The organism is Serinicoccus chungangensis (genome assembly GCF_001483745.1).
In the GTDB taxonomy this organism is placed as follows: domain Bacteria; phylum Actinomycetota; class Actinomycetes; order Actinomycetales; family Dermatophilaceae; genus Ornithinicoccus; species Ornithinicoccus chungangensis_A.
This window is the reverse complement of sequence record NZ_LQBL01000029.1, coordinates 1-57,671: the sequence shown is the minus strand read 5'-3', so window position 1 is coordinate 57,671 and position 57,671 is coordinate 1. Positions and strand designations below refer to the sequence as shown.

46 protein-coding genes and 1 pseudogene are annotated in these 57,671 nt (G+C 72.5%); 25 read left to right on the top strand and 22 right to left on the bottom strand.

What is annotated here, in order from left to right; translation table 11 throughout:
- Positions 1-313: 313 nt before the first annotated feature.
- The 7 genes from AVL62_RS11870 to AVL62_RS11840 all read right to left on the bottom strand — a co-directional run bounded on the left by AVL62_RS11870 (position 314) and on the right by AVL62_RS11840 (position 9,428).
- The gene (locus AVL62_RS11870) at positions 314-2,152 is read right to left on the bottom strand and encodes a glycoside hydrolase family 3 protein (protein WP_058891876.1); all 1,839 of its coding nucleotides are present in this window, start codon (positions 2,150-2,152) and stop codon (positions 314-316) included.
- The gene (locus tag AVL62_RS11865; protein ID WP_058891875.1) at positions 2,149-3,732 is read right to left on the bottom strand and encodes a glucoamylase family protein; all 1,584 of its coding nucleotides are present in this window, start codon (positions 3,730-3,732) and stop codon (positions 2,149-2,151) included. The genes AVL62_RS11870 and AVL62_RS11865 overlap by 4 nt, the downstream gene beginning before the upstream one ends.
- A gap of 47 nt (positions 3,733-3,779) precedes the next feature.
- Positions 3,780-4,601, bottom strand: a complete 822-nt coding sequence (locus AVL62_RS11860) for a carbohydrate ABC transporter permease (RefSeq protein WP_058891874.1) — start codon at positions 4,599-4,601, stop codon at positions 3,780-3,782.
- 3 nt (positions 4,602-4,604) lie between these two features.
- Positions 4,605-5,564, bottom strand: a complete 960-nt coding sequence (locus AVL62_RS11855) for a carbohydrate ABC transporter permease (protein ID WP_083518922.1) — start codon at positions 5,562-5,564, stop codon at positions 4,605-4,607.
- A 4-nt stretch (positions 5,565-5,568) separates the two neighbouring features.
- Entirely contained in the window at positions 5,569-6,861 is a 1,293-nt protein-coding gene (locus AVL62_RS11850; RefSeq protein WP_058891873.1) for a sugar ABC transporter substrate-binding protein, read from the bottom strand.
- 77 nt (positions 6,862-6,938) lie between these two features.
- Positions 6,939-7,946: a LacI family DNA-binding transcriptional regulator gene (locus AVL62_RS11845; protein WP_058891872.1), complete on the bottom strand. Its 1,008-nt coding sequence runs from the start codon at positions 7,944-7,946 to the stop codon at positions 6,939-6,941.
- Positions 7,947-8,000: 54 nt separating this feature from the next.
- Positions 8,001-9,428, bottom strand: coding sequence for a sulfatase (locus tag AVL62_RS11840; RefSeq protein WP_235585682.1), 1,428 nt, complete (start codon positions 9,426-9,428; stop codon positions 8,001-8,003).
- Positions 9,429-9,531: 103 nt separating this feature from the next.
- On the opposite strand from AVL62_RS11840, the gene AVL62_RS11835 reads away from it, so the two are divergent.
- From AVL62_RS11835 to AVL62_RS11815, 5 genes are read left to right on the top strand one after another with little or no spacing between them, the layout of a single operon-like run.
- Entirely contained in the window at positions 9,532-10,536 is a 1,005-nt protein-coding gene (locus AVL62_RS11835) for a hypothetical protein (RefSeq protein WP_153011773.1), read from the top strand.
- Positions 10,533-10,877 carry a hypothetical protein gene (locus AVL62_RS11830; RefSeq protein ID WP_058891869.1) on the top strand — a complete coding sequence of 115 codons (345 nt, stop codon included), beginning with the start codon at positions 10,533-10,535 and terminating at the stop codon, positions 10,875-10,877. The genes AVL62_RS11835 and AVL62_RS11830 overlap by 4 nt, the downstream gene beginning before the upstream one ends.
- On the top strand, positions 10,864-11,334 hold the full coding sequence (locus AVL62_RS11825; RefSeq protein ID WP_058891868.1) for a hypothetical protein: 471 nt from the start codon (positions 10,864-10,866) through the stop codon (positions 11,332-11,334). The genes AVL62_RS11830 and AVL62_RS11825 overlap by 14 nt, the downstream gene beginning before the upstream one ends.
- The gene (locus AVL62_RS11820) at positions 11,327-12,121 is read left to right on the top strand and encodes a hypothetical protein (protein WP_058891867.1); all 795 of its coding nucleotides are present in this window, start codon (positions 11,327-11,329) and stop codon (positions 12,119-12,121) included. The genes AVL62_RS11825 and AVL62_RS11820 overlap by 8 nt, the downstream gene beginning before the upstream one ends.
- A complete protein-coding gene (locus AVL62_RS11815; RefSeq protein ID WP_058891866.1) occupies positions 12,118-12,426 on the top strand; it encodes a hypothetical protein in 309 nt (102 codons plus the stop codon). Before AVL62_RS11820 ends, AVL62_RS11815 begins: the two co-directional genes overlap by 4 nt.
- A gap of 15 nt (positions 12,427-12,441) precedes the next feature.
- Here the strand turns inward: AVL62_RS11815 and AVL62_RS11810 are convergent, their stop codons facing one another.
- Positions 12,442-13,968: a long-chain-fatty-acid--CoA ligase gene (locus tag AVL62_RS11810; RefSeq protein WP_058891865.1), complete on the bottom strand. Its 1,527-nt coding sequence runs from the start codon at positions 13,966-13,968 to the stop codon at positions 12,442-12,444.
- A 135-nt stretch (positions 13,969-14,103) separates the two neighbouring features.
- Here AVL62_RS11810 and AVL62_RS11805 point away from each other — a divergent pair, with 135 nt between their 5' ends.
- From AVL62_RS11805 to AVL62_RS11795, 3 genes are read left to right on the top strand one after another with little or no spacing between them, the layout of a single operon-like run.
- Positions 14,104-14,367, top strand: a complete 264-nt coding sequence (locus AVL62_RS11805; RefSeq protein WP_058891864.1) for a hypothetical protein — start codon at positions 14,104-14,106, stop codon at positions 14,365-14,367.
- A complete protein-coding gene (locus AVL62_RS11800) occupies positions 14,364-16,616 on the top strand; it encodes an alpha/beta hydrolase (RefSeq protein WP_058891863.1) in 2,253 nt (750 codons plus the stop codon). Before AVL62_RS11805 ends, AVL62_RS11800 begins: the two co-directional genes overlap by 4 nt.
- A gap of 14 nt (positions 16,617-16,630) precedes the next feature.
- Entirely contained in the window at positions 16,631-17,155 is a 525-nt protein-coding gene (locus AVL62_RS11795; protein ID WP_153011772.1) for a hypothetical protein, read from the top strand.
- Positions 17,156-17,353: 198 nt separating this feature from the next.
- Here the strand turns inward: AVL62_RS11795 and AVL62_RS11790 are convergent, their stop codons facing one another.
- From AVL62_RS11790 to AVL62_RS11775, 4 genes are all read right to left on the bottom strand, one after another.
- Positions 17,354-18,874, bottom strand: a complete 1,521-nt coding sequence (locus AVL62_RS11790) for an ATP-dependent DNA ligase (RefSeq protein WP_058891861.1) — start codon at positions 18,872-18,874, stop codon at positions 17,354-17,356.
- 485 nt (positions 18,875-19,359) lie between these two features.
- Positions 19,360-20,250 carry a biotin-dependent carboxyltransferase family protein gene (locus AVL62_RS11785; RefSeq protein ID WP_058891860.1) on the bottom strand — a complete coding sequence of 297 codons (891 nt, stop codon included), beginning with the start codon at positions 20,248-20,250 and terminating at the stop codon, positions 19,360-19,362.
- A 1-nt stretch (position 20,251) separates the two neighbouring features.
- Entirely contained in the window at positions 20,252-20,905 is a 654-nt protein-coding gene (locus AVL62_RS17130; protein ID WP_058891859.1) for a 5-oxoprolinase subunit B family protein, read from the bottom strand.
- A 7-nt stretch (positions 20,906-20,912) separates the two neighbouring features.
- On the bottom strand, positions 20,913-21,671 hold the full coding sequence (locus AVL62_RS11775) for a LamB/YcsF family protein (protein ID WP_058891858.1): 759 nt from the start codon (positions 21,669-21,671) through the stop codon (positions 20,913-20,915).
- Positions 21,672-21,797: 126 nt separating this feature from the next.
- On the opposite strand from AVL62_RS11775, the gene AVL62_RS11770 reads away from it, so the two are divergent.
- The 9 genes and pseudogenes from AVL62_RS11770 to AVL62_RS11735 all read left to right on the top strand — a co-directional run bounded on the left by AVL62_RS11770 (position 21,798) and on the right by AVL62_RS11735 (position 32,368).
- Positions 21,798-23,228, top strand: a complete 1,431-nt coding sequence (locus AVL62_RS11770) for a sensor histidine kinase (protein WP_083518920.1) — start codon at positions 21,798-21,800, stop codon at positions 23,226-23,228.
- Positions 23,225-23,926 (top strand): response regulator, encoded by a 702-nt coding sequence (locus AVL62_RS11765; RefSeq protein ID WP_083518919.1) that lies wholly within the window; start codon positions 23,225-23,227, stop codon positions 23,924-23,926. The genes AVL62_RS11770 and AVL62_RS11765 overlap by 4 nt, the downstream gene beginning before the upstream one ends.
- On the top strand, positions 23,923-24,699 hold the full coding sequence (locus AVL62_RS11760) for a DUF4097 family beta strand repeat-containing protein (RefSeq protein ID WP_058891856.1): 777 nt from the start codon (positions 23,923-23,925) through the stop codon (positions 24,697-24,699). Before AVL62_RS11765 ends, AVL62_RS11760 begins: the two co-directional genes overlap by 4 nt.
- A 131-nt stretch (positions 24,700-24,830) precedes the next feature.
- Positions 24,831-26,570 carry a carbon starvation protein A gene (locus AVL62_RS11755; RefSeq protein WP_058891855.1) on the top strand — a complete coding sequence of 580 codons (1,740 nt, stop codon included), beginning with the start codon at positions 24,831-24,833 and terminating at the stop codon, positions 26,568-26,570.
- Positions 26,571-26,620: 50 nt separating this feature from the next.
- A complete protein-coding gene (locus tag AVL62_RS11750; protein ID WP_327282176.1) occupies positions 26,621-26,848 on the top strand; it encodes a cory-CC-star protein in 228 nt (75 codons plus the stop codon).
- A gap of 13 nt (positions 26,849-26,861) precedes the next feature.
- Positions 26,862-27,896 (top strand): ArsA family ATPase, encoded by a 1,035-nt coding sequence (locus AVL62_RS11745; protein WP_058891853.1) that lies wholly within the window; start codon positions 26,862-26,864, stop codon positions 27,894-27,896.
- Between the two features lie 189 nt (positions 27,897-28,085).
- Positions 28,086-29,702 (top strand): annotated as a pseudogene (locus AVL62_RS18235) (glycoside hydrolase family 68 protein); the annotation flags it as partial.
- A 9-nt stretch (positions 29,703-29,711) separates the two neighbouring features.
- A complete protein-coding gene (locus AVL62_RS18230) occupies positions 29,712-30,605 on the top strand; it encodes a cell wall-binding repeat-containing protein (protein ID WP_235585689.1) in 894 nt (297 codons plus the stop codon).
- Positions 30,606-30,685: 80 nt separating this feature from the next.
- Positions 30,686-32,368 carry a glycoside hydrolase family 32 protein gene (locus AVL62_RS11735; protein WP_058891852.1) on the top strand — a complete coding sequence of 561 codons (1,683 nt, stop codon included), beginning with the start codon at positions 30,686-30,688 and terminating at the stop codon, positions 32,366-32,368.
- Between the two features lie 18 nt (positions 32,369-32,386).
- Here AVL62_RS11735 and AVL62_RS11730 read toward each other — a convergent pair whose 3' ends face one another.
- From AVL62_RS11730 to AVL62_RS11715, 4 genes are all read right to left on the bottom strand, one after another.
- Positions 32,387-35,080, bottom strand: coding sequence for a glycoside hydrolase family 32 protein (locus tag AVL62_RS11730; RefSeq protein ID WP_058891851.1), 2,694 nt, complete (start codon positions 35,078-35,080; stop codon positions 32,387-32,389).
- A 67-nt stretch (positions 35,081-35,147) separates the two neighbouring features.
- A complete protein-coding gene (locus AVL62_RS11725) occupies positions 35,148-35,936 on the bottom strand; it encodes an ATP-binding cassette domain-containing protein (protein ID WP_058891850.1) in 789 nt (262 codons plus the stop codon).
- The gene (locus AVL62_RS11720; protein WP_058891849.1) at positions 35,936-37,000 is read right to left on the bottom strand and encodes an ABC transporter permease; all 1,065 of its coding nucleotides are present in this window, start codon (positions 36,998-37,000) and stop codon (positions 35,936-35,938) included. Before AVL62_RS11720 ends, AVL62_RS11725 begins: the two co-directional genes overlap by 1 nt.
- A 5-nt stretch (positions 37,001-37,005) precedes the next feature.
- Entirely contained in the window at positions 37,006-38,103 is a 1,098-nt protein-coding gene (locus AVL62_RS11715) for a substrate-binding domain-containing protein (RefSeq protein WP_058891848.1), read from the bottom strand.
- 78 nt (positions 38,104-38,181) lie between these two features.
- Here AVL62_RS11715 and AVL62_RS11710 point away from each other — a divergent pair, with 78 nt between their 5' ends.
- Positions 38,182-39,243 carry a LacI family DNA-binding transcriptional regulator gene (locus tag AVL62_RS11710; protein WP_235585681.1) on the top strand — a complete coding sequence of 354 codons (1,062 nt, stop codon included), beginning with the start codon at positions 38,182-38,184 and terminating at the stop codon, positions 39,241-39,243.
- Positions 39,244-39,320: 77 nt separating this feature from the next.
- Here the strand turns inward: AVL62_RS11710 and AVL62_RS18125 are convergent, their stop codons facing one another.
- Positions 39,321-42,992 carry a cell wall-binding repeat-containing protein gene (locus AVL62_RS18125; protein ID WP_058891846.1) on the bottom strand — a complete coding sequence of 1,224 codons (3,672 nt, stop codon included), beginning with the start codon at positions 42,990-42,992 and terminating at the stop codon, positions 39,321-39,323.
- A gap of 236 nt (positions 42,993-43,228) precedes the next feature.
- Between AVL62_RS18125 and AVL62_RS11700 the strand changes: the two genes are divergently transcribed.
- On the top strand, positions 43,229-44,965 hold the full coding sequence (locus AVL62_RS11700) for an ABC transporter ATP-binding protein (protein ID WP_058891938.1): 1,737 nt from the start codon (positions 43,229-43,231) through the stop codon (positions 44,963-44,965).
- Positions 44,962-46,935, top strand: coding sequence for an ABC transporter ATP-binding protein (locus AVL62_RS11695; protein ID WP_058891845.1), 1,974 nt, complete (start codon positions 44,962-44,964; stop codon positions 46,933-46,935). Before AVL62_RS11700 ends, AVL62_RS11695 begins: the two co-directional genes overlap by 4 nt.
- 257 nt (positions 46,936-47,192) lie before the next feature.
- On the opposite strand, the gene AVL62_RS11690 is transcribed toward AVL62_RS11695, so the two are convergent.
- The 3 genes from AVL62_RS11690 to AVL62_RS11680 are packed head-to-tail and all read right to left on the bottom strand — an operon-like array spanning position 47,193 to position 50,475.
- Positions 47,193-48,359, bottom strand: coding sequence for an ABC transporter permease (locus tag AVL62_RS11690; protein ID WP_235585680.1), 1,167 nt, complete (start codon positions 48,357-48,359; stop codon positions 47,193-47,195).
- Entirely contained in the window at positions 48,356-49,525 is a 1,170-nt protein-coding gene (locus AVL62_RS11685; protein WP_058891844.1) for an ABC transporter permease, read from the bottom strand. Before AVL62_RS11685 ends, AVL62_RS11690 begins: the two co-directional genes overlap by 4 nt.
- 2 nt (positions 49,526-49,527) lie before the next feature.
- A complete protein-coding gene (locus AVL62_RS11680; protein ID WP_058891843.1) occupies positions 49,528-50,475 on the bottom strand; it encodes an ABC transporter ATP-binding protein in 948 nt (315 codons plus the stop codon).
- 105 nt (positions 50,476-50,580) lie between these two features.
- Between AVL62_RS11680 and AVL62_RS11675 the strand changes: the two genes are divergently transcribed.
- From AVL62_RS11675 to AVL62_RS11665, 3 genes are read left to right on the top strand one after another with little or no spacing between them, the layout of a single operon-like run.
- On the top strand, positions 50,581-51,345 hold the full coding sequence (locus AVL62_RS11675) for a methyltransferase domain-containing protein (RefSeq protein WP_201023266.1): 765 nt from the start codon (positions 50,581-50,583) through the stop codon (positions 51,343-51,345).
- Positions 51,342-52,919 (top strand): FAD-dependent oxidoreductase, encoded by a 1,578-nt coding sequence (locus AVL62_RS11670; protein WP_058891842.1) that lies wholly within the window; start codon positions 51,342-51,344, stop codon positions 52,917-52,919. The genes AVL62_RS11675 and AVL62_RS11670 overlap by 4 nt, the downstream gene beginning before the upstream one ends.
- Positions 52,916-54,184 carry a cytochrome P450 gene (locus AVL62_RS11665; RefSeq protein WP_083518917.1) on the top strand — a complete coding sequence of 423 codons (1,269 nt, stop codon included), beginning with the start codon at positions 52,916-52,918 and terminating at the stop codon, positions 54,182-54,184. The genes AVL62_RS11670 and AVL62_RS11665 overlap by 4 nt, the downstream gene beginning before the upstream one ends.
- Here the strand turns inward: AVL62_RS11665 and AVL62_RS11660 are convergent.
- Both AVL62_RS11660 and AVL62_RS11655 read right to left on the bottom strand, forming a co-directional pair.
- A complete protein-coding gene (locus tag AVL62_RS11660) occupies positions 54,136-54,549 on the bottom strand; it encodes a hypothetical protein (RefSeq protein ID WP_058891841.1) in 414 nt (137 codons plus the stop codon). The genes AVL62_RS11665 and AVL62_RS11660 overlap by 49 nt on opposite strands.
- 5 nt (positions 54,550-54,554) lie before the next feature.
- Positions 54,555-55,478 carry a phytoene/squalene synthase family protein gene (locus AVL62_RS11655; RefSeq protein ID WP_058891840.1) on the bottom strand — a complete coding sequence of 308 codons (924 nt, stop codon included), beginning with the start codon at positions 55,476-55,478 and terminating at the stop codon, positions 54,555-54,557.
- Between the two features lie 47 nt (positions 55,479-55,525).
- Here AVL62_RS11655 and AVL62_RS11650 point away from each other — a divergent pair, with 47 nt between their 5' ends.
- Together AVL62_RS11650 and AVL62_RS11645 are read left to right on the top strand one after the other, a co-directional pair.
- On the top strand, positions 55,526-56,641 hold the full coding sequence (locus AVL62_RS11650; protein ID WP_058891839.1) for a lycopene cyclase family protein: 1,116 nt from the start codon (positions 55,526-55,528) through the stop codon (positions 56,639-56,641).
- A gap of 385 nt (positions 56,642-57,026) precedes the next feature.
- Positions 57,027-57,659 carry a HEAT repeat domain-containing protein gene (locus AVL62_RS11645; protein ID WP_083518916.1) on the top strand — a complete coding sequence of 211 codons (633 nt, stop codon included), beginning with the start codon at positions 57,027-57,029 and terminating at the stop codon, positions 57,657-57,659.
- The last annotated feature ends 12 nt before the right edge of the window (positions 57,660-57,671 follow it).

Sequence of the window (57,671 nt, the reverse complement as noted above, 5' to 3'; positions counted from 1 at the left end):
TGCGTCACCGTGGTCACACCGTGCGGAGACGTGTACAGAACCACGGGATATATCCCCGGCATCCGTCACCGTCCCCGCACCGTGGTGCTCGTGCGTCTGATGTGGCTGGTGTGACTGCCGACGACCCCCACGGGACTGCAGAGGGAGGGCGAGCTTCTCGGGCCGCTGGGCGCCAGCCTCAGCGGGCGGCCGCCACCCACCCTCAGCGGGCGGCCGGCACCCACCCTCAGCGGGCGGCCGGCACCCGTGGTGGCTGCGGGTCGTCAGGGCGACCCGCAGCCACCACGCCCCTCCGTCCGGGTGGTGCCCCGGGTCAGACCCGGGCGCCCAGAGGTATGCCGTGCCCGCAGGGCAGGAGCGGGTCGCCCAGCCCCGGCTGGTCGGGGTGGTGGGTACGCACCTGCTCCATGGAGCGCGGCAGGTCGAAGGGCAGCCGGCCCCGGGCCTCGCCCCGCAGGGCGCGGACCAGCGCGGGCCCGCCGCTGCCGTAGCTGCCGACGACGGCGTCGACCGCCTCCATGACCGGGCCGAGGACCGCGGGGCGGTCGAGGGTGACGTCGACGACGACCGGGCAGTGCTCCCGGATCCGCCGCAGCCGCACCGGCAGCCCGGGCGGGAACTCCAACGACCCCTGGTGGAACCACGCCTCCAGGAAGAGGTCGGAGCGGGGCTCGTGCGGGGCGGCCAGGCGGATGACCGCCAGGTCGGCCTCCTCGGGCCGCTCCACCACCCGGCCCAGCGCGGCGGCGTCCTGCGCCGAGAGGCCCTCGACGTAGACCGCCCGCCCGGACCCGGACAACGGCAGCAGCCCGCCCTCGTCGGCCAGCACGGTGACCGAGGCGGCCTGGGCGGCCAGGCCGGCCTCGACCGTCGCGGGCGTGCCGACCCGCTCGTCGGCGAGGGCCTCGTCCACGAACGGGTCGTCGAACAGGCCGAGCTGCATCTTGACCATGAGCAGCCGCCGGACCGAGATGTCGAGGCGCTGCTCGCTGACCCGGCCGTCGGCCACGAGGCCGGCCAGCACCTCGACGCACTCCTCACCGCCGAACTGGTCGCAGCCGGCCTCCAGGAGCAGCTCCATCCGCCCGGCCGCGTCGAGGTGCTCGACACCCCAGGCGCGGGCGGGCAGCACCTGGTCGCCGACGTGGTTGTCGTTGACCAGCTCCCAGTCGGTGAGCACGACGCCGTCGTAGCCGAGCTCGTCGCGCAGCAGGCCGGTGACGATGCGCTTGTTGAAGCCGAAGCCGACCTCCGGCACCGCCTCGCCGTCCAGCTGCAGCCCGACCGGCATGCCGTAGTAGGGCATCATCGCGGCCACGCCGGCCTCGACGGCCGGCCGGAACGGCGCCAGGTGGTCGGCGAAGTGCCCGCCGCCGTAGACCTGCTCCCGGCCGTAGGGGAAGTGCGCGTCCTCCCCGTCGGCCTGCGGCCCGCCGCCGGGGAAGTGCTTGGCCGTGCAGGCCACGCTCCCCGGTCCGAGCCGGCCGCGCTGCAGGCCCTCCAGGAAGGCCAGACCCAGCTCGGTGACCACCTGCGGGTCCTGCCCGAAGGTGTGCAGCTGCCGCGCCCACCGGGGTTCGGTGGCGAGGTCCAGCGTGGGGTGCAGCGCCGCCCGGATGCCGACCGCGACGTACTCGGAGCGGACGGCCTCGGCATACTCCCGGCACACCTGCTCGTCGCGCAGCGCGGCGATGCCCAGCGGCTCGGGCCACTGGGAGAAGGAGCCGGCCGAGAAGCTGGCGCCGGCGTTCTCGCTGAACCCGTGCCGGGGGTCGGTCGAGATGGTGACCGGTATGCCGTGCGGCGTCTCCTGCGCCAGGCGCTGGACCGTGTTGTGCCAGCGGGCCGCCTCGTGGGCCGGGCCGAGCTGGTGGACGTTGAAGTGGTTGACGCGCTTGTCGACGACGACGTGCCGGGTGCCGGTCTTGCTGATGGCCCCCGGCCCGTCGAGCACGCTGCCGCCCGGTCCGGTCTCGATGACCGTGTGGAAGAGCAGCCCGATCTTCTCGTCCAGGCCCAGCCGGCCGAGGAGGTCGTCGACGCGCACGGCGTCCGGCAGGCGCGGGTCCTCGAAGGGGTCCATGACGCCGTTGTGGTTGAGGTCGCGCCAGCGCACGCCGTCGGGTCCGGTACGGAATCCTGGATCACTCATGCGCTCGCCCCGAACTCCTCCATGGCCAGCACCGGGCGCAGCACGCGCTCGGCCGCGCCGGTGGTGAAGTAGCGCTGCAGCAGACCGCCGCCCAGGACGTTGCCGAGCGCCCCGAGGATCATCGCCTGGTCCAGCGAGAGGTAGCGGGTGGCGACCTGCCCCGAGCTGGTGTTGACCGCGTCGTAGAAGCCGCCCGGCCCGTAGGAGTCGAAGTCGGCCTCGATCGCGACGAGGTTGTCGTAGGACTGCGCCGGGGCGTGCATCATCGCCAGGAAGGCCGCGTGCGGGGTGACGACACCCTGGCCGTAGTCCGGCTCGGGCTGCCCGTGCACCCGGTCGGTGCGCTCCACGTCGGAGAAGTAGCCCTCCGGGTTCAGCCCGAGGGCGTCCACGCCCCACTCGGCGTAGCCACCGGCGGGGTGGCTCGCGGGCGAGAACCCCCAGTAGCCGTACTCGGCCAGCCCGTGCGCGGCCTGCACCGCGACGTGGTTGGGGTGGTTGCGGCCCCAGGAGTCGGGCGCCCAGCTCTCCTCGGGCACGAAGACGTTGGGCATGAGCTCCTCGAACATCGAGCCGCCCCAGCCGGGGACCGTGCGGTGGCCGAGGTAGTCGTGGGCGCCCTCGAAGACGTCGACGCCCAGGTAGGTCCGCCACTGCCCGACCGGCGGCATCTCCGGCCAGGTCCACTCCGGCGGGAAGGTCCGCCACGCCTGGAAGTAGGCCTCCGGCGGCACCTGGCCTTTCATGATGCCGAGGTAGGTGGTGATGCGGGTCTCGGACACGATGGTGTCGTAGTGGTGGTCGGCGGTGTACCAGACCGGCGTGCCCGCGTCGATGAGGTCGCGGGCCTCGGTGCGCGGCGGCGAGAGCAACCGGGTGGGCTCCTCGAGGTAGAACCCGCCGTAGTTGAGGTAGGGCTTGTCGAAGGTGGGGTCGGCGAAGACGTCGAAGCGCATCCGGTCGAAGAGCCGGCCGGCGAGCCGGGCGTTGGGCCGGTCCGCGTTGCGCACGACGAGCAGCGCGGCGCCGAGCCAGGAGGCGTCGATGCTGGAGACGAACGGCACGACCGGGTCGCCGCTCTCGGGCCAGTCGTAGATGACCGAGCCGTCCCGCGGGTCGTACCAGTTGAAGTACATCCCGCTGGGCTCGTGGTGCTCCATCCCCTGCAGCGTGCGCAGGGTGCGCCGGATCCGGCGGGTCGCCTCACCGGGGGTGATGAGGCCCAGGTCGCGGGCGACGATCGCCGACCACAGGTAGCCGCCGATGTTGGTCGGCGAGGTGTAGACGCCCGGCGTGGACAGGTCGCCGGTGATGTTGTCGGACACCAGCCCGGTGTCCTGCGGCGTCATCGCGACCATCGAGGCCCACGTGTCCCGCGTCCACCGCCGGAGGGTGGCGGCGTCGGTGCCCTCCGGCGCCGGCCCGGGCCGACCCGGGCGGCCGGGGCGGCCGGGGCGCGCGTGGCCGGGCGGGGTGGCGAGGGCGGCCGAGGGCATACCGAGGGCGACGCCCCCGGCCAGCCCTCCGGCCAGCATGGTGCGGCGGGACAGCGAGGTATGACGTGCGTCGAGCGGGTGCATCGGTGCTCCTTCGTGGGGGATGGAGGGGAGGGAGGGAGGCCCGGGACTCACTTGATCCCGGTCGTGGCGATCCCTTGGATGAACCGCCGCTGGAAGATGAGGAACACGACCAGCACGGGTAGGACGACGATCGTCGCGCCGGCCATGAGCAGGCCGTACTGCTGCTCGTTCTGCCCGGTGGAGTAGAGCGCGAGCGCCACCGGCAGGGTGTAGGTGTCGTTGCTCTGGGCGACCACGAGGGGCCAGAGGAAGTTGTTCCAGCTGCCCAGGAAGGTGAGGATCCCCAGCGTGGCCAGGGCCGGCGTCAGCAGCGGCAGGATGACCTGGAAGAAGATCCGGAACTCCCCGGCACCGTCGATCCGGGCCGCCTCCACGAGGTCGCGGGGCAGCCCGAGGACGAACTGACGCATGAGGAAGACGCCGAACGGCGCGACGAGGAAGGGCAGGAACAGCCCGGGCAGCGTGTCGACGAGGCCGAGGTTGGCGACGAGGACGAACAGCGGCACGAAGGTGACGACCCCGGGGATCATCAGGGTGCCCAGGATGAGGGCGAAGATGAGCCTGCGGCCGCGGAAGCGCAGCATGGCCAGGGCGTAGCCGACCATCGAGCAGAAGAGCAGGTTGCCCGCCGTGACGACCACCGCGACGATCGTGGAGTTGCTGAAGTAGGTCCCGAAGGACAGCCGGCTGAAGAGCTGGGTGAAGTTGTCCAGCGTCGGGTTCTGCGGCCACCACGTCGGGGGGATCTGCCGCAGCTCGGCGTTGGTCTTGAACGAGCCGAGCACCATCCACGCGAAGGGGGTGATGACCAGGACGAGCGCCACCGTGAGCAGCACGTAGAGCCACCAGCGCGACCGGGTGCCGATCATCGTTCAGTCCTCCTTCTCGGAGAGGAAGCGGAACTGCAGCGCGGTGACGATCGCGATGACGAGGAAGATGAGGTAGCTCAGCGCGGCGGCATACCCGTAGTTGCCGAAGCTGAACTGCTGGTAGGTGTACATCGACGCCGAGATCGTGCTGTTGAGGGGACCGCCCTGGGTCATGACGAAGGGCTCCTCGAAGAACTGCAGGTAGCCGATCGCGGTGGTCACCGAGACGAAGAGGATCGTCGGCCGCAGGACCGGGACGGTGACGTTGCGGAACCGCTGCCACGCGTTGGCCCCGTCGATCGCCGCCGCCTCGTGCAGCTGCTGGGGCACCGCCTGCAGGCCGGCCAGGAAGATGATCATGGCGGTGCCGAAGTTGCGCCAGGTCGCCATGGCGATGAGCGAGGGCATCGCCCAGGTCGTCGACCCGAGCCAGTTGGGCCCGTCGATGCCGACCCACGCCAGGACGGTGTTGACCAGGCCGCTGTCGGGGTGCAGCAGGAACCGCCACACCACGGCGACCGCCACGATCGAGGTGATGACCGGGGTGTAGAAGCCGAGCCGGTAGACCGCCCGGAAGCGGGTGATCCCGGTGTTGAGCGCGATGGCCGCGGCCAGCGCGATGGTCATCGTCAGCGGCACCCCGACGAGCACGAAGTATGCGGTGTTGAGCGCCGCCTGCCGGAACACCGGGTCGCCGAAGGCCTTGGCGTACTGCTCGAAGGCGACGAAGTTCACCTGGAACGGCGTGCGCAGGTCCCGGTTGGTGATGTCGGTGACGGAGAAGAAGACGGACTGGACCACCGGCCAGGCGGTGAAGACGCCGAAGAGGAGCAGGAAGGGCAGGGTCAGCAGCCAGCCGGCCCGTTCCTCACGTCCCGCGCCGGGCGGGCGCGAGGAGCCGGCCTTCCTGGCCTCACGGCTGGTCTGCGGGGCGCCTCGGCGCGTCCCGGTGACGGCGCTCACCGGCTTACTGCCCGGTGCCGATGGACTCCGCCTGCTGCTGGGCGGTCTGGACGGCCTCCTCGCCGGAGAGGTCCTGCTTGGCGACCTTCTCCATCTCGGCGTCGAAGGCGGCGGCGACCTGCTCCCACGTGGGGAACGACGGCGGGGCCTGGGCGGTGGTGAGCTGCTCGCCGAACTTCGCGAGCTTCTCGTCCTCGGTCAGCGCCTCGTCGTCCCAGGCGGACTGCACCGAGGGCAGCGCGCTGGTCATGTCGTACCACTCCACCTGCGTCTCCGGCTGGGTCAGCCAGTCGACGAGCGCCCACGCGGCGTCGCGGTTCTCGGTGTCGGCGAAGACGCCGAGGTTGGAGCCGCCGATGAAGGAGCTGGACTCCCCGCCGTCGGCGGTGGGGATGGGGGCGACGTCGTACATCGACCCGAAGTCCTCCTCCCCGCCCTCGGCGGCGAAGTCCTCGACGAGGCTCATCATCCACGGCCCGGAGACGAACATCGGGACGCTGCCGTCGGTGAAGGTGGCCTCGGTCTGGCCCTCCGGCGGGTTGGCGTCGGCGATCCCCTCGTCGAAGAAGCTGCCGAAGTAGTCGACGGCGGCGACGGTCTCCGGGGTGTCCAGCGTGTAGGCGTCCTCGGTCGCGATCTCCGCGCCGCGGGACCAGGCGAAGGGCACCACGGTCTGCCAGGAGCCGGTCTGGCCGGGCTGCAGGCTGATGCCCCAGTCGACCCCCTCCTGCTCCTGCATGGCGGCCGCCATCTCCTGGAAGCCCTCCTGGTCGGTGGGCACCTCGTCGTAGCCGGCCTCGGAGGCGATGTCGGTGCGGTAGTAGACCATCCGGGTCTCGACGTACCACGGCACGCCGTAGGACGTACCCTCCACCTCGGTCGTGCCCTGCGCCCCCTCGAAGAACGCCGAGGTGTCGATGGAGCCCGGGGTGGGGTCCAGGGCATCCATGCCGGCGAACTCGCCCATCCACGTGGTACCGATCATCGCGACGTCGGGCGTGGTGCCGGCGGTGATGGAGTTGACGAACTTGTCGTGCGCCGAGTCCCACGGGACCGGGGTCACGTTGACGCTCACCTCGGGGTACTGCTCCTCGAAACCGGCGACCAGCTCGGGGAGCGCCTCCCCCTCGGCACCCATCGCCCAGACCTCCAGCTCGCCGGACAGGTCGTCGGTCGAGACCGCCTCCCCGGTCTGGGGGGCACCCGCGTCACCCGCACCGCCGTCGTCCCGGCCGCACCCGGAGAGGGCCAGGGCGGTCGTGGTCGTGAGGGCGACCAGCAGGGTGGAACGTCGCATGAGGACTCCTTCGTCGTCGTAAGCGCTTACATCGCGTCCCGCCGAAGATACACCCGCCCCCGGGTCAGCACAAGGGGTCAGGCGCACCCGCAGGACTGCCGCAGCACCAGCCGGGTCGGCAGCACGTGCTGCTCGGGGGCCGAGTGCCGGTCCTCCAGCAGCGCGCGCATCCGCACCGCCACCTCACGGCCGAGCTCGCGCACCGGCTGGCTCACCGTGGTCAGCCCCGGGGTGACGTACCGGGCGGCCATGACGTCGTCCCACCCGGTGACGCTGATCCGCCCCGGCACGTCCACGCCCGCCGCCAGCAGCCGCTGCATCACCGACAGCGCCAGCTCGTCGTTGGCGCAGACCACGCCGTCCGCCCCGAGCCCGTCCTCGACCAGCAACGAGGCCACCCGGGGACCGTCGTCCTCGCGGAAGGTGGCCGGCACCGGCTCGGCCGGCACCAGGCCCGCCGCCTCGTGGGCGGCGACGAAGCCGGCATACCTCTCCCGGACGTCGTCGGCGAACTCCGGCGACCCGACGAAGCGCAGCGTGCGCCGCCCGTGCACGTCGATGAGGTGCCGGGTCAGCTGCTCGGCGCTGCGGACGTTCTCGGTGCTGAAGCTCTCGACCGAGACCTGGTGCCGGTCGGCCAGCACGAGCACCGGCAGCTTGGCGCGCACCGCGGCGACCGTGCCGGTGGACACGGGCACCGCGCCCATGAGCACCATCCCGTCGACCCGGCCGGCCAGCCGGCGCACGAGCAGGTCCACGTCGTCCTTGCCGTGGGTGAGCAGCACGACGACGCTGGCGCCACCCTCGGCCGCACCCTGCTCGTAGCCGGTGAGCAGGTCGGCGTAGTAGGGCCCGCGCAGCTCGGGCAGCACCAGGCCGTGGGCCTCGTGCGACTTCACCGCGAGCGAGCGCGCGGCACCGTCGGGGACGTAGCCCAGCTCCTCGACGACCGCGAGCACGCGGTCACGGGTCGACGCGCGCACCTCGCCGGGTCGGCGCAGCACCCGGGAGACGGTGGCGATCGAGACCCCTGCGCGGTCGGCGACCGAGTAGATCGTGGGGCGTCGCCCCGTGCTCTCCACCATCGGCCCTTCCTCCTGCCGGCCTGCCCGGACTCCCCGGAAGGCTACCGCCCGGTCTCAGCCCAGCAGGCGGGGCACCGGCTGGCTCGGGTGCGGCTCGTCCCCCAGCTCGGCCTGCGCCCGCCACATCCGGGCCTCCAGCTCCTCGCGGACCTCCGCGTAGCCGGGGTCGTCGGCGACGTTGCGCAGCTCGAGGGGGTCGGCCCGCAGGTCGTAGAGCTCCCACTCCGGCTCGCCGGGGCCACCGGTCGTGCCGGGCAGCCCCATCGGGTCGTTGTAGTAGTAGACGAGCTTGTGCCGCTCGGTGCGGTAGCCGTAGTGCGCCGGCGCGTGGTGGTTGCCGTCCGCGTGCTCCCAGTAGCGGTAGTAGAGGCCGTCGGCCGGGGGCGGGGCGTCGCCTCCGACGAGGTCGCGCCAGAAGCTGCGGCCCTGCATCCGGGGGTGCGCCGGGACCCCGCAGGCCTCGAGGATCGTCGGCGCGAGGTCGACGTTGGACACGATGCCGTCGTGCACGCCACCGCCGGGAAGGCCGCGCGGCCAGGACAGCACGAGCGGCATCCGGATCGACTCCTCGAACATCAGCCGCTTGTCGAACCACCCGTGGTCGCCCAGGAAGAAGCCCTGGTCCGAGCTGTAGGCGAGCACGGTGTCGTCCAGCTCGCCGCGCGCGCGGAGCGCCTCGACCACCCGTCCCACGCTCTCGTCGACCGCCTGCACGCAGCGCAGGTAGTCCTCCATCCACCGCTGGTACTTCCACCGGGTGAGGGCGGGCCCCGCCAGGCCCTCCGGCGGGTCGACCTTGAGGTCCTCCGCGTTCAGGTGCTCGGCCACGCTCATCCACACGTCCTGCACCGCCTGCGACCGACCGGTGTGGTCGTCCTCGAAGGTCACCGGCAGCGGGATCGGGTCGGTGAAGAGCTCGGTGTGCCGTGGCGCCGGCACCCAGGGCCGGTGCGGGGCCTTGTGCCACAGCAGCAGGCACCACGGCTCGTCCCCCTCGAGGGAGTCCAGCCAGCCCAGGGCCAGGTCGGTGAGGACGTCCGTGGCGTAGCCCGGTTCGGTGCGGGTGCCCTCCGGGCTGACGATGGTGGGGTCGACGTACTCCCCCTGGTCGACGAGGATCTCCCAGTGGTCGAAGCCCTGGGGCTGGTGGGCCGGGCCCTCGCCCAGGTGCCACTTGCCGACGAGGCCGGTGCGGTAGCCCGCCTCCTCGAGCAGCGACACCAAGGTCGGCTGGCTCGGGTCGATGGGCGTCGACAGGGTCCGCACCCTGTTGACGTGGCTGTAGGTGCCGGTGAGGATGCTGGCCCGGCTCGGGGTGCACAGCGAGTTGGTGACGAAGCAGCGGTCGAACCGCACGCCACGCTCGGCGATCCCGTCGATGTGCGGGGTGGTGTTGATCCGCGAGCCGTAGGCGCTCACGGCGTGGGCCGCGTGATCGTCGGTGAGGATCAGCAGGATGTGGGGGCGCTGAGGGGCGGGCACCCGTCCATGCTGCCCCATCTCGGCCTGGGTAGAGTGCTCCGGCGGTCGATCATGAGGGAGGCACGGGGTGACGGTCCGCATCGATCCGGACGGTGTGATCGCGATGAGTGGTGCCACGCTGGGCGTGGCCACCAGCCTGTCGACGATCGGCGGGGACATCACGACGCAGGTCGAGAAGGTGGACCTGTGGGTGTCGGCCGGGGCGCCGGACGCCCGGCGTCGGACGAGCACCCTCGCCGAGACGTTGTCGATGCTGGCCGGTGCCGCCAAGGACCACGCCATCCACTACGTCGACCACGAGAAGCCGATCCAGGAGCTGCGCGAGGCCGGCTACTGGCTCCCTGACTTCGGCAACCTCCTGCCGGACGAGGACCGGACGGTCACCGAGAACATCGAGCAGATCGCCCGGAGCGACGAGTTCGGTGCCCTCCCCCTCGGTGTCGGGCAGGGGCTGCTGGAGCGCTACCGCAATTTCCGTCTCTACGTGCCCAAGGTCGACACCGTCACCGCCGCCGGGGCCCTGGACGAGCTCACGTCCCTCCTGGGGAGCGCCGACGACGTGCACGAGGGCACCAACCTGGTGCGCCGCCCGAGCGGGATCCTCGTCCCCCAGGGCAGCTCGGCAGACCCGAGGCTGCCCCGCATCAGCACCCTGACCGACGAGGCCACCTACCGGCCGGGCCCCAACGTCACCACCAGCCCGGACCTCGGGCGTCCCCCCACGTGGGCGCGCACCGGTGGCCGCCTCCTCGGTGGCGCGGGCGTCGCCCTCACCGTGTGGGACTCGGCGGCGAGCCAGTGGGAGCACGACCAGCAGTACCACCCCGAGTACAGCACCGGTCAGCGCGTCGCCTCGGCGGGCTACAACGTCGCGACCGAAGGCGGCGGAGCGATCGCCGGCGGGCTCGTCGGGGCCCACTACGGCGCCATCGCGGGCAGCTTCATCCCCATCCCCGTCGTCGGCACCGTCGGCGGCGCCCTCATCGGCGGCGCGATCGGCGCCTTCATCGGCTCCAAGGCCGGCAAGGCCGCGGGCACCGCCCTCAAGGAGGCCGGCAGCGCCATCGCCGACGGGGCCAAAGAGGTGTGGGGGTCGCTCTTCGGATGACCTCCCCCGACAGCGCGCTCGTCTTCTCCCCGATCCTGCTCGCCCTGGGCCTGGCGATGATCGTCGTGGGCCTCATCGCCTGGTCCGGTCGGATCCGCGCGATCATGCTCCGCTCGTGGCCGAGCAGGACCCTGCACCTGGCGCCGCTGTTCCTCGGGATCGCGCTCGTCCTCACGACCCTGTCGCCGTTGGTCGGCCCGGTCGTCGGGACGTTCATACTCGTCGTGGCGTTGGTGGCCTTCGCCCTCGGCGTGCTGGCGGTCTGGTGGCTGCCGCGCCCGCTCACCCCCCGCTGGCTGCGGGACGCCCCGCCGTGGAAGGACCCGCATGAGCACTCCTGACCTCACCGTCGAGCTCGACCCGCCCCCCGGCTGGGGCCCGATCGAGCAGGAGCCGGACGACGAGGGGACCGTCCTGCTCGCGCTGGCACCGACCGACTGGGCGGCCGACCTGGGCGTGCGCCCCAACCTCGTCATCGGCCTCGGCCCGGAGTCGGAGGAGAGCATCGGCGCCGTCGCGACGCAGACGGCGGCGACGCTCATCGCCCTCGAGCAGGGTCACCGCCTCGTCTCGTGGGACCTGTGGCGCGACGAGGGCGGTCGTCGGCTGCTCTCGACCTGGCCCTCGGGCGACGCCCTGATCTGCACCACCACGTGGATGCGCCTCGAGGACGGCCGGCCGCTGTCGGTCACCGCCACCGTGGACGCCGACCGCTACCTGCGGGTCATGCCGTTCATCGGCGCCGCCGTCGACGGTCTGCGCGTCCGCCCGACCCGGGAGGAGGACGGCCGTGGCTGAGCCCCGCACCGACCCGTTCTGGAGCGGCCAGGGGGAGGAGCTCGAGGATCTCTCCCGGCTGCACGACGCCCAGCCCTGGACCTCGGAGGGTATGCCGCTGTCGCGCTCGGCGTTCACGACGTTCGCCGCCGCGGAGGCTGGCCTCCTGCGCGGCCCCCGGGTGAGCGACGAGGCGGCGGTGGAGGAGCTGCACCACGCCGGCCTGGTCGAGCGCTCCGGCCGACTCACCGAGGACGGGCGCTCGACGCATACCCTCCTGCGCTCGGCAGACCGCCGGATCCGGGTCGAGAGCGCGGCGGCAGGGGTGCCGGGCACCTACGAGGCGGCCCGGGTGCGCGGCAGCGTCGTCGTCTGGGCGACGGACTCCCCGCAGACGTGGGCCGGCACCGAGCCGGTCGGCAGAGACCGGTTGGCCTCGGCGACGACGGGCACACTCATGTGGCTGCCCACGATGCACCTGGCGGCCGATCTGGCGGCGTGGTTGCAGGTCGGGCCGGCGTGGCCGATGGCCATCTCCCCGAACCGCTTTCCCCGCGAGCTGGTGGCGCAGCGGACCGACGACGCCACGGCCCCACCACCCTTCGGGGCCGACGAGCACCTGCGGGAGATCTGGGGCCAGCCGTGGTTCACCTGGACCCTCACCTCGGACACCGAGCACCGGGTCGCTGGCGTCCACGCCGGTCGGCACGGCCACCTGCGGCTCACCGACGAGAGCGACGAGGTGGTCCTCTCCCCGCTCCCGGCCGAGCCGCTCTTCGCCATCCTCGTGGGGATAAGCCTGCTGTGACGACGCCGGAGCAGAAGCGGGAGCGTGCGCGTCAGCTGCGCGAGGTCGCGCGCACGATCAGCGACAAGGCCGAGCTGCTGGACGACGACATCGACACCCTGCTGGAGCGCTACCCCGAGAACCCCGACGGCGTCTGGTGGGGCACGAGCGCCGCGGAGTTCTACGACGGGGTCCGCGACGTGCGACGCGACGTGCGCACCCTGCGCACCGACGTGCTCGACTACGCCCAGGACTGCCGGGACCGCGCCCAGGACCTCGAGGACCAGGCCGACACCCAGGAGGCCACCGAGGCGGGCGAGGGCTGAGCCCTCCCGCCGACCTCAGGAGCCGCGCAGCTCCCGCTTGAGGATCTTGCCGGTCGCGCCCTTGGGCAGCTCCTCGATGAGGGTCACGGTGCGCGGGTACTTGTAGGGCGCGACCTGGTCCTTGACGTGCTGGATCAGCTCCTCCTCCGTGGCGCAGGCGTCGGGGGCGAGCACGACGTAGGCCGCGACCTCCTCGCCGAGCTCCTCGTGCGGCACCCCGACGACCGCGGCCTCGGCGACCGCGGGGTGCTCATAGAGCAGCTCCTCGATCTCCCGCGGGTAGATGTTGAGCCCGCCGCGGATGATCATGTCCTTCTTGCGGTCGACGATGAAGTAGTAGCCGTCCTCGTCGCGCCGCGCGAGGTCCCCGGAGTGGAACCAGCCGTCGTCGTCGATCGCCTCGGCGGTCGCGTCCGGGCGCTGCCAGTAGCCTTTCATGATGTTCTCGCCGCGGATGCAGATCTCACCGATCTGCGGGTCGTCCGCAGAGCTGGAGCCGACCTCGGCGCCATCGGGCCCGGCCAGCTTCAGCTCCACCCCACGGATCGGTATGCCGATCGAGCCGGCCTTGCGCTCGACGTCCGGGTGGTTGAAGGAGGCGACGGGGGAGGTCTCGGAGAGGCCGTACCCCTCGAGGATGGTCGCCCCGAAGGTGTCCTCGAACGTCTTCATCACCTCCAGCGGCAGGCTGGCGCCGCCCGACACGGCGGTGCGCAGCGTCGACAGGTCCGGCGCCTGCTCGGCGGCGCGCGCGGCGGCCAGCATCGCGCCATACATCGTCGGCACCCCCTCGAAGACGGTGACCTTGTCGCGCTCGATGACCTGCAGCGCCTTGGCCGGGTCGAAGCGCGGGATCATCGTCAGCGCGGCGCCGGTCGCGAAGGCGGTGTTCATGCCGCACGTCATGCCGAAGACGTGGAAGAGCGGCAGGCAGCCCATGACGACGTCGGAGGAGTCGAGGTGCAGCAGGGTCTCGGTCGTCGCGAGCTGGTTGGACTGCAGGTTGTCGCAGGTCAGCTCGGCACCCTTGGGCCGACCCGTGGTGCCGGAGGTGTAGAGGATGACGGCGGTGTCGTCGGCGGCGCGCTCCACGATCTCCTCCACCGGGTCGGTCGCCTCCGCACCGTGGACGTAGGCGCTCAGCCCCTCCGGGCCCACCGTGAGCAGCTGGGTGCCGGTCGCCTCCGCGGCGGCGACTGCATCGTCGCCGGGCATCGCGGCGAGCAGCGAGGCGCCGGAGTCCTCCAGGTAGAACTGGATCTCGCGCTTCTTGAACAGCGGGTTCATCGGGACCACGACGGCCCCGAGCCGCAGCGTCGCGTAGTAGAGGACGGGGAAGGCGGGGACGTTAGGGAGCATGAGCGCCACCCGGTCGCCCTCGCCGACCCCCTGCGCACGCAGCCACCCGGCCAGCTGACGGGCGGACTGCTCGACGTCGGCATACGTCAGCACCATGTCGTCGAGGATCACCGCCCGCGCGTCGGGGTGGTCCTGCGCCGTGGTGGCGAGGTTGTGGGCAAGGTTGGCGCTGGCTCGGGTCATCGTCGACCTCCTGTGGGCGGCTGGGCTCTGATCGTCCCAAACGCGCGGCGGCGTGTCCTGTCGGCGGCCGCCCACGGCACGGACGACGAGCGCGCGTGGCCCCGATCGACCTATCATGCGGGGCAGGGAGGGCTGATGCCACGGATCGACATCACCGCGACGCGGGAAGCCGCCGAGGCGCTGGGCGTGGGCGGCGTCGCTCTTCAGGGTGCCTCGGACGACGTGGCCGTGGCGGGACTGGCCGGGCCACTGGCCGGCTCCTCGACCGCCGCCACCCTCGCCGACCTCCAGGCCGTCGGTCGTCAGCGCCTGGTGGACGCCGGGCGGGAGCTCGCGACGCTGGAGGAGGGCATGGTGACGCTGGCTGACCACACCGCCGAGGCCACCGGCGAGCGATGAGCCTGGAGATCCCCGACTGGATGGTCGCCGACGCCGAGCCGCTGCGGACGGCCGCACGGGGGCTGCGCGACGCCGCCGACGTCGTGGACGACGAGCGGGCGGGTCTGCGCCGCACGCTCGGTCAGGCGGCCTCCGCCCTGGGCTGGGAGGGTCAGATCACCGACCGCGCCGACGAGGCTGCCGACCCGGCTCAGGACGGACTACGGATCCTGCAGGAGGACCTCCGTGCGGCGGGCGGCGCTCTCGACACCCTGGCGCGAGCGCTGGCCGACCACGGCCCGACGTTGCGCGACATCCAGCGGGACTGGGACGCGCTGCACGCCGACCGGCCGCGCACAGAGGTCCGCGGCGATGTCGGCGAGCAGGTGAGCGTCATCGACTGGGAGGAGGTGCGGCGTCAGGAGGACACCCTGCGCGGGCGCACCGACCATCCGAAGGAGATGCTGCGCACCACAGATCGGGGGTGCCGCGACACCCTCGCCCAGGTCCGGTCCTCCCTGGCCGGCCTGGAGCCCGGCTCGTCCACCGCGAGCTTCACCCGCTCGCAGGCACCGGAGGGGACGTGGCGAATCTTCCGCGACCACGGCCTGGTCAACAGCCGGGCCGATGAGACCCTGCTGGCTCGCATCGCGGGGGCGCAGGACCCGAATGCCGTGCGCGCCCTGCTGGACGAGCTCGACCAGGAACGGCTGGCCGGCTTCCTGCAGCGCAACCCGCACGTCATGGCCGCGCTGGCGACGGACCACGAGCCGCGCGACGCCGACGACCCGGTGCTGTCCGGCCTGTGGGAGGCGATCGGCGAGCTCGAGGACGGCCAGGTCGCCGACCCCCACGCGATCGAGGGCATCCGGGAGTACTGGGCCGGGTTGAGCCCGCTGGAGCAGCAGCGGATGCGGCTGCTCTACCCGACGCTCATCGGGAGCCTGGACGGCATACCGGTGGAGCACCGGGCGGCGGCCAACCGGTTGCTGGTCGAGAGCGCGATCGACGTCGAGCAGCAGCGGCTGGCGGTCCTGCAGGCGATGCCGGACAACGCCGCGACCCGCCAGGAGGCGCTCGACGCGCTGCCCGGGTGGTATCCCGACTGGCTGGGCGAGACGATCCTCGAAGGTCTGATGGGCGAGGACGCCCAGACGCTGCTCCACGACTTCCGGCTGCGGGACCAGGAGGTCGAGCGCTCCCTCGCCCGGCTGGAGCTCTACGAGGGGTTGACGGAGCCCCTGGAGCGTCCCCGCTTCGCCGACGTGGAGGACGCCGCCGGCACGGTGCTGCCCGCCGATGCGCGGGCCGTCCTGCTCTTCGACCCCCGTGGGGACGGTCGGTATGCCGAGTGGCACGGGGAGCTGGACAGCGAGAACGTCGGGATCTTCGTGCCGGGGACGACGACGGACCTGTCGAACATCAGCAGCTACGTCGACCGGGTGCAGCAGCTCGCTGAGGACCCCGACACGAGCAGCGTGACCTGGATGGGCATCGACCTGCCGAACTCGGTGGCCTCCGACGCCACCCAGACGCGCTGGTCCGAGGACGGCGGGCAGGCGCTGCTGCGCTTCGTCGAGGGCCTGGGCATGGCGGACCGCACGGTCACCGCGGTCGGCCACTCCGCGGGAGGCGGGATCGTCGGCTTCGCCGACGTCTACGGCATGGACGTGGACCGCACGATGCTCGTCGCCCCCTCCGGCTCCGGTCTGGGGCTGCACCGACCGCTCCCCTGGCCGCTCGACCCGTGGGGCGAGCAGCCCTCCACCCCGGACACATACCCACGGCAGACCTGGGACGGCCATGACCGTAACGTCCAGCGCTTCACCCAGACCGCCCCGGGCGACAGCATCGCCGTGGCCCAGGCCTCGGAGGACGTGCGCTGGTGGGTCGGCCTTCCCGAGGACTGGGGGCACGGGGACAACCCGAACAGCTCCGACCAGTTCATCCGGCTGGAGACCGGGCGTTGGACAGGAGGGGAGCACGCCGGAGAACGCCTGGAGGGCTTCGACGCGCACAGCCACGTGGTGACCCCCGGGACGGACGCATGGACCAACATCGTCGGCGTCATCACCGGCGGTGAGGTCATCCCGTACCGGGAGGACGGCGACTGGATCGGCCCGGACAACGTCTACGACGAGCCGGACTACCCTGGCACCGACCCCGTCCCTGTCGACGATCTGGAGTCCCCGTGGGAGCAGTCGCAGCCCGAGATCATGGCGCCCGGCCCGCTGGACGGCAGCTTCGGGCAGGGAGGGGAGCCCGCGTGAGGTTCCTGGGATCGGTGCTCGCGCTGGCCGCGGTGACGCTGGCAGGATGTCAGAACCTGGGTGGTGCGACCACCCCGGAAGGCTCCACGACGACGGAGGAAGCCAGCGTGAGCGGAAGCGCCGACGAGGCAGCGGCGAGGGAGCAGCAGCCCCGCGTCCGGGAGATCCTGCAGGACCTGTGGGATCAGTTCGACCTCGAGGACAAGCCACCGTTGGAGGACAAACCCGGCGAGGGGACCATCCGGGCGTGCACACTGGACGCCAAGTCCGACATCTCGGCCTGGGCCGAGGGGACACAGCTGCGCGTCTCGGAAGAGGCGGACCCCGAGCTGGAGGCCGAGCAGGCGCAGCTCGTTCGTGACTGGCTCGACGCGAACGGCTGGGAACGTCTCGACAACCCGGCACCCGACTCCAGCCCGGTGACGTACCACCGCAACGACCAGGGGTTCACGGTCACCGTCGCACCGCAGCTCGACGCCCGCGTCAACCTCGACGTCGAGTCACCGTGCTTCGACGGACAGGGACAGCGCGTCAGGTGATCCCACCAGACCGGGCGCCAGGCCCTCGCCGCGGACCCCGAGGACGGCGCCTCGCTCGGTCAGGTCAAGGGCAACCACGCGCGGCGCTCGGTGAGGTCCAAGGCAACCACGCGCGGCGCTCGGTGAGGTCCAAGGCAACCACGCGCGGCGCTCGGTGGGGTCCAGGGCAACCACGCGCGGCGCTCGGTGGGTGGGGGGTCAGCGCAGCGCCTCGACCGTGTCGATCTCCTCGACCGGCTTGTCGTCTCGGTAGCGCAGGACCCGGGCGAAGCGCAGGGCGACGCCGCCGGCATACCTCCTCGATGTCTGCACCGCGTCGTAGGCGACCTCGACCACCTGCTCGGGCCGCACGTGCACCACGTGCCCCTCGCGTGCGGTCTCCAGGCCCAGGAAGCGCTCGGTCTGCCAGGCGAGCAGCTCGTCGGTCATGCCCTTGAACGTCTTGCCGACCATGACCGGCTCGCCGTCGGCGCCGCGGGCCGCGAGGTGGATGTTGGACAGCCACCCCTGACGGCGCCCGCTGCCCCACTCGACGGCGACGACGACGAGGTCGGCGGTGCGGCGCGGCTTGACCTTGACCCACCCGGCGCCGCGCCGGCCGGCGGCGTAGGGCGCCTGCGGGTCCTTGACCACGACGCCCTCGTGCCCCTGGTCGACCACCCGGTCGAAGAACTCCTGGGCCACCGCCGGGTCGTCGGTGCTCACCCGCTCCACGACGAGGCCGGGCGCGAGGTCGCCGAGCGCCGCCCACCGCTCGGTCGCGGGCTCGTCGACGAGGTCGCGGCCGTCGAGGTGCAGCAGGTCGAAGAGGTATGTCGTCACCGGGGTCGTGCGGGCGAGCTCGGCCGGGTCGGTGCGCGAGGCGGTCCGGGCACCGGTGACCTGGAACGGCTCGGGGCGGCCGTCGGGGCCGAGCACGATGACCTCGCCGTCGAGGACGGCGGACCCTGCCGGGAGCGCCCCGACCGCCTCGACCACCTCGGGGAGCCGGTCGGTGATCTCCTCCAGGCTGCGGGTGAACAGGCGCACCGGCTGCTCGGCGTCGCGGTCGAGGTGGGCCTGGACGCGGATGCCGTCCAGCTTGAGGTCGAGGGCCACCTCGCGCTCCCCGGTGACCGCTGCGGTGACGTCGGGCTCGGAGCCGGCCAGCATCGGCCGCAGCGGCCTCCCGACCTCCAGCCGGACCTCCTCCAGCGCCGCCGACCCGCCGGTCAGCGCGGCGCGGGCGACCGGGCCGGGGAAGCCGGCGAGCATGACGGCCCGGCGCACCAGCGGCTCGGGCACGTCCGCGGCCCGGGCGATGGCCGGCAGCAGCACGCCGTCGCCGGCCCCCTGGCGCAGCTCCCCGGTGAGCAGGCCCACGAGCCACTGCTGCTCCTGGGCGGTGGCGCGGCCGAGGAGGTCGCGCAGCGCCGCGCTGCGGGTGGCCGCCGAGCCCGCGCCCGCCAGCTGCTTGAGGTCGCTGAGCGCCGCGTCCACCTCCAGCACGGACAGCGACGGGTCCGCGGCCGGGTCGGGGAGGTCTCGCAGCGAGCGCCAGCCGACCCCGACGGTGCGCTGCGGCAGGGTGCCGGCGAGGTAGTCGGCGACCACCTCGACCTCGCGCGGCTCCCCGCCGGACACGTCCGTGAGGGCCTGCGCGAGCAGGGTGGTCTTGACGGTGCGCGAACGGGTCGCCGCCACCGCGGCGGACGTCGAGGTCACCTCGGCCAGATGCATACCGTGCAGTCTGGCGCACCCGGGCGGACCCGTCGCGGCCACCGGCGCCCCGCCCCAACCGTCACAGACTTGACCAAGTCCTTACCCGCGGCATACCCGCCCTTTGCCGGTGCGCCGTTAGCGTGGAGACATCGACCAGGCGCCGCGTGAGCGCCGTCCGGTCGATCAGGCACGAGAGCAATGTGACTGGTGGTGGGCACACCCCCCTGCGCGCCCGCCACAGGTCATCGGGAGGGTTGCGTGCCTGGCGAGAAGGGCGCGTCGGCTGTCACGGGACCGACGCGCCCTTCCTCTGCGTCCAGGGGCGGGTGCAGACCCTGACCCTGTGGATCTGTGCGCGATGGTGGCCCCAGGAGGGCCAGAACCGCACACGAAGACGTCAAGCCGGGAGCAGGCAGGGCCGACTGTGCGCGATGGTGGCCCCAGGAGGGCCAGAACCGCACACGAAGACGTCAAGCCGGGAGCAGGCAGGGCCGGTCAGGCAGTCAGGGACGAGCCGGGCCGGGCTGGGTCCCGGGGGCCCAGGTCAGGCGCAGCTCGGTCCCGGGGCCCAGCTGGCTGAGGCGGTCCATGTCCGCGGGCTCCACGACGGCCACCACCGGGTAGCCGCCGGTCACCGGGTGGTCGGCGCCGAAGACCACGGGCTGGCCGTCGGCGGGCACCTGCACGCACCCGCGCACCATCGGCTCGCTCGGCAGCTCGCGGTCGCGGTAGGCCGACGCCCGGGTCAGCGCCTGCCCCGTGAGCCGGGTGCCGACGCGGTCGGAGCGGTCGCTGACCGTCCAGACCTGGGTGGTCAGCGCCTCGAGGTCCTCCAGCCACTCGCCGCGCGGCCCGGGGGTGAGGTGGAGGACCAGGGCGGCGGGAGACTCCACCGGCGGCGCCACCTGGTCGACCGTCGGGGTCTGCGTCGGAGGGCGGCCGACCGGCAGCACGTCGCCGGGCTGCAGGGGCTCGGGGCCGAGCCCGGCCAGCGTGTCGCGGCTCCGCGAGCCGAGGACCTCGGGCACGTCGAGACCACCGCGCACGGCGAGATAGGTGCGCAGGCCGGTCGTGGGTGCCCCGAGCTGGAGGGTCTGGCCGTCCTCGAGGCGCACCGGCGCGCCCCAGCCGACCGCCCGCCCGTCCACGACGACCGGTCCCTCGGCGCCGGTGACCGCGACGGTCACCGCACCGTGGGCGCGTACCCGGCACCCGCCGAGCAGGACCTCCAGGCCGGCGAGGGCCTCGTCCTGCGCGAGGATCCGGGCTCCGAGCCGGTGGGCCGCGCGGTCGGCGGCACCGGACCGGCCGACGCCGAGGGCGGCCAGACCGGGCCGGCCCAGGTCCTGCACGAGGACCTGCGGGCCGACGTCGAGCACCTCGAGGGCGGCCATCTCAGGCCTCCTCGAAACGGACGGTGGCGCCCGGTGCGAGGAGCGCGGGCGGGTCGCGCTCGACGTCCCACAGGAGGGCGTCCGTGCGGCCGATGAGCTGCCAGCCGCCCGGGGACTCCCGGGGGTAGATCCCGCCGAACTCGCCGGCCAGGCCCACCGACCCGGCCGGGACCGTCGTGCGCGGGCTGTCCCGGCGCGGCACGTGCAGCCGCTCGTCACCGCCGACGAGGTAGGCGAACCCGGGCGCGAAGCCGATGAAGCCCACCCGCCACACGGACCCGGTGTGCGCCCGCACCACCTCCTCCTCCGCGAGCCCGGTCAGGCGGGCCACCTCCGCCAGGTCGGCGCCGTCGTAGGTGACCGGGACGACCACCGCGTCCTCGGGGGCGTGCGGGGTCGCGGCGACGTCCGGCGGGGCGTCCAGGCCCGCGGCGAGGGCGACCAGCCCCTCCCGCACCACCGGCAGGTCGGACGGGTCCGCCACCCGCACCAGCAGGGTGCGGGCGGCCGGCACGACCTCGGTCACCGCCGATGCCCAGTGGTCCACCCCCCACCCCCCGGCCCGCAGGGCGTCCGCGAGCGCCAGGACCTCCCCCGTGCCGGCCACCTCGACCAGCACGGCCTCCGGGCCCATCGGCAGCAGCGTGACGTCCATCAGCACCTCATCCCGCGAAGGCCGCCAGCTGCACACCGTCCGCCTCCAGAGCCGTCCGCACCGCGCGGGCCATGGCGACGGCGCCCGGGGAGTCGCCGTGGGTGCAGATCGAGGCGACCCGCACGGGCACGTCGGTGCCGTCCACGGCCTCCACCACGCCCTCGCGCACGAGCCGCAGCATCCTGGCCGCCACGTCCTCGGGGTCGTGCAGCACCGCACCCTGCTCGGAGCGCGGCACGAGGGTGCCGTCCGGGCGGTATCCGCGGTCGGCGAAGGCCTCGGCGACCACCCGCACCCCGGCCTCCTGCGCCAGCCGGGACACCAGCGACCCCTCCTGGTGCAGGAGGGGGAGGGTGGCGTCGTACCGGGACAGGGCGCTCACCAGGGCCCGCGCCTGCCCCTCGTGGCTCCCGACGGCGTGGTAGAGCGCGCCGTGCGGCTTGAGGTAGGCCACGCGGGTCCCGGCCACGCGGCACAGGGCCTCCAGCGCACCGATCTGGTAGAGCACGTCGGCCTCGAGGTCGGCCGGGTCGGCGTCGACGAACCGGCGGCCGAAGCCCGCGAGGTCGCGGTAGGACACCTGAGCACCCACGGCCACCCCGCGGTCGGCCGCCGCGGCGACCGTCCGCTCCAGCGTGCGGGCGTCCCCGGCGTGGAAGCCGCAGGCGACGTTGGCGCTGGTGACCAGGCCGAGCATCGCGTCGTCGTCGCCGAGGGTCCACGTCCCGAAGGACTCCCCGAGGTCGGCGTTGAGGTCGATGCGCATGACGCCAGCCTAGGCGTGAACCGCCGCCCGGGCCGGTCGAGCCGAGGGGCCCGGGGGGTTATCCCCCCGTCGTCCCGGGGGCGCACCGGCTGACCGGGGGTCCCGGTCCTGGCTACCGTGGTCGGCATGAGCAGTCCGTCGATGCAGGCCCCCGGGGCCCCAGGGGCCGACCCGGCCCGCATGCCCCGCCTGGTGAGCGGTCCCGACGACGGCGTCGAGGACGACGCGCCGGCCCTGCCCGCCCGGCCTGGGGCCGCACCCTCCCGGAGCGGCGCAGCGGAGCGGGCCTCCCGTCTCCTCGACCACTGGTGGACCGTCTGCTACCTGGTGACCAGCCTGGTCACCGCCGTGGCGGCGCTGGCGCTGGCCGGCCTCGCGATCGGCGGCTTCTTCGGGATGCTGGGCGCCGGGGTGGGCATCCTCGTGCTGGTCCCGGCGATCTGGGGGTCCTACGGCCTCGCCGTGCTGGAACGGCACCGCATCGCCGCCTTCCTCGGCCTGGACATCGGGCAGCGGGCACCGTCGACCGCCCCGGGCTGGCGCCGCGCCCTCGGCCTGGACGAGCGGCGGCTGCGGGCCCTGGGCTGGGTCGGTCTGCACGGGCTCTGGGGGATCGTCGCCGGCGGCCTCACCCTCACCCTGCTGGTCCAGGGGGTCCTGCTCGCGACCCTGCCGCTGTGGGGGCCGCTGGCCGGTGGTGTCACCGTGCTCTGGGGGCTGCGGGTCGAGTCCTTCCTCGGTATGACGCTCGCCTGGCTGGTCGGCGTCGTGCTCGTGCTGGGGATGCCGTGGGTCGCGCGGGGTCTGGCGAGCGTCGACGTCGTCCTGGCCCGGTGGCTGGTGGGCGAGGACCCGCAGGCCCAGCTGCGCCGGATGAGCGAGCGGGTCGACACCCTCACCACCTCGCGCGAGGACACCCTGGACTCGGTCGAGGCCGAACGCCGGCGGATCGAGCGCGACCTGCACGACGGTCCGCAGCAGCGTCTCGTCTCGGTGGCCATGACCCTCGGCCTGGCCCGGGACGCCCTGGACCGCAACCCGGACGACCGCGAGGCCGCCCGGCAGGTGCGCGAGCTGCTCGACGAGGCGCACGCCTCGAGCAAGGAGGCCATCACCGAGATGCGGCAGGTCGCGCGGGGCATCGTCCCGCCCATCCTCACCGACCGCGGGCTGGACGCCGCGGTGTCGGCGCTGGCCGCCCGCAGCCCCGTCCCCGTGACGGTCACCTCGCGGCTGCCCGCCGGCCGGCTGGACCCGACGACCGAGGCGATCGCCTACTTCTCCGTCTCCGAGGCCCTCACCAACGTCGCCAAGCACGCGCGGGCCACCCGGGCCGGTGTCGAGCTGGGCACCGCCCGTGGCCTGAGCGGCGACCTGCTGGCCATCACGGTCACCGACGACGGGTCGGGCGGGGCGGTCGTCGGCGGCGGCAGCGGCCTCACCGGGCTGCGCCACCGGGTCGGTGCCGTCGACGGCGAGCTGCACGTGCACTCCCCCGTGGGGACCGGCACCACCGTCGCCATCACCCTGCCCCTGCGGGCCCGGGAGCCGCGATGAGCGGCGTCGCGGCCTCCCGCCCGGCCGGCTCCCCGGCACCGCTGCGGGTCATCCTGGCCGAGGACTCCGTGCTGCTGCGGGACGGCATCGTGCGGCTGCTCGGGGCCACCGGCTTCGACGTCGTCGACGCCTGCCCCGACGCCGAGACCTTCGCCGTCTCGGTGCGCGAGCACCGCCCGGACCTCGTCGTCGTGGACGTGCGCATGCCCCCGACCTTCACCGCCGAGGGCCTGCAGGCCGCCCTCGCCGTGCGCGCCGAGCTGCCCGAGGTCGCCGTGGTCGTCCTGAGCCAGTACGTCGAGGAGCGGTACGCCACCGAGCTGCTCGCCGGCCGCCCGAGGGGCGTCGGCTACCTCCTCAAGGACCGGGTGGCCGACACCCAGGAGTTCGTCGAGGCCCTGCGCACGGTGGCGGCGGGCGGCACGGCCCTGGACCCCGAGGTCGTCTCCCAGCTCATGTCGCGGGCCCGCAACGTCGACCCGCTGGAGCGCCTGACCCCCCGCGAGCGCGACGTCATGCGGCTCATGGCCCAGGGCCGCACCAACAGCGCCATCAGCCGGGAGCTGTTCATCGGCGAGGGAGCGGTGGAGAAGAACGTCTCCTCCATCTTCGGCAAGCTCGACCTGCCGCCCACCGACGACGACCACCGCCGGGTGCTGGCCGTCCTGCAGTGGCTCGAGCACGGGGAGGGCGGATGAGCGCCGCCGACCGGCGCGAGGCCCGGGCGCAGGCTCGAGCGGTCCGCGCGCGGGCGCCCTACCCCACGCTGCGGGCCGTGGGGGGTGCGCTGACGGCGGTCCTCGTCGCCGGCGGCGCCCTCAGCACCGCGCCCGCCATGATGACGCAGGAGGGGTCGCGGACCTCGGCGCTGCCCGCGTCGATGACCCGGCTCGTCCTCGTGGCGCCCCGCGGCGACGTGGAGGTCCGCGAGCTGGCGGCGGGCGAGGACCCCAGCGTGACCGCCACCGCGCGGTGGACGCTGAACCGGCCGGAGGTGCGCATCGAGGAGCCGGGCGGGTCGGGCACGGTGCAGGTCGAGGCCCCCTGCACCGGCAGCAACCTCGGCGTGTGCTCCCAGGACCTGCTGGTGCGGGTGCCGGCGGGGACGGCGCTTGAGATCGACGGCACCTTCGGCGACGTCGACGTCTCCAGCACCGGTGAGGTGCAGGTCGAGGTCACCGGGGGGCACATCGAGCTCTCCGGCGCGCCGACGCGCGCGGCGGTCCGCAGCACGCTGGGCGACGTCACCGTGCAGCACACCGGCGAGGAGGCCCCTGAGCTGCTGCGGGTGCGCACCACCCTCGGTGACGTCGACGTCGAGCTGCCCGGGTCGCAGGAGTATGCCGTGACCACCGCCACCAGCCAGGGCGACCGGGACGTACGGGTCGACGAGGCGCAGGACGCCCCGTCCGTCATCGACGTCGAGACGACGCTCGGGGACATCGAGATCGCGCCCGCCCCGACCCTCTGACCAGCCTCGGGGCTCCCCCGCCGCGCCGTGCCCCACGGCATACCGTGTGACGGGCGGGACGGGAGTGACGCACGAGGAGCGGCGTCGGGTAGATTGGCACCGCCAGTGCCGCGCCGTCAACGGAGACCGCCATGAACTCGCTCGTCCTCGCCCTCATCGGGGTGACCATGATCCTGGCCGGGTACGCGCTCTACTCGCGCTTCCTGGCCACCAAGATCTACGCCCTCGACGACTCCCGGCGCACGCCGGCCCACGAGCTCGAGGACGGGGTCGACTACGTCCCCACCAACAAGTACGTCCTCTGGGGCCACCACTTCACCTCCGTCGCCGGGGCGGCACCCATCGTCGGCCCGGCCATCGCGGTCATCTGGGGCTGGCTGCCGGCCTTCCTCTGGGTGACCATCGGCACCGTCTTCTTCGCCGGCATGCACGACCTGGGTGCCCTGTGGGCCTCGGTCCGCAACAAGGGCCAGTCGATGGGGGCGCTGTCCGGCCGCTACATCGGCGCCCGCGGCCGCAACCTCTTCCTCGTCGTCATCTTCCTGCTGCTGCTCATGGTCAACGCGGCCTTCGCGGTGGTCATCGCGGGGCTGCTCGTCAGCACCCCCACCGCCGTCATCCCCACCTGGGGCGCGCTGCTCGTGGCCCTGCTCGTCGGCCAGGCGATCTACCGGCTGCGCTGGAGCCTTCCGCTGGTCTCGGTCGTCGGCGTCGTCGCGCTCTACGCGCTCATCTGGGTCGGTGACCAGGTGCCGCTGGCCCTGCCGGAGACCGTCGCCGGGCTCCCGGCCAACGCGGTCTGGATCATCCTGCTCTTCGTCTACGCCGGCATCGCCTCGATGCTGCCGGTCTGGGTGCTGCTGCAGCCGCGCGACTACATCAACGGGCTCCAGCTCTTCATCGCCCTGGGCATCCTCTACGGGTCGGTGCTGCTGGCCCGCCCGGAGATCGTCGCGCCGGCCGTCAACGGCAACGTCCCCGAGGGCACCCCCTCGATCGTCCCGCTGCTGTTCGTCACCATCGCCTGCGGCGCCATCTCCGGCTTCCACGGCATGGTCAGCTCCGGCACCAGCTCCAAGCAGCTGGACAAGGAGACCGACGCCCGGTTCGTCGGCTACTTCGGTGCCGTCGGCGAGGGTCTGCTGGCCCTGGGCGCGATCATCGCGGCCACCGCCGGCTTCCAGACGCTCGCCGCCTGGGAGGAGGTCTACTCGGCCTTCGGGCAGGGCAGCGTCGGTGCCTTCGTGTCCGGCGGCGGCGCCATCGTCGAGGGAGGCCTGGGCCTGCCGCAGTCGCTGGCCGCCACCATCCTGGCGACGACCGCCATCCTCTTCGCCGCCACCACCATGGACACCGGTGTCCGGCTGCAGCGCTTCGTCGTGCAGGAGATCGGCGAGATCGCCGGCGTGCGGCTCGGCAAGGGCCTCGCGACCATCGTGGCCGTCGGTGTCGCCCTCGCGCTGACCTTCGGGGCCGGCGTCGACGGCTCGGGCGGCATGCTCATCTGGCCGCTCTTCGGCACCACCAACCAGCTGCTCGCCGCCCTGACCCTGTCGATCGTGGCGATCATGCTGCTGCGCCGCGGCCGCACCGCGCTGCCCGCGCTCATCCCGCTCGGGTTCGTCGGCGTCATGACCCTCTACGCCCTCTTCATCCAGCTGGGCACCTTCTGGTCCGAGGGCAACTGGCTGCTGCTCGTCCTCGACATCGTCATCCTCGTCGCCTCGCTGTGGGTGATGGTCGAGGCGCTGGGGGCCATGCGCAAGGCGCGGGACTTCCAGGGCGACGATGACGCCGAGCTCGAGCAGCTGTCCGCCGCCGAGGTGGCCTCCTCGGGCGAGATGGACCGGACCCGGTCGGACGAGAGCTGACCCGGTCCGGAGCCCCGTCGCCGACCGCGCGCCTGCGGTCGGCAGCCGGGGTGCTGCGCGACGTGTTCGCCGGGCCCTACGCGCGGACCTTCGCCCGGGCGCAGCAGGACGAGGACGACCTCTTCATGGTCGTCGTCATGGCCGAGGCGCTCGGCGTGCCCAACCCGGCGAGCTACTACACCGTCGAGCTGCTGCCGGTGGTCTACGACCAGGTGCACGACTGGCACCGCCGGATGGGCCTGGACCGCAGCCCGCTGGACCACTTCTCGTGCTGCTGACCGAGGGACGCGCGTGCTGAGGGGGCTGGCGGACGGGCGCGAGGTCCTCTTCGTCGGCGGCAAGGGCGGGGTCGGCAAGACCGCGGTCGCCTCCGCGCTCGGTCTCGCCCTCGCCCGCGGCGGGCGCCGGGTACTCGTCGTCTCGACCGACCCGGCGCACAACCTGGGCCACCTGTGGGGGCGGCCCGTGGGCGACGAGACCGTCGAGCTCGCCCCGCTGCTGCGCGGCCTCGAGATCGACCCGGCCCGCACCACCGACGAGCACCTGCGGGCCGTGCGCGAGACCATGCACCGCCTCATGCCTGAGCACCTGCAGGGGGAGGTCAGCCGGCACCTGGAGCTGGCCCGCGACGCCCCGGGCACCCACGAGGCCGCCGTGCTCGAGCGGATCGCCGAGGTGCTGGAGGGCCGTCACCCGGACGAGCTCGTCGTCTTCGACACCGCACCCTCCGGGCACACCTCCCGGCTCGTCGCGCTGCCCGAGCTCATGCAGGCGTGGACCGAGGGGCTGCTGCGGCGCCAGGACCGCTCGGCGCGCTTCGGGGCGGCCCTGCGCGGGCTGCAGGGCCGGCCGCGCCAGGACGCCGGGGAGCGGGCCGCCGCCGACGTCCTGGGCAGCTCGCGGGGTCGCGGCGAGACCGCGACGCCCGACCGCCGCTCACGCCGCGACGCGGAGATCCGCCGCATCCTGGACCGGCGGCAGGCCCGCTTCGCCCAGCTGCGATCGGTGCTGCAGGACCCGGCGCGCAGCGCCTTCGTCATCGTGCTCGCCGCCGAGCGCCTGCCCGTCCTGGAGACCGTCGAGCTGCACGAGCAGCTCACCCGGGCCGGCATGGGCGTCGGCGCGCTCGTGGTCAACAAGCGCTCCCCCGCCGACGCCGGTCCGCTGCTGGCCGACCGGCACCGGGTCGAGCAGGGATATGTCGAGCAGGTAGGCGCCTCGCTCCCGGACCTGCCGCTCGTCGAGGTGCCGCTTCTCCCGGGGGAGCTCGTCGGGGAGCAGGCGCTGCTGCATCTGGCACAGTACCTGGACCGGCTCCCGTCGTAGGGCTGTGCTCGATCCACCCCAAAGGGTGGTTGACTCGCCCTCGCGCCGAGAAGAGGCCCTCTCCACCAACTTTCCCTTGCGGGAACCGCATCGTCTCGGCCATGATGGAGAAAATCGCTCCGCCACCGTGACCGTCGGAGTCTTCGCACCGGACCGAAACGCAACTCACGGAGAGCACAGGTGGAGCACATGAGAACAACCCATCCCGCGAGGCGGCGTTCCCGCCTCGCGCTGGGCGTCGCCACCGCGGCGGCGCTCGTCACGACGACCCTGCTGGGGACGTCGGCAGCAGTAGCGGAGCCGGCACCGAGCGCGGTGCCGGCGGCACCGGTCTCGGCGGTGGACGTCGCCGACGACTTCGACCTGCAGCCGGGGCCCGAGCCCTCGACGCACACCCAGGAGACCTACGCTCCGGACGCGGACTTCACCTCGAAGTGGACGCGCGCCGACGCCCGCCAGATCACCCGGATGTCTGATCCGGACGCGGGCTCGCGAGAGAACTCCATGCCGACCGAGGTCACCATGCCGACGGTGCCGCAGGACTTCCCCGACATGTCCGACGAGCAAGTCTGGGTGTGGGACACCTGGCCGCTCACCGACGAGGACGCCAACCAGTACTCCATCAACGGCTGGGAGGTCATCTTCTCCCTGGTAGCCGACCGGGACCTCGGCTTCGACGAGAGGCACCAGTACGCGCGGATCGGCTACTTCTACCGCCCCGCCGACATCCCCTGGGACGAGCGCCCCGAGGACGGCGGCTGGACCTACGGAGGACTCGTCTTCGAGGACGGCCTCACCGGACAGATCTTCGAGGACCAGTCCTTCAGCCACCAGACCGAGTGGTCCGGATCGGCGCGGATCTTCGAGGACGGCAAGATCAAGATCTTCTTCACCGACGTCGCGTTCTACCGCAACCCGGACGGCTCCAACATCAAGCCCTACGACCCGCGGCTGGCCCTGAGCGAGGGCACGATCCACGCGGACGAGAACGGCGTCTACTTCAAGGGCCTGGACAACGTCTACGACCTGCTGCAGGCCGACGGGGAGTACTACCAGGACGGGGAGCAGAACGAGTTCTTCAACTTCCGCGACCCGTGGACCTTCGAGCACCCGGACCACCCGGGCGAGACCTACATGCTCTTCGAGGGCAACACGGCCATGCCGCGGGAGGAGGCCCGGTGCACCCAGGAGGACCTCGGTTACCAGGAGGGTGACCCGTACGCCGAGACCGTCGACGAGGTCAACGCCTCCGGCGCGACCTACCAGATCGGCAACGTGGGACTCGCTCGCGCCACCAACGAGGACCTCACCGAGTGGGAGTTCCTGCCCCCGGTCCTGTCGGCCAACTGTGTCACCGACCAGACCGAGCGGCCGCAGTTCGTCTTCAAGGACGGCAAGACCTACCTGTTCACGATCAGCCACCGCAACACCTACGCGGCGGGGATCGACGGGCCAGAGGGCGTCTACGGCTTCGTGGGTGACGGCATCCGCAGCGACTTCCAGCCGCTGAACGCCGGGTCCGGTCTGGCCCTGGGGAACCCGACGAACCTCAACTTCCTCCAGGGCTTCCCCTACGACCCCGACTTCAACCAGCACCCGGGCGCCTTCCAGGCGTACTCGCACTACATCATGCCCGGCGGTCTGGTGCAGTCCTTCATCGACACGATCGGCACCACCGACGACTTCATCCGCGGTGGGACGCTCGGCCCGACGGTGCGGATCGACCTGGAGGGCGACACCTCCACCGTGGATCGGTCCTACGGCGACGGCGGGCTGGGCGGCTGGGCAGACATCCCGGCCAACCTCTCGACCACCGTGCCGATCTACGTCGGTCGCATCTTCGGCACCACGCGATACAGCACCGCGGTCGCGCTGTCCCAGGTCTACGACCCGGGTGTCGGCACCGTCTTCGTCGCGACGGGGGACAACTTCCCCGACGCCTTGGCGGCGGCGGCACGAGCCGGTAGCATCGACGCCCCGGTCCTGCTGACGCGGGATGACAGCGCCCCATACTCCACCCTGCGCGAGCTGGACAGGCTCAACCCGGGCCAGGTGGTGGTGCTCGGCGGAGACGGTGCCATCGAGGACGACGTGGTCGGTGACATCGCGGATGCGGCCGGCGCTCCCACGCGTCGGATCGCGGGCACCGGGCGGTGGGAGACCGCAGCCCTGCTGGCGGCGGAGTTCGGCGAGGTCGACGTCGCCTACGTCGCGACCGGGCAGACCTTTCCCGACGCGCTCGCCGCCTCGGCGCGGGCGGGCTCCGAGGGTGCCCCGGTCCTGCTGGTGAAGTCCGACGGGGTGCCGACGGCGACCGCCGACGCGCTGACCGAGCTGGGCGTCTCCGAGATCGTCCTCGTCGGAGGCGAGGGCGCGGTCGACGAGACCGTCGAGGAGACGCTGGAGAGCTACGCCTCGGTCAACCGCGTCTCGGGACGCAACCGCTACGGCACCGCAGCCGCGTTGTCGGCGGACATCGCCGAGTCCGACACCGCCTACGTCGCGAGTGGCCAGAATTGGCCGGACGCTCTGGCCGGATCGGCCCGGGCGGCCTCCGAGGACACCCCGTTGCTGCTCGTGGAGCCGACTGCCGTGCCGCTGGAGACCTGGGACGCGCTGGAGGCCCTCGGCCCCTGGGACGTGGAGGTTCTCGGTGGTGACGGCGCCATCGAGGACACCGTCCTGACCGAGCTGCGCACCCTGGAGTGAACAGCTAGCAGTCACCACGCAGGACGGGTCGGCCCGGTGGCTCAGGCCACCGGGCCGACCCGTGCCGAGGAGAGGAATGGATGCCCGAGAAGACCCTCCAGCCACGACGGACCAGAGCCAGGCTCATCATCGTGACCGGCCTGCTGCTCGCCGTGGCCGCCGTCGCTCTCCTGCGACCGCATATCTTGGGACCCGGAGATGACCGGGTGGCCGGCCCGGCCGAGAACGCCGTGACCACAGCTCCGGACGACGAGCAGCGGACCGAGGACCCTGCCCCCGATCCCTTCCGCCGCGCGGACGGCAGCGCGGCATACCGACCCGCGGTGCATCTCACCCCCGAACAACGATGGATGAACGACCCGCAGCGGCCGTTCTTCCTCGACGGGCAGTGGCACTACTACTACCTCTACAACGCCGACTACCCGGAGGGCAACGGCACCGAGTGGTACCACGTGACCTCCACCGACCTGGTCCACTGGGTCGACCAGGGCGTCGCGATCGGGAAATACCAGAACGGTCTGGGGGACATCTGGACCGGCACCGCGGTCGTGGACCAGCACGACACGGCCGGTTTCGGTGCGGGTGCCGTGGTGGCCCTAGTGACCCAGCAGGTCGACGGGGTGCAGCGGCAGTCGCTCTTCGTCTCCCGCGACGGCGGGTTCACCTTCGAGTCCTTTGAGGGCAACCCGGTCATGGACAACCCGGGGGTCGACGCCTGGCGAGACCCACGGGTGATCTGGGACGACGCGCGCGACCAGTGGGTGATGGCGCTCGCCGAGGGTGACCGGATCGGCTTCTACACCTCCGCGAACCTGCGCGACTGGACGTATGCCTCCGACTTCAGCGCGCCGGGCCTCGGGGTGCTCGAATGCCCCGACCTCTTCCCCATGGCGGTGGACGGGAATCAGGAGGACGTGCGCTGGGTGCTGCTCACCGGCGCCAACGGGGCAGCCGACGGCATGACCACCGGCACCGCCTACTGGACCGGCACCTGGGACGGGCAGAGCTTCGCTCCGGACGACGAGCGGCACCAGTGGCTGGACCGCGGTCCGGACTACTACGCCGCCGTCACCTGGAGCGATCCGCGGCTCACGCCGCAGGAGCAGCTGGCCGGCCGCTACAGCATCGGCTGGCTCAACAACTGGGCGTATGCCGGGTCTCTGCCCACTGAGGAGTGGCACGGCGGCTCGGCGAGCGTGGTCCGGGAACTGAGCCTGCGCGGGACCGAGGACGGGCCGATGCTCACCTCGATGCCGGTGGACAGCCTGGCCGGTCTGGAGGGACCGGCCCAACGTGCTCCCGCGGTGAGCCTGGACGCCGGCGGCTCCACCACGCTCGGCACCCCCGCGGCGGACGCCTACCGGCTGCGCGTCGTGGCCTCCGCACCCGAGCCGGACGCCGAGCTCCGGCTCCGGATCGAGCACGAGGACGGCACGTTCAGCACCGTTGGCTACGACTTCGCGGCAGGCCAGGCCTTCGTCGCGCGGGACGCCGACGCCGCCGCCGCCCAGATGCCCCCGACCTACCAGGAGATCAGCACCGCGGACGTCGCCCCGGTCGACGGCCAGGTCGAGCTGGACGTCGTCGTCGACGTCGCCTCGGTCGAGGCCTTCGTCAACCAGGGCCAGGCTGCGCTGAGCATGCTCAGCTACGGCGACTCACGCCCGAGCACCCCGGTCGCGTATGCCGAGCGAGGCACCGTGGAGCTGCGCGAGATCTCCGTCACCCCGCTGCGGGTGGCCGAGCCCACCAGGACCGGCTGACCGGGCGGACCTGGCAGCTCACCCGCGACCGCTGGCACGGCACTCCCGCCCGCGCACCGGTCGGGTCTCGACCTGCTCCAGCGGCCTCACCCGCAGCCGCGACACCGTCGTCGTTCCTCCCTCGCTGCCCAGGTGCACGCCGTCCTGCCCCAGGCGTGGGAAGACCTGGCTGGTCAGGACCCGTTCGCCGTCGCCGACGACGACCTCCACCGAAGACCGGTCGACATAGACCGTCAGGTCCACCGCGCCGCGACGCACCTGGATCGGCGCCGAGGCGGACCCGGCGAAGGTCGGGTGGAAGTCCACCTCACCGGAGGTGCTGCGGTCCACCGTGAGCCGCTCCTGCTCCCAGTCCACGACGATCTCGGTCCCGGTGCCGGCCGCGTCGGCCTGCACCACGACCGAGGAGCGACGGGCGTCCCGCTGCCTGAGCCGGACCTGCATCGTATAGGCCTCCGCCCGCGGGTCCAGAGCCACGGTGCGTCCGTCCCGGACCCGGAGCCCGCCGCAGCGGACCGAGTCACGACGAGCCTGCAGCGATTCGACCTCCGCCACGATCTCCTGACGCAGCTCCACCTGCCCGTCCTCCCGGACCAGCCGCAGCTCGCGCGGCAGGCTCATCGCCGACCGCCACGGCGAGGTCGGTATGGCCGTGCCGTAGAGCCAGTTGTTCATCCAGCCGATGAGGACCGTCCGGTCGTCCGGCATGTCGGCGAAGGAGATGGAGGCGTAGAAGTCCTGGCCCCAGTCCAACCACTGGTGTCGCTCCAGACCTCGCGGTTGCGGCTGCCCTGACAGCACGACGTCGTCCACGAGCACGTGCCCCCAACCGCCGCGGTGGTTGTCCACCACCCGCACGGAGGCCCGCTGCCCCTGGAGGTCGGCCAGGTCCCAGCTCACCCAGTCCAGCTCCTCGCTGTCCTGACCGGTGGCGCTGCGCACCACGTCGCCGTCCACCACGAGGTTCACGGTCGTCTCGTCGCTGCGTGGGCGGGCCGGCTCGTCGCCCAGGACGACGTGGTCGAGGGTCAGGTGGCCCCACCCCTCGGTCTCCTCGTCCACGACCCGGAGCTGCGCCTGCTGCCCCACGAGGTCGGCGACGTCCCAGGAGCGCCACTGCATCGCGCCGTCCTCGGGGCCGGTCAGGGACCGGGCGACCTCACCGTCGATGAGCAGCTGCACCTGCAGCAGCGGGTCGCCGTCCTGACGGCCGCCTCCCACGAGCATGCTGAGGTGGTCCGCAGACACCGTGAACGGCCCGGACGTCAGCGACCCCGTGTTGGCGTCGCCGTGCGGCCCACCCTCCCAGGTGTTGATCCGCCGCTGACCCAAGGCATACTCGCCTCCAGCCGCGCTCGGGCTGTCGGACGCCGCGAGATCGCCCTCGCCGGTCCAACCCAGGTCCGCCAGGGAGCTGCCCCCGGTGTCGTCGCCCTCGAAACCGTCCCACAGCAGCGCTCCGGACGGCGGCTCGTTGCCCAGCTGCCCACCCGGGATGCGCGCGTGGCGGCCACCGCCGAGCAGCACGTTGAGATAGGGCTGGTCGATGGTGAACTCCGGTGACTCGGCAGTCCCGACGGCGGCGTCGCCGTCCACGAAGCTGTTGAGCAGGCGCTCCCCGAGGTAGCCGCTCACGGTTTGCTGACCGGGCCAGGCGCCCGGTTGCGGGGCGGCACCGAAGGGGCCGGACTCCACCGCCGGGTCGACGGTGACGTCCCACCCCGTCTGCGCCCAGGTCTCTGCCTCGAAGTCGGCCACGACCCGACCCGGCGCCGGGGTCGTCCCCGGGTCGGGCAGCTGCTCCGGGGTGAACGTCGTCCCGTCGAAGTCACCGACGAAGTACTGCACCCCGGAGCCCCCCGCGACCGCCCCGGGATTCATCGAGACCAGCATCACCCAGCGAGTGTCGTCGGTGTCCCCGTCCACCGGCAGCTCCACCAGGTCGGGCACCTCCCACATGCCCCCGGTGGCGCCGACCGGACCGAAGGTCGACAGGTAGGTCCAGTCGATGAGGTTCTCGGAGCGGTAGATGAGGACCTCCTTGTCGATCGCCTCGACCACCACCATGACCCAGTAAGGCTCACCGCCGTCCTCCGGCGTGTAGCGGAACACCTTCGGGTCCCGGAAGTTCGGCGACTCCCGGTCCAGGACCGGGTTCCCGGCATACTTGGTCCACGTAGTCCCGCCGTCCACCGAGTAGGCCAACGATTGGGCCTGGCGGCCCGCGAGCGTGGGGTGGGCATCGGTGTAGGCGCTGGTGTAGACCGCGACCATCGGTGCCTCGCCGCCGTCGCCCAGGCCGCTGGTGTTGCCGTGATCCACCACGACCGAGCCGGAGAAGATGTCCTCGATGCTGCGTCCGGTCGCGTCCCGCGTCTGCGGGATGGCCAGCGGCTGCTCGGTCCAGGTCACGAGGTCGGTGCTGGTGGCGTGCCCCCACGACATGTTGCCCCAGACGTCGCCCTCGGGGTTGTGCTGGTAGTAGAGGTGGTAGGTGCCGTCCCGGTAGACCAGTCCGTTGGGGTCGTTCATCCAGTTCTGCTCGGGCGTGTAGTGGACCAGGGGGCGGTGCGGCTCCTCGCCGACCGGGGGCTCGACGGCTGCCACCGACGGCGCGAGCGTCACGGCGGGGGCGAGGACGAGGGTCGCGGCCGCGATCAGGCGGCGACGGGTCGACGCGATCCGGGAGGCGCGGGTGGACGGACCAGACATGAGGACTCCTTTGTCCTGGGGGATGGATACAGGTCCGCCCCGGCACGGGGCCGGGGCGGACGTGGTGCTACGCGGCTTTGTCGCCGGCGCTCGCGCCGGTCATGATGGCCACCGCGTCGGTCATGGAGTGCGACTGCGGGGTGATTACCGCGGCTCGGCGCCCCAACCGCTGGACGTGGATCCGGTCCGCGATCTCGAAGACCTGGGGCATGTTGTGGCTGATGAGGATCACCGGTATGCCTCGCGAGCGCAGCGTGTCGATCAGCCCGAGCACCTGCTTGGACTCACGCACGCCCAGCGCCGCCGTGGGCTCGTCCAGGATCACCACCTTGGAGCCGAAGGCGGCGGCGCGGGCTACCGCCACCGCCTGCCGTTGGCCGCCGGAGAGGTTCTCCACCGGCACCGTGACGTCCTGGAGGGTCGAGATCCCCAGTGCGGTCAGCTCCCGCCGCGCCTTGTCCCGCATCCCGGCCCGGTCCATCATCCGCAGGACCGACCCGAGGGGCCCGGCCCGGCGCTCCTCCCGGCCCAGGAAGAGGTTCGCCGCGATGTCTAGCGACGGGGCCACCGCCAGGGTCTGATACACCGTCTCGATGCCGACGTCACGCGCGGACTGCGGGGACGTGAAGCGCACCTCCTTGCCGTGCACCTGGAGCCGACCGGCGTCCGGGATCTCAGCCCCGGTCAGACATTTGATGAGGGTGGACTTGCCGGCGCCGTTGTCGCCGATGACGGCGAGCACCTCGCCGGGGTAGAGCTCCAGGTCGCAACCATCGAGCCCGACGACCCGGCCGAAGGCCTTGACCAGCCCGTTCGCCTGCAGGACGGGGGTGGAGTCATGCTGCTGCTCACTCATCACGGTGCCTTTCTGATCCACTGGTCCAGCGCGACGGCGACGAGCACGAGCAGGCCGACGGCGAGCGTCTGGTAGAGCACGTCCAACCCGGCCAGCGAGAGGCCGTTGCGGAACACGCCGACGATGAGCGCGCCGAGCAGGCTGCCCCAAACCGTGCCCCGACCCCCGAACAGGCTGGTGCCCCCGATGACCACGGCCGTGATGGAGTCCAGGTTGAGATCGCCCACGATGTTGGGACTGGCGGCGTTGGCCCGACCGATCTGGATCCACGCGGCCGCCGCGATGATGGCCCCGGCCACGACGTATACGGACAGGAGCACGCGCCGCGGGGAGATCCCGACCAGGCGCGCGGCCTCCTTGTCGTCGCCGACGGCGTACACGTGCCGTCCCCAGGCGGTGCGCGTCAGGGCCACCGCGATAAGGGTGTAGAGCAGCATCATCACCAGGACTCCGGTGCTGACCCGGATCCCGGCGAGCTCGAAGGAGAGTCCGGTCCAGGGCAGCAGGCTCGGCATCTCCCCGCCGCGCACCGTCGAGCCTCCGGAGTAGAGCAGCGCGAGCGCCGTGAAAACGTTGAGGGTGCCCAGGGTCGTGATGAAGGGCGGCAGCTTGAGCCGAGTGACGAGCACCCCGTTGAGCGCTCCCGTCCCGACGCCGACCAGCAGCCCGATCCCGAGGGCGAGCACAGCGGGAGCCCCCTGGTTGGCAGCCACCTGGGCCATCACCATCGAGGACAGCACCATGGCTGCGCCCACCGACAGGTCGATGCCTGCGGTGAGGATGATCAGGGTCTGTGCGAGGGCCAACGTGCCGACGACGGCCACCTGCTGGGTGATCAGGGACAGGTTCGTCGGGTTCAGGAACCGGTCGTTCAGCGAGCCGAAGACGATCACCGAGATCAGTAGCACCAGCGCCGGCGAGAGCGCCGGGTACTTGTGCAACAGGCCACGAGCGCGCTGGAGAGGCGTCCGCCGATCGAGGAACTGCGCCGCCGTGTCGTGAGCTGACGGGCCGCCGGGACCAGCCCCGGCGGCGTCGCCGGCGGCAACCGTGTCTCCAGTCATGCGCCTCAGCCCCAGCAGATGTCGGCCGCGGCTTCGGCGTCGATGGACTCGACCCCTTCCACGGGAGCATCGGTGACCAGCTCCACGCCGGTGTTGAAGAAGTCCAGGCCCTCGGAGGTCTCCGGCGCGGTGCCGTCCCGGACGAGGGTGACGATCGCTTCGACTCCGAGCTCGGCCATCTTCACCGGGTACTGCTGGCTGGTGGCGTCGATCAGCCCGTCCTTGACGTTCTCGACCCCGGCGCACCCGCCGTCGATCGACACGATCAGCACGTCGTCCATCGACATCCCTGCGGCTTCGAGGGCCTGGGCGGCGCCGTAAGCAGCCGGCTCGTTGATGGTGTAGACGACATTGATCTCGGAGTTCTTGGCCAGCAGGTTCTCCATCGCGGTGCGGCCGCCGTCCTCGGCGCCGTCACTGGCCTCGTTGCCGACGATCTCGTACTCACCGCCGCTGTACTCGCCGGTCGCCTCCTCGTCGCCGTTGGTGTTGGGGTCGGCGACGTCGATGCCCATTCCTTCGAGGAATCCCTGGTCGCGGTTGTAGTCGACCGAGACGATCTTGTCGTCGAAGAGGTCCAGGAGGGCGATCGTGGCCTTCTCCCCGTCGAGCTGGCCAGCGGTCCACTCACCGATGAGCTGACCGGCAAGACGGTTGTCGGTAGCAAAGGTGATGTCCACGGCATCGGCCGGGTCCGGCGGGGTGTCGAGAGCGATCACGTAGACGCCGTCCTGCCGGGCACGGTCGATGGCGTCGACCACAGCAGGGCCGTTCGGCGTGATGAGGATGCCCTGGTCGCCACGGGCCACGGCGTTCTCGATCGCCTCGATCTGGGTCTGCTCGTCGCCGTCCTCGGTGCCGGCCGCCAGGGTGAGCTTGACGCCGTGCTCCTCAGCCGCCGCCTCGGCCCCCTCCTGCATCGCGACGAAGAAGGGGTTGGTCGTGGTCTTGACGATCAGCGAGACCGCCACCTCCTCCCCGGAGGAGGTGTCGGCGGTGTCTCCGCCGCTGGCGCTGGTGCTGCTCGCGTCGTCGCCGCAGGCGGCCAGGGTGAGGGATAGGCCGAGGGCCAGGGCCAGGCTCGTGGTCGTTGTCGTGCGCATGATGGTGTCCTCCCGATACGGGTTGCCGGCAACGACCGACAACGTTGTCAAGAGACAGTCAAGCCACATGTCTTCGCTATGGTCAACCCACCCGAGCCACAAGGAGATCAAATCGTGACATCGTTGTCAGGCGAGTCCGCCGCCACCTCCCGTCCCACGATGAAGGACGTGGCCGCCCTCGCCGGAGTGGGACTCAAGACAGTTTCTCGCGTTGTCAACGGTGAACGCAATGTTTCGGAGGCGATGCGCGAGCGCGTCCTGCACGCGGCGAGCTCTCTCCACTACCAGCTCGACGAGCGGGCGGCGATGCTCAAGCGGGCCAATAGTCGGACTAATACCCTCGGTCTGCTGCTCTCGAGCGTGGGCAACGCCTTCGACAGCAAGGTGCACGCGGCCGTGGAGCGGGTGGCCAACGAGCACGGCATGGTGACCTTCGCCGCCAGCAGCGACGACGAGCCCGCCACCGAGCTCAGCCGGATCAACGCCTTCCTCCAGCGCCGGGTGGACGGCCTCATCCTCACGACGAGCCGCGACGACCACAGCCACCTGGCACCCGAGCGCGCCCGCGGCCTCCCCGTGGTCTTCGTCGACCGGCTGCCCAGAGGGATCACCGCCGACGTGGTCCGCAGCGACAACGTCGGCGGTGCGGTCACCGCCACTCGGCAGCTCTGGGACCACGGGCACCGCCGCATCGCCTTCCTCGGCGATCTGGAGCCGCTGCCGACCATGCAGGAACGGCGCGACGGCTTCCGGCAGGTGGCGGGGGGCGTCACCGGCTGCACCGAGCTCACCGACCTCCGCACCGAGGAGCAGGCGCTCCGGGCCACGCTAGAACTGCTCGACGGATCCGAGCCACCCACCGCGTTGCTCGCCGCGCGCAACACTATCTGCGTGGGTACCATCCGCGCATTGCAGCAGCGCGGACGGCAGCACGACGTGGCGCTTATCGGCTTCGACGACCTGGAGATGGCCGACCTCATCGTGCCGGGGGTCAGTTGTGTCGTCCAGGACACGGACCGCATCGGCGCCCTGGCCGCCCAGCGCTTCGTCGCCCGGTTGGCCGGGTGGGACGATCCGGCGACGGTGACCGATCTCCCGACGCGACTCGTGCGGCGAGGATCGGGAGAGATACCGGCCTGAGAATCGACCGCACCGAGAGGCCCCCGGCACGCGATGCGCGCCGGGGGCCTCGTCGATGGTCCGTCAGGCCAGGGGCCTCACGGGTAGACGACCTCCTCAAGGGTCTCCTGGATCCCGAGGCTGACCGCGCCGTAGCCGCCGACGATGTGCACGAGCTGGGCCCGCATCTGCGTCATCGCGTCGACCGTGTCACCGGGCAGGGCATCGGTCCGGGTGAGTAGCACCGCCATGTTGTTCATCGCCGCCACCGGGGCCGCCGCGAGGGCGTCCGGGAACTCCGCACCGGTCGCCAGGAAGGCGCCCGGAGCCGGGGTCGGGAAGAACTCGGCGGCCACCGCGGCGGCCGTGCCGTAACGGTTGGTACCGCTCAGCCGCACGACCTCACCGGCGTCGGCGCCGGCGGCGGTCGCCACGTCGTCCGAGACCGCCGCGTCGCCACCGACGACGTAGACCGTCTCCGGCGAGAGCCGCTCCAACTCGTCGGCCGTCGCGCCCGGCAGCAGGTCCGGACGGGTCAGCAGGACCGCGGAGTCCTCCATCCCGGCCGCCGCGGCCGCCGCGAGGGCGTCCGGGTAGTCCCTGCCGCTGGCGAGGAAGACGATGTCGGCGTCGTCGGACTGGGCCTGGCTGATGTCGACGGCCGTCTCGTACCGGTTGGCACCCGCGAGCCGATCGACGTCGGCATACTCGCCGAGCGCCGTCACGACGTCGTCGCTCACCGCACCGTCACCACCGAGGACGACGATGTTGTCCGGGCCGAGCTGCTGCAGCGCCATCCGCGTCGCCGCGGGGAGCTCGTCCGGCTTGGTCAGCAGGACGGGAGCCCCGTCGGAGCCCGCGAGGGCGCCGCCGGCCAGGGCGTCCGGGAAGGCCCGGCCGCTGGCGACGAAGACCGTCTCCACGCCCTGCGGGAAGGCCTCGACGGCCAGCTCGGAGGCGGTGGAGTAGCGGTCCTGGCCGAGCGTGCGCTCGACCGCCGGGCGGTCCTCGTTGCCGTAGTCCGAGCCCTCGAAGGCGATCCCGAAGACGGGGCTGTCCCACGTCTCGGTCTGCGCCTCACGGTCGTCGTTCCACGCCTTCGCCTTGGTGACGACGATCTCCATGACGTAGTCGCCGTCCGGGACCCGGACCTTGGCGCCGTTGTCGTCGATCATCATGCCGTCCCACGGGTAGGCCGAGAAGCCGTCGCGGGTGGCGGAGCGGGCGAGGTAGTCGACCTCGGCGACGGTACCCAGGGACTCACCCTTGGCGCCGTCCTCCTCGGCCGCGAAGAGCTCCCACTCCATGCGCCGGGCCTGATGCTCGAAGTGGATGAGGAACTGCGGGGCGTCGTCCTGCTCCATGGAGAAGGTCGTGCCCTCGTCGACGCCGAGGACGTACGTCCCGGCCGGGTCGACGCACTCGTAGCCGAGCCACATGCCGCAGTCGGCGACCGCGCCCAGCGCGGGCAGCTCGGTGCCGTCGGTGCGGTCCGCGAGCACCTCGGTCTCCTGCAGGTCGGCCGCGTGACCGCCGTAGGCGACCGCGTAGGAGTCGGCCTCCTCGCCCTCACCGGTGGTGAAGGTGACGTAGCCGCCGAAGATCGGCCCCATCTCCCCGTCGATCGCCGGCGAGGTGATGGTCATGGGGACCTCCACGCTGGCACCCGCGGGCACGACCACGCTCGGCGCGACGGTGACGTCGGCCGGGGCGAGGTAGTAACCGAAGTCGTTTGCCGTGCCGGAGGTGGCCACGGCGGGCGTGTGCTCGACCGCGTAGACCTGCTCGGCGTCGCTGGTGTTGGTCAGCGTCACCGTCTGGGTGCTGGTCTCACCGGCGAGCTGCTGACCGAGCTGGACCAGGCCGGGCTCGATCGTGGCCTCGGCGAGGATCGAGTCGTCGATCTGGATCATGCCGGCGCCCTGGCGGTGCACCAGCTCCAGGCCGGCGGCCGGTGAGACGTTGAGCGGCAGCTGCATCGAGCTGTTCTGCAGCTTGAGCTTGACCTCCTCGACACCCAGGTCCGGGTCGGCCTCGAGCATGAGGGCCGCGGCCCCCGCGACGTGCGGGGCGGCCATCGAGGTGCCGGACAGCGTGGCGTAGGGCTGGATCTCCAGCGGGTAGGTGGCGTAGATCTGCCCACCCGGCGCGGACAGGTCCGGCTTGAAGGTGGTGTCCGCCATCGTCCCGATGGAGCTGAACGAGCTGATGAGACCGCCGGTCGGGTTCGGGACCGAGGTCGAACCGTCGGTCCAGGTCACCACGTGGCCGTCGGTCGCCAGCGCGTCCGCGGCGAGCCGCTCGCCGTCGGCCTGGGTCACCATGACCACCGGGACCTCGATCTCCGGGTCGCCGGCGAGGCTGGGGTTGATGCTGCCGCCGGTGTTGTTGTAGAGCATGACGCCCGCCGCACCGGCTGCCTGGCCGTTAGCCGCCTTCTCGTAGAAGCTGCAGGTGCCACGCTGGATCATGACCCAGTTGCCCTCGATGACGGCCTGCTCCTCCGCGGTGAAGGGGTCGGTGCCGCAGGCCTGGGCCTCGGTCGTGCCGGGCTCGTGCACGGCGACGACGTCGTCCTCACCCGAGGTCGGCGGCTCCGGTGCCGGCGACCCGATGGTGTAGGGCACCTCGTTCTCCTCCTCGTCGACGAAGAAGTTGGCCTCGTAGAACGTGTTGTCCACCGAGCCGACACCGATGGTGTCCTCGCCGACCCCGGGGGCGCCGACCGAATGCAGGCCGTTGGCCCCGGAGTTGCCGATGGAGGCGACCACCACGACACCCTCGCGGGCGAGCGCGTCCGTGGCCTGCGCGGTCGGGTACTCCTTCCAGGCGGAGAAGGCCGAGCCGATGGACAGGTTGACGACGTCCATCTCGTCGGTGAGCGTCTGCTCCATCGCGTGCAGCATGATGTCGGCGTCGGTCGAGCCCTCGCAGCCGAAGACGCGGTAGGCGCCGAGCGTCACGCCGGGGGCCACACCGGTGACCTCGCCGTCGGCGCCGGTGATGCCGGCGACGTGGGTGCCGTGACCCTGGCAGTCGTCGGGGTCCTCGTCCGGGAACGGCTTGGGCTGGTAGGCGTCGCCCGCGCCGGGGTCGGCGTTGTAGTCGTCGCCGACGAAGTCGTAGCCGAAGGCCACCTTCTCGGTCGGGAAGGTCGTGCTGCCGGGGCTGCCGTTTCCACCGAAGTCCGGGTGGTCGTAGTCGATGCCGGTGTCGATGATGCCGACCCGGACGCCCGTGCCGTCGAAGCCGAGCTCGCTCTGCACGATGTCGGCACCGGTCATCGAGATGGCGGTGAACAGCTCGGGGTCGATCTGGGTTCCCTCGGGGCGCTCGGGGGCGTCGATGACCCCGACGGGGAAGATCGCCTCGACCGCGTCGGAGGCCGCCAGCTCGACCAGCGAGCTCTCGCTGGCCGTGACCGACAGGCCGTTCCAGAGGGTCCCGAACTCCGAGCGCACCTCGAGCTCGACGCCGGAGGCGTCCACGTCGGCGAGGAAGCGGTCGCGCTGGGACTCGATCGAGGCCAGCGAACCGCCGGCGCTCGTGCTGGGTCCAGCGAGCTGGACGAAGTAGGAGTCGGGCACCAGCTCCGCGCCGGTGGCCTGGTTGTCCTGGATCTTGCTCTCCGGCGCCGGGGAGCCCGGCGCGACGAACGCGTCCTCGTCGGCTGCGGCCGAGAGCGGTGCCAGGACGGCTCCGGTCAGCGACAGGACGGCGATCGCGGAGAGAGCACGGCGGGGGGATCCCCCTGGCCTAGCACTGCTCACGAATGATCTCCTTCGATGATTCGGCCCCGACAGGTCGTTGTGAGGGCCGCCTTCGACCCTAGGCGCTGGGGGACGGCATACCAGGGGAGCGACGTCACGATCAGATCACGATCAGGTCACGACGACGGCCTGTCGGACGCTGCGTCAAGGGGTCTTGACCTGCGGGTATGCCCTTTACCTCACCGTCACGAGACAGGTCACAGCTCTGTGTCGGTGCAAGGGTGCACAATCAGGAGGTGCTCACCCGACTGCTGCGCCGCCACCTGCGGCCCTACACCGGGCTCGTCGTGACGGTGCTGGCCCTTCAGCTGGTGGCGACCCTGGCCAGCCTGTACCTCCCCAGCCTCAACGCCGACATCATCGACCGCGGCATCGTCCAGACCGACCTGCCCTACATCTGGCGGGTCGGGGGCATCATGCTCGCGGTGAGCGCCGTCCAGGCCACCGCCCAGATCGCGGCCACCTGGGCGGCGGCGCGGACGTCGATGGGGGTGGGTCGCGACGTGCGCGGCGCGGTGGTCGAGCGGGTGCTGTCCTTCTCCACCCGGGAGCTCGGCGAGTTCGGCGCCCCCTCGCTCATCACCCGCAGCACCAACGACGTCCAGCAGGTGCAGCAGGTCACCTTCATGGCGCTCGTCATGCTCGTCGCCGCCCCGATCACCGCCGTCGGCGGTGTCGTCATGGCGGTCCGGCAGGACGTCGGCCTCTCCCCGCTCATCGCCGTCGCCGTCGCGGTGCTGCTCGCCGGCATGGGGGTCATCATCGCGCGGATGGTGCCGCTGTTCCGGGCCAACCAGCGTCAGCTGGACGCCGTCAACCGGGTCATGCGCGAGCAGATCACCGGCATCCGCGTCATCCGCGCCTTCACGCGGGAGCCGCAGGAGCGGGAGCGCTTCGCCCGGACCAACGCCGAGCTCACCGGCATCGGCCTCCGGCTCGGCGACCTCATGGCGCTGATGTTCCCCTTCGTCATGCTCGTCATGAACCTCTCGAGCGTCGGCGTCATCTGGTTCGGGGCGCAGCGCGTCGCCTCCGGGGCGATGGAGGTCGGCGCGCTGACCGCCTACATCAGCTACCTCATCCAGATCCTCATGTCGATCATGATGGCGACGATGGTCGCGACGATGATCCCGCGCGCCACCGTCTCGGCCGAACGCATCGGTGCGGTGCTCGGCACCGGCACGAGCGTCGTCGCCCCTGCGCAGCCGCGCGAGCCGCGGCCCGACGCCCGTGGCCTGGTCGAGCTGCGGGGTGTCTCCTTCACCTACCCCGGCGCCGAGCACCCCGTCCTGCGGGACATCGACCTCGTCGCCCGACCGGGCACCACCACGGCGGTGGTCGGGGCCACCGGGTCGGGCAAGACCACCCTCGTCCGGCTGCTGCCCCGGCTGGCCGACGTCAGCGGCGGCGCGGTGCTCGTGGACGGCGTCGACGTGCGCGACCTCGCGCCGGAGCAGCTCTGGTCCCGGGTCGGCCTGGTGCCGCAGCGGCCCTACCTCTTCTCCGGCACCGTGGCCACCAACCTGCGCTTCGGCGACCCCGAGGCCACCGACGAGCAGCTGTGGGAGGCGCTGCGGGTCGCCCAGGCCGACGACTTCGTCCGCGCCTTCCCGGAGGGGCTGGACCACCCGGTCGCCCAGGGCGGCAGCAACGTCTCCGGGGGCCAGCGGCAGCGCCTGTGCATCGCGCGGGCGCTCGTCGCGCGACCGTCGGTCTACCTCTTCGACGACTCCTTCTCCGCCTTGGACCTGGCCACCGACGCGCGGCTGCGCGCCGCCCTGCGTCCCCTCACCCGCGACGCCACCGTCCTCGTCGTCGCGCAGCGCGTCTCCACCATCGCCGACGCCGACCAGATCGTCGTCCTCGACGAGGGCCGGGTGGTCGGCACCGGACGGCATAGCGAGCTGGTCGAGACCTGCCCGACGTATGCCGAGATCGTCCGGTCGCAGCAGCACGGGGACGTGGCGGCGTGAGCGACGAGGACGAGGACCGCACCCCCAGCCCGCCGCCGCGGCGCGGGCCGGGCGGACCGGTCGGGGCGGCGGTGCCGGTCGAGAAGCCGAGCGACTTCGCGGCCTCGGCCCGCCGGCTCGCCGGCCGGTTGTCCCCCTACCGCGCCTACGTCGCGCTGTCCGTCCTGCTCACCCTCGTCGCCGTGGTGCTCAGCGTGCTCGGGCCGCGCGTGCTGGGCCGGGCCACCGACTACATCTTCGCCGGGTTCCTGGGCTCGCGGCTGCCCTCGGGTGCGAGCGTGGACTCGGTGGTGCGCGGGCTGCGGGCCGACGGGCAGGACACCATGGCCGACCTGGTGGCGGGGACACCCCACCTCGTGCCCGGCCAGGGGATCGACTTCGGGGCCGTCGGACGCACGGTCCTGCTGGTGATCGCGCTCTACGCCGGCTCCGCGGTGCTCATGTGGGTCTCGACCCGGCTGGTCAACCGCATCTCGATGCGGACCGTCCGCGACCTGCGGTCCGACGCCGAGGACCAGCTGCACGAGCTGCCCCTGGCCTATGTCGACGGCCGCCCGCGCGGGGAGATCCTCTCCCGGGTCACCAACGACCTGGACAACCTGCAGCAGACCCTGCAGCAGACCTTCGGCCAGCTGCTCAACGCCCTCGTCACGGTGGTCGCGATCCTCGCCATGATGCTGTGGATCTCCCCCACGCTCACCCTCATCGCGGTGCTGTCCGTCCCGGTCTCGGTCCTGGTGACGGTGCTCATCGCGCGCCGCAGCCAGAAGCTCTTCAAGGCCCAGTGGGCGCACACCGGCACCCTCAACGGGCAGATCGAGGAGGCCTTCACCGGCCACGAGCTGGTCACCGTGTTCGGGCGCCGCGAACAGGTGGCCGGGCGGGTCCGGGAGATCAACGAGCAGCTCTACGACGTGACCTGGCGGGCGCAGTTCATGAGCGGCGTGATCATGCCCGCGATGTTCCTCATCGGCAACCTCGGCTACGTCCTGGTCGCGGTCGTGGGAGCGCTGCGGGTCACCTCGGGCACGCTGTCGCTGGGCAGCGTGCAGGCGTTCATCCAGTACTCCCGCCAGTTCACCCAGCCGGTGACCCAGGTCGCCTCCATGGCCAACCTGCTGCAGTCGGGCGTGGCCTCCGCCGAGCGCACCTTCGAGCTGCTGGACGCACCGCGCCAGTCCCCTGACCCGGCCGACGCGCCACCCGCCCCCCGGGGCCGCAGCGGGCGCATCGTCTTCGAGGACGTGCGGTTCTCCTACGGCGAGGAGCCGCTCATCGAGGACCTGTCGCTCGTCGCGGAGCCGGGTCAGACGGTGGCGATCGTGGGTCCGACGGGGGCGGGCAAGACCACGCTGGTCAACCTCATCCTGCGCTTCTACGAGCTGGACGGCGGCCGCATCACCCTCGACGGCCGGGACGTCACCACGATGACCCGCGAGGACCTGCGGTCCCGGGTCGGGATGGTCCTGCAGGACACCTGGCTCTTCGAGGGCAGCATCGCCGACAACATCGCCTACGGGCGTCCGGGCGCCAGCCGGGAGGAGGTGCGCGCGGCCGCCGAGGCGGCCTACGTCGACCGGTTCGTACAGCACCTGCCCGACGGCTACGACACGGTCCTGGACGACGACGCCGGCGCGGTGTCCGTCGGGGAGAAGCAGCTCATCACCATCGCCCGGGCGTTCGTGGCCCAGCCCTCGCTGCTCATCCTCGACGAGGCGACCAGCTCGGTGGACACCCGCACCGAGCTGCTCGTCCAGGAGGCGATGGCCCGCCTGCGGGCCGACCGCACCAGCTTCGTCATCGCCCACCGGCTCTCGACGATCCGGGACGCCGACCTCATCCTCGTCATGGAGGCGGGCCGCATCGTCGAGCAGGGCACGCACGACGACCTGGTGCAGCGCGACGGCGCCTACGCGCGGCTGCACGCCGCGCAGTTCAGCGGGGCCGCCGTCCTGGTGGACGACGAGTAGCCCTCCCCTGCACCGGACGTGCGGACGGACCACACCGGACGCGTGTCGGGACTCCACCGGACGCGCGGTGGGACTCCACCGGACGCGCGGTGGGACTCCACCGGACGCGTGTCGGGACTCCACCGGACGCGCGGTGGGTGCACTCCGAACGCGCGGGGAGGCGACGGAGGGCTCGGCGATCGAGGTATGACGTCGCGGCGGCAGTCCCGGCGACCGTGGAACCACGGCCGGGGCGCGCATACCCCGGTCGGTCAGCCCTACATCGCCCGGGCGAGGCTGCGCCGGAGCAGCAGCGAGCCGAGGACGAGCACCCCGACGGCCATCGCCGCGAGCACGCCGAGCTGGGGCAGCACGTCGACGATCCCCGCACCCTGGCGCTGGACCTGCGCCATGGCCTCGTTGGCCCAGGCGTGCGGGGTGAGCTGGGCGACCTGCCGCAGGGTGTCGGAGTAGAACTCGAGCGGCACCATCGAGCCGCCGACCGCCCCGAGCACCAGCCCGCCCCCCACGGCCAGCCCGCTGGCGGCCCCCTCGCTGTCGACCAGGACCCCGATGACCATCGCGACCCCGGCCGCGACCAGCCCGAAGACGAGCAGCACGACGACGGCCACCCCGAGCGAGCCCCACCGGACCCCGAAGAGCAGGCTGGAGGCCAGCATGATGTAGGCGCCCTGGACCAGGGCGATGACGACCCGCCCCGTCGTCAGCCCCGCCATCGCCTGGGCGGTCGTCACCGGGGCGGCCATGGTGCGCCGGACCACCCCGTCCCGTCGGGCCTTGATGAGGGCCGGCGCGGCGTTGAGGGTGCTGAGGAAGACGAAGAGCAGCAGCTGCGCGACCGCCCCGCTGTCGAACTGCTCGACCCCCTCGAAGGCCACGGCCACCGGGTCCTCGGGCTGCTGCACGAGCAGCTGCGCCGGGGGCACGAGGGTCGAGGCGTCGTCCAGCGCAGCCCGCGCCTCCGCCTCGTCGCCGACGGTCTCCAGCAGCCTGACCTGCCCTTCCTCCGTCGCGACCGCCTCCGCCCGGGCACGGACCACCTGCGCCACCGCCGGAGCCTCGGACGACGACCCCGTGATGATCTCCAGCTCCATCGGTATGCCGTCACGCCAGGCCGCCTCCGCCTCGGCGTCCAGGAGCACGCCGACCTCGGCGCTGCCCCGGGAGACGTCCTCCTGCACGAGCTCCGGTGTGTCGCGGACGGTGACCCCGAGCTCGGCGTCCTCCCACCCGGCGACCAGGGCCTGCGTGGCCGCGCCCCCCGGGCCCTGCACCGCGACCGGCGCGCCGGACCGGTCGCTGCCGAACTGCCAGCCGATGACCGCCACCATGGCCAACGGCAGGATGAGCACGAAGAAGAGGTTGGACCGGTCGGCGAGGAAGCGCCGCAGCTCCACCCAGGCGATCGCCAGCACGACCCTCACAGCACGTCCCTCCGCCCGGGCACCAGCACGGCGAGCGTCGCCATCACCACGCACATCAGCCCCATCGCCACCAGGACCGGCGTGAGGTCGGCCACCCCGCCGCCGCCGGCCGTGATGCCGAGGCCGCGGCCCAGCGCGGTGACCGGGTTGAGCTGCAGCACGGTGCCGAGAAGCCCCTCGGAGCCCACCCGGAAGAAGGCTCCACCGCTCATCCCCAGCGTGATCGCCACGATGGTCTGCGCCACCCCCGCCTGCTCCGCGGTGCGGGCGACCTTGGCGATGACGAACATGATCGAGGTCGCGGCGGCCACCACGGCCAGGAGCAGCACGGCGATGACCCCGGGCGACCCGAGGTGGACGTCGTCGAAGAGGAGGGAGCCGGCCAGGAGCAGCACCCCGGTCGCCACGACCCCCAGCGCCCAGCTGGAGAGCCCCTTGGACAGCGGCACCCACCACGAGGGGATCGGCATCGACAGCAGCCGGGCCAGGGTGCCCCACTCCCGCTCGACGACCAGCCCCAGCACCCCGAAGCCGACGGTGAAGAGCAGGAAGAACCCGGCCTGGCCGGCGACGATCGACTCCCGGGCGGACAGCTGCTCGTCGGCCGTCTCGCCCGGGGCCCAGAGCACGGCAGGGCCGGTCGCCGCGTCCTCGGCCAGGACGGCGTCGACCTCCTGGGGCTGCGCACCCAGCTCCTCCGCCGCGGCGGCGGTGCGCGCCGTCGCGGTGAACTGCCGCAGCACCCCGTCGACGACCGCGGTGACGACCTCGCCCTCCAGGCCGGGGGACTCGGGCAGCCGCACCTGCACCTGCGGGGCGTCCCCCTCGGCGAGCGCGGCGGAGAAGCCGTCCGGGACGAGGACGGCGGCCCCGACCTCGGCGTCCGCGAGGAGCGTCGGCACCTCGGCGGCGTCCACCTCGAGCACCGTCGTGTCGACGGCGTCGTCGAGTCCGTCCAGCGTCTCCGCGAGGGTCCCCGTGAGCGGGTCCTCCGCCGGCCCGCTCACGGCGACGGTCACCGGCTCGAGCTCCTCGGCGAGCGGCGCGAAGACGAGCGAGAAGACCCACATGAGCGCCAGCGGCACCGCCAGCCCGAAGATGAAGATCGACCGGTCCAGCACCTGCTGGCGCAGGTCCGACCCCACCATGACCAGGACACGTCCCATGCTCAGTCCCGCAGGGCCTTGCCGGTGAGGTGCAGGAAGACGGACTCGAGATCCGGGCGGCTGATCTCCACGTCGCGCAGCGTCATCCCGGCCCCGGTCGCGGTCGCCACGATGGCGCTGACCGCCTGCGGGGCGCCCTGCACCACCATGACGAGCCGTCGCTCACCGGGGATCCGGTGCACCTCGCGCACGGCGGGTATGCGGCTCACCGCCGCCTCGATCTCCTCCAGCGGTCCGTCGCCGGCCAGGGTCACGGTGTCGGTGCGTCCCGTGAGCTCGACGAGCTCCTCCCTCGTGCCCTCGGCGATCACCCGCCCGGCGTCGATGATGCCGATGCGGTCGCAGAGCCGCTCCGCCTCCTCCATGTAGTGGGTGGTGTAGAGCACGGCCATCCCCTCCCCCGACAACGCCTCGACGGACTCCAGGATGGCGTTGCGCGACTGCGGGTCCACGCCGACCGTCGGCTCGTCGAGGATGAGCAGCCGGGGCTCGTGCAGCAGGCCGATCGCGATGTTGAGCCGGCGCTTCATCCCACCCGAGAAGGTCTTGCTGGGGCCGGTGGCCCGGTCGGTGAGGCCGACGACCTCGAGCACCTCGGCGACCCGCCGGCGCAAGGCCGCCCCGCGCATCCCCTGCAGCCGGCCGAAGAAGGACAGGTTGCTGCGGGCCGAGAGCTCGGGGTAGATGGCGAGGTCCTGCGGGACGAGGCCGAGGTAACGCTTGGCGGACAGCGGGTCGCTCGCCACGTCGACCCCCTGGATGCGCACCGACCCGCCGTCCGGTCGCAGCAGCCCGGCGATCATCGAGATCGTCGTCGTCTTGCCCGCGCCGTTGGGGCCCAGGAGGCCGACCGTCTCCCCGGGGTCGATGCGCAGGCTCACCCCGTCGACCACGGTGGCGGGGCCGAAGGAGCGACGCAGCGCCTCGACCTGGAGCACGGGAGTCGTCATGGCGACCAACCTAGGACGTGCGGGGGCGGTGGCGCCGATGACATCTGTCGTGCTTGCAGGGTGACCTGCGGCTCTCTCGCGGGACGGCAGCATAGGCTGAGCCGTGTGGCAGACGTATCGAGGACCGGGCGCAGGGCGAGGCCGCGGCTGGACGAGGAGTTCGACCGTGCGGCGGGCCGCTACGACCTGCTGACCCGGCTCAACCCGGGCTACCACGACGCCCTGGCCGGCGCGGCCGCCGATCTGGTGGGCGCCCTGCCGGACGGACCCCTCGTGCTGTGGGACCTCGGGTGCGGATCCGGACTGTCCACCAGCGCGCTCGTCGGCGCCGCCGGACCCCGGGCGCGCATCGTCGGGCTGGACGCGTCCGCGGGGATGCTGGCCCAGGCCCGTGCCAAGGAGTGGCCGGCCGGCGTCAGCTTTGTGCACGCGCCCGCCCAGGACCTGCCGACGGTGGCCGCAGCCGAGCTGGACGAGACCGCCGACGGGGTGCTGGCGGCATACCTGCTGCGCAACGTGCCGGCCGAGCAGCGGGACGAGGTCGTGGGCGCCATCGTCGACCAGGTGCGCCCGGGCGGCTGGGTGGCGCTCCAGGACTACCACGTCAAGGGCGACCGCCGGGCGGCGCTGACCTGGTCGGCGGTGTGTCGTCTCGTCGTCACCCCGCTCGCGGCGCTGACTCGCGGCAACCCGGCGATCTACGCCTACCTGCGACGCAGCGTGCTCGACAACGACTCCACCGGCGAGCTGGAGGCGCGGCTGCGCCGGGCCGGCCTGGTGGACCTGAGGTGGAGCACCCCCCGAGGGTGGCAGCGCGGCATCCTGCACACCGTCCTCGCCCGACGCCCGCACGAGGGGGAGGCGGCATGAGCCCGCGGCCGATCCCCCCCGGACGCGATCGGCGAGCGGTGCGTCACCCCGGCCCCGCCGGGGCGGCCAGGGTGCAGGAACAGCGGCGGGTGGTGGTCGTCGGCGGCGGCATCGCGGGCATCGCCGCGGCGACCGTGCTCGTCGAGCGGGGTGTGCAGGTGACGCTCGTCGAGGCCCAGGACCAGCTCGGGGGCCGGGTGCGCGCCTGGCCGCTCGAGGGTGACCGGACCATGTCACGCGGGTTCCACGCCTTCTTCCGGCAGTACTACACGCTGCGCTCGCTGCTGCGTCGTGCCGACCCGACCCTGGCCCACCTCGTGCCGGTGCCCGACTACCCGCTGCGCCGGGGCGACGGGCTGACCGACTCCTTCGCGGTGCTGCCGCCGAGCCCGCCGGCCAACCTGGCGACCTTCGTGGTCCGCAGCCCTACCTTCCCGCTGAGCGGCCTGGCCTCGGTCCACCTGCCGAGCGCGATCGAGCTCATCAACGTGTCCTACCCGGAGAGCCACGAGCGCTACGACGGGGAGTCGGCGGAGGCGTTCCTGGACCGGCTGCGCTTCCCCGAGGGCGCCCGGCACCTCGCGCTGGAGGTCTTCGCGCGGTCCTTCTTCGCCCACCCGGACGACTTCGGCGCGGGCGAGCTCGTGGGCATGTTCCACGCCTACTTCACCGGCTCCTCCGAGGGGCTGCTCTTCGACGTCCCGGACGACGACTACGACACCGTGCTCTGGGAGCCGTTGCACCGCTACCTCCTGGCCCGCGGCGCGGACGTCCGGACCGGCACTCGGGTCCAGGACCTGGGGGCGCCGGGCGAGGAGGGGGCGCCGTGGCAGGTGCGGCTCGGGGCCGGCGAGACGCTGGACGCCGACGCCGTGGTCCTGGCCACCGACCCGAGGACGACCCGGGCCCTGGCCGGCGAGCTCTCCGCCGCCGGTCCCGACCAGCAGGACTGGCACCGTAGGCTGGCCGCGGGCCACAACGCTCCGCCCTTCGTCGTGCTGCGGCTGTGGCTCGACGGCCTCGTCGAGGCGGGTCGGGAGGCCTTCCTCGGCACCAGCGGCTTCGACCTGCTCGACAACGTCACCGTGCTGGAGCGCTTCGAGGCCGGCGCGGCACGGTGGTCGGACGAGCACGGCGGCTCGGTCGTCGAGCTGCACGCGTATGCCGTGGACCCGTCCCGCGACCCGTCGCTGGCCGCGGACGGCGGGTCCGGCGAGCGGGGGGTCGACATCGCCGCGGTAAGGGAGCGGCTCCTGCGCTCGCTGCACGAGGTGTACCCCGAGACGGCCGCGCTGGCGGTCCGTCACGAGGAGCTGCTCGTCGAGGACGACTGCGGCCTGGTGGGCACCGGTCCCTGGCGCGACCGGCCGACCGTCTCCACGCCATACCCCGGTCTCGTCCTGGCCGGCGACGGGGTGCGCGTGGACTGGCCGGTGGCGCTGATGGAGCGCGCCGCCGTGACCGGGGTCCTGGCCGCCAACGAGCTGCTCGGCGGCTGGGGCGCGCAGGGCGAGGACGTCTGGACCGTGCCGCTGCAGGGGATCCTGCGCCCCGGGCGCTACCGCTCCCGATGAGCTGCCCGGCCCACCCCGGCGGGGGTGACCAGGGTGCGGGCGCCGAGGGGGCCCGGCGGGCCCGCCGCCCCGAGGAGCCGGCGACCCCCCGGGTCGAACGCGTGGACGCGGGAGGCCGCCCCGGCGTGAGCACGGTGTGGCGGCTGCGCGCGCTGCAGCCCGCACGCCAGCTGCTCCGGGCGCGGCACGCGACGACCCAGGCCGGGTTCACCGCCGAGGCCATCCCCCAGGGCCGTCTCGAGCACCACCCGATCCTCGTCTCGGACGGCCCCACGCATGACGACCAGCGGCGCAAGGTGGCGCGGTTCCTCGCCCCCGCCGTCGTGACCGAGCGCTACGGCGACCTCATGGCCCAGGTGGCCGACCGCACGGTGGCGCAGGCCCTGGAGAGCGGCCGGTGCCGGCTCGACGAGGCCGCGCTGCACTACACCGTCGAGGTCACCGCCGAGTTGGTCGGGCTGACCGAGTCCGACGTGCCGGGGCTCTCGCGGAGGCTGGTGTCGTTCTTCAACCAGCCGCCCTTCGACATCGCCCGCGACGACCTGGGGCGTAGCCGCCTGGACTGGGCCCGGGCGGCCCGCAACGGGCTGTGGCCGGTCGCCCGGCTGTGGTGGCACGACGTCCGTCCGGCCATCCGGGCGCGGCGCCGGCGGCGCCGCACCGACATCATCAGCCACCTGCTCGACGAGGGCTACAGCCGCACGAGCATCCTCGTCGAGTGCGTCACCTACGGCACCGCGGGCATGGTGACGACGCGGGAGTTCATCGTCATGGCCGCCTGGCACCTGCTCGGGGACGACGCCCTGCGGGAGCGCTACCTGGCGGCGGAGCAGCCTGAGCGGCTGGCCGTCCTCGAGGAGATCATCCGGCTCGAGCCGGTCGTCGGCCACCTCTACCGCCGGGTCCGTCAGCCCGTCGAGATCACCGACGGCGAGCAGACCTGGACGATCCCGCCCGGAGACCTCGTGGACGTGTGCGTGCGCGCCACCAACACCGACCCCCAGGCGGTCGGCGCCGACCCCCAGCAGCTGTGCCCCGGCCGCGGTATGCCGCGGGGCACCGCCGGCTACGGCCTCGCCTTCGGCGACGGCGAGCACAAGTGCCCGGGGCAGCCCCTGGCACTGCTGGAGTCCGACGCGCTGCTGGTGCGGCTGCTCGCGCACGAGCCCCGGCTGGTCGCCGAGCCCGAGCTGGGCTGGGACCACCTCATCGAGGGCTACTGGCTACGGGGCTTCGAGCTGACGCTCCCCTCCGGGAGCGCGTGACGGTAGGTCCACGACGTCAGCGCGGTGGCCACCATGGCGATGAGCACGCCGAGGAAGACGTGGGGGGCCACGACGCCGGAGGACCCCAGCCCGGTCTGGACCGCGACCAGCGCCGCAAGCAGGACCGCCAGGGTGACGTTGACCGGCCCGGCCGAGGCGCGCAGGACGAGGTAGACCAGCGCGCAGGCCACCGTCAGCACCAGGGTGACCCAGGCCCCCACCTCGTGGAAGGCGCGGTAGCCGGGCTCACCGCCGATGAAGGCCGCTGCCCACCCGGCCTGCGCCACGACCGCGCTCAGCACGAGCGTCGCCGCCGAGCGCAGCACGACGAGGTGCGGGTGCGGCAGCGGGGGGAGCGAGGGCATACCTCTCACCGCGCGTCCACTGGGCCGGGGAGCCGCCGCAGCGGGCCACGGGCCAGCACGTCGGCGAGCAGCGCAACCTTCACCGGGCGCGGCACCCGGCGGCGCTCGGTGAAGACGTCGTAGTCGGCCGCCTCGATCCGGTCGAGGATGAGGGCGTACATGCGCAGCGCCGTCGCCACGCACCGGGCGCTGCGCGGCGGCAGCATGGCGACGCCCTGCGAGGCGTGGGCGTAGAGACCGCGGTTGCGCTCGATCTGCTCGGCCATCATCGTGCGCCACTGCGGCGTCACCCGACGCTCGTGCGGGTCGGCGCCGTGCCGGGCGAGGTCGTCCTGCGGGAGGTAGACGCGCCCCCGGTCGAGGTCCTCGCCGACGTCGCGCAGGAAGTTGGTGAGCTGGAAGGCCAGCCCGAGGGAGCGGGCCGGGCCCTTGGCGGCCGGGTCGTGCGGCTCGAGGACCGGCAGCATCATCTCGCCGATGACGGCGGCCGAGCCTTCCATGTAGCCGTCGCGCAGCTCCTCCCAGCTGGCCCAGGTCTCCCGGGTGAGGTCGAGCTCCATGGCGCGGAAGAAGCGGTCGAAACACTCGGGGTCGGTGCCGCGGCGACGCAGGCTGTCGGCGACCGCCGCCATGACCGGGTCGGCGGAGCCGCCCTGCACGAGCGCGTCGGTGAAGAGCTGCTCGAAGCCGCGCAGCCGGACCCCCGGGTCGGGGTCGGCGGGCACGGGCACGTCGACCGTCTCGGGCTCGTCGACGATGTCGTCGGCCAGGCGGCAGAGCGCGTAGACGGCGTAGACGTCGCGGCGCTGCTCCGGGGCCAGCAACCGGGCACCCCAGTAGTAGGTGGTCCCGTGCTTCTTCGTCAGCTCCCTGCACCGTTCGTAGCCGAGCTCCAGGTGGGGGTCGGCCGCCGACGCTCCGGAATGCATGGCGTCAGCCTAGTGCGGCTAGGGTCGGCGCCGGAGGTGAGACGCGCGTGAAGGACGTGGCGATCGTCGGGCTCGGCCCGGCCGGACGAGCCCTGGCGTCGGCCTGCGCGGCCCGGGGCCTGTCGGTGCTCGCGGTCGACCCGCGACCGGGAGCTGACTGGACCCCGACCTATGGCGCGTGGACCGAGGAGCTGGTCGGTCTGCCACCGGGGGTCGTGCGGCAGCGGATCGAGGTGCCCGAGCTGTGGGCACGGGGCCGCCACCGGCTGCCCCGGGCGTATGCCGTGCTCGACAACCCGGCGCTGCAGGCCGCCCTGCCGCTGGACGCGGTGGAGCTGCGCGAGGCCCGGCTGGACGACGCCGGGGTGAGCGCGCTGTCCGCCGAGGCGAGGGTCGTGGTGGACGCTCGGGGGGCCCGTCCGGACGGACGCCGGTCGCAGGACCCGGCGCCGGCGCAGACCGCCTCCGGCATCGTCGTCGCCCCCGAGGACGCGGCACCGGCGTTGGCCGGGGCGGAGGGGGTCCTCATGGACTGGAGCACCGACTGGTCGGACGACCCCGACTCCCCTCGGGGCGTGCCGAGCTTCCTCTACGCCCTCCCGCTGGACGAGGACCGGGTGCTGCTGGAGGAGACCTGCCTAGCCGCCTCTCCCGCGATGCCGGTGCCCGAGCTGCGCGAGCGCCTGCACCGGCGGCTGCTGCGGCGTGGCGTGCGGACGGCAGCGATCGAGGACCCGCTCGCCCGGGAGACGGTCTGGATCCCCATGCGGGGACGGGACGAGCCTGCACCCCCGGGGACCCTCGCCGTCGGCACGGCCGGCCGAGGCGGCCACCTGGTCACGGGCTACTCGGTGGCGCACTCGCTGCGCTCGGCGCGGTCGATGGCCAATGCTCTCCTCGCCGACGACCCGCCGTCGGCCGCCGACCCTGCCCGGCCGGGCGACCTGCTGCGCCGGGCCGGGTTGCGGGCGCTGCTGCGGCTCGACACCGCCGGCACGGTCGCGCTCTTCGAGGCCTTCGGTACCCTGCCGGCCCACCGCCAGCGGGCCGTCATGGCCCGGGACGCCGGGGCCGGGGCGCTGGGGGCGGCCATGTGGGGGATGTTCGCCGCCATGCCCGCTGCCGGACGGACGGCGCTGGTGCGGGCCACCCTGGGGCCCTGAGTGAACTCGCCCGGGCGAGGGGGCAGAGCCGCTCACCTCGGGTCTCGGCCCGAAAGTCCGTCCTGTGACGGTTTCCGAGCCATGCCCCTTTCGAGTCGGGGTTTTGAGCCTGACCACCACCTGCGGTGAAGGGCCAGAGGCGTGGCCGCGAGCGCGGCTCGAAAACGGTCGTCACCGGACCAGGTTGCGCGACGCGTCCCGGATGCCAGAGCACGAGGTTATGAACCCGGATGGGGGCAGGGGCACGGTTCGCGGGTAGTCCCGTCAAAGCCGACCCTCCCCGTATCTTCATCGCGTCTGGCTCAACCCCGCGCACCGCCCTTGTCGTTGGGCTGGCTGAAGGAGCGGTTGACCCTCACACGACGTGAGGCCCTAACTTCACACCATGAATCAGTCCGACCACAGACGACAGCACGACGCGCACCCCGCACTGGCAGGATTGACGCACCCGGACAAGGACGTGCGCCAGCAGACGGCAGTCGCCCTCGGATCGCGCGCGGACCCGCTTCTCACTCCTGCAGTCGCATCTCTACTGTGGGGGGAGAGCGACTTCTTTGTGCGCGAGACCCTTACGTGGGTTCTCACCCGCACTCCAACCACCGCAGTCGATGCCGCCACCCAGGCCCTAACGGACCCCGACCCGGCAGTACGCACCCAAGCCCTGCACGTGCTGAGCAAGATCAAGCACCCCGACAGCGCCGCCGCCGTGAAGGCGTGTCTAGACGACCAGGACACGGCGGTCGCAGAAAGGGCGCAGTGGGCCCTAGCCCGAATCGGTGATCCTTCGGTGCTGCCAGTGCTGATCACTCGGCTGGGCCAGACCGACCTGGCAGGCAGAGACAGTCTGACGAGCACACTGGCCCAGTTCGGCGCCTCAGCGGTACCTCCGCTGGTCACGGCTCTCACCGACAGCAACCCGAGCGTTCGGATGTGTCAAGGGACAGTGGGACTTCCCTGTAGGCGGACAGTAGATCTCCTTGCTGGCGGACAGTTCATCTCCCTGTCCGTGGTCAGCTGATCTCCCTGGGGC

What these genes read in the sequence shown, in the direction of transcription:
- AVL62_RS11850 (WP_058891873.1), bottom strand. Translation starts at nt 6,861, where the DNA reads ATGCGACGTTCCACCCTGCTGGTCGCCCTCACGACCACGACCGCCCTG.
- AVL62_RS11810 (WP_058891865.1), bottom strand. Translation starts at nt 13,968, where the DNA reads ATGACCCGAGCCAGCGCCAACCTTGCCCACAACCTCGCCACCACGGCG.
- AVL62_RS11645 (WP_083518916.1), top strand. Translation starts at nt 57,027, where the DNA reads ATGAATCAGTCCGACCACAGACGACAGCACGACGCGCACCCCGCACTG.
- AVL62_RS11825 (WP_058891868.1), top strand. Translation starts at nt 10,864, where the DNA reads ATGAGCACTCCTGACCTCACCGTCGAGCTCGACCCGCCCCCCGGCTGG.
- AVL62_RS11680 (WP_058891843.1), bottom strand. Translation starts at nt 50,475, where the DNA reads ATGACGACTCCCGTGCTCCAGGTCGAGGCGCTGCGTCGCTCCTTCGGC.
- AVL62_RS11660 (WP_058891841.1), bottom strand. Translation starts at nt 54,549, where the DNA reads ATGCCCTCGCTCCCCCCGCTGCCGCACCCGCACCTCGTCGTGCTGCGC.
- AVL62_RS11720 (WP_058891849.1), bottom strand. Translation starts at nt 37,000, where the DNA reads ATGACTGGAGACACGGTTGCCGCCGGCGACGCCGCCGGGGCTGGTCCC.
- AVL62_RS11860 (WP_058891874.1), bottom strand. Translation starts at nt 4,601, where the DNA reads ATGATCGGCACCCGGTCGCGCTGGTGGCTCTACGTGCTGCTCACGGTG.
- AVL62_RS11730 (WP_058891851.1), bottom strand. Translation starts at nt 35,080, where the DNA reads ATGTCTGGTCCGTCCACCCGCGCCTCCCGGATCGCGTCGACCCGTCGC.
- AVL62_RS11665 (WP_083518917.1), top strand. Translation starts at nt 52,916, where the DNA reads ATGAGCTGCCCGGCCCACCCCGGCGGGGGTGACCAGGGTGCGGGCGCC.
- AVL62_RS11755 (WP_058891855.1), top strand. Translation starts at nt 24,831, where the DNA reads ATGAACTCGCTCGTCCTCGCCCTCATCGGGGTGACCATGATCCTGGCC.
- AVL62_RS11685 (WP_058891844.1), bottom strand. Translation starts at nt 49,525, where the DNA reads ATGGGACGTGTCCTGGTCATGGTGGGGTCGGACCTGCGCCAGCAGGTG.
- AVL62_RS11735 (WP_058891852.1), top strand. Translation starts at nt 30,686, where the DNA reads ATGCCCGAGAAGACCCTCCAGCCACGACGGACCAGAGCCAGGCTCATC.
- AVL62_RS11775 (WP_058891858.1), bottom strand. Translation starts at nt 21,671, where the DNA reads ATGCGCATCGACCTCAACGCCGACCTCGGGGAGTCCTTCGGGACGTGG.
- AVL62_RS11760 (WP_058891856.1), top strand. Translation starts at nt 23,923, where the DNA reads ATGAGCGCCGCCGACCGGCGCGAGGCCCGGGCGCAGGCTCGAGCGGTC.
- AVL62_RS11725 (WP_058891850.1), bottom strand. Translation starts at nt 35,936, where the DNA reads ATGAGTGAGCAGCAGCATGACTCCACCCCCGTCCTGCAGGCGAACGGG.
- AVL62_RS11765 (WP_083518919.1), top strand. Translation starts at nt 23,225, where the DNA reads ATGAGCGGCGTCGCGGCCTCCCGCCCGGCCGGCTCCCCGGCACCGCTG.
- AVL62_RS17130 (WP_058891859.1), bottom strand. Translation starts at nt 20,905, where the DNA reads ATGGACGTCACGCTGCTGCCGATGGGCCCGGAGGCCGTGCTGGTCGAG.
- AVL62_RS11870 (WP_058891876.1), bottom strand. Translation starts at nt 2,152, where the DNA reads ATGAGTGATCCAGGATTCCGTACCGGACCCGACGGCGTGCGCTGGCGC.
- AVL62_RS11845 (WP_058891872.1), bottom strand. Translation starts at nt 7,946, where the DNA reads ATGGTGGAGAGCACGGGGCGACGCCCCACGATCTACTCGGTCGCCGAC.
- AVL62_RS11830 (WP_058891869.1), top strand. Translation starts at nt 10,533, where the DNA reads ATGACCTCCCCCGACAGCGCGCTCGTCTTCTCCCCGATCCTGCTCGCC.
- AVL62_RS11835 (WP_153011773.1), top strand. Translation starts at nt 9,532, where the DNA reads ATGAGTGGTGCCACGCTGGGCGTGGCCACCAGCCTGTCGACGATCGGC.
- AVL62_RS11785 (WP_058891860.1), bottom strand. Translation starts at nt 20,250, where the DNA reads ATGGCCGCCCTCGAGGTGCTCGACGTCGGCCCGCAGGTCCTCGTGCAG.
- AVL62_RS11865 (WP_058891875.1), bottom strand. Translation starts at nt 3,732, where the DNA reads ATGCACCCGCTCGACGCACGTCATACCTCGCTGTCCCGCCGCACCATG.
- AVL62_RS11715 (WP_058891848.1), bottom strand. Translation starts at nt 38,103, where the DNA reads ATGCGCACGACAACGACCACGAGCCTGGCCCTGGCCCTCGGCCTATCC.
- AVL62_RS11670 (WP_058891842.1), top strand. Translation starts at nt 51,342, where the DNA reads ATGAGCCCGCGGCCGATCCCCCCCGGACGCGATCGGCGAGCGGTGCGT.
- AVL62_RS11770 (WP_083518920.1), top strand. Translation starts at nt 21,798, where the DNA reads ATGAGCAGTCCGTCGATGCAGGCCCCCGGGGCCCCAGGGGCCGACCCG.
- AVL62_RS11655 (WP_058891840.1), bottom strand. Translation starts at nt 55,478, where the DNA reads ATGCATTCCGGAGCGTCGGCGGCCGACCCCCACCTGGAGCTCGGCTAC.
- AVL62_RS11710 (WP_235585681.1), top strand. Translation starts at nt 38,182, where the DNA reads ATGGTCAACCCACCCGAGCCACAAGGAGATCAAATCGTGACATCGTTG.
- AVL62_RS11800 (WP_058891863.1), top strand. Translation starts at nt 14,364, where the DNA reads ATGAGCCTGGAGATCCCCGACTGGATGGTCGCCGACGCCGAGCCGCTG.
- AVL62_RS11805 (WP_058891864.1), top strand. Translation starts at nt 14,104, where the DNA reads ATGCCACGGATCGACATCACCGCGACGCGGGAAGCCGCCGAGGCGCTG.
- AVL62_RS11790 (WP_058891861.1), bottom strand. Translation starts at nt 18,874, where the DNA reads ATGCATCTGGCCGAGGTGACCTCGACGTCCGCCGCGGTGGCGGCGACC.